The sequence below is a fragment of the Paracoccus fontiphilus genome (genome assembly GCF_017356265.1).
GTDB classification, from domain to species: Bacteria; Pseudomonadota; Alphaproteobacteria; order Rhodobacterales; family Rhodobacteraceae; genus Paracoccus; species Paracoccus fontiphilus.
Genome location: NZ_JAFNAW010000015.1, coordinates 1 through 55,626, shown reverse-complemented (window position 1 = coordinate 55,626; position 55,626 = coordinate 1). Strand labels below are relative to the sequence as shown.

56 protein-coding genes (1 of these 56 only partly in view) are annotated in these 55,626 nt (G+C 67.8%); 27 read left to right on the top strand and 29 right to left on the bottom strand.

Annotated features, from left to right (window positions below; all coding sequences use genetic code 11):
* Together J0F76_RS07745 and mobA are read right to left on the bottom strand one after the other, a co-directional pair.
* Positions 1-155: the beginning of a tryptophan-rich sensory protein gene (locus tag J0F76_RS07745; RefSeq protein WP_207467512.1), read on the bottom strand. Its footprint begins 559 nt before the window's first position; only the first 155 of its 714 coding nucleotides appear in the window; its start codon is at positions 153-155; the stop codon falls past the left edge of the window.
* A gap of 28 nt (positions 156-183) precedes the next feature.
* Entirely contained in the window at positions 184-801 is a 618-nt protein-coding gene (gene mobA, locus J0F76_RS07740) for a molybdenum cofactor guanylyltransferase MobA (protein WP_207467510.1), read from the bottom strand.
* Between the two features lie 9 nt (positions 802-810).
* On the opposite strand from mobA, the gene J0F76_RS07735 reads away from it, so the two are divergent.
* From J0F76_RS07735 to J0F76_RS07710, 6 genes are all read left to right on the top strand, one after another.
* Positions 811-1,077, top strand: a complete 267-nt coding sequence (locus tag J0F76_RS07735) for a hypothetical protein (RefSeq protein ID WP_207467508.1) — start codon at positions 811-813, stop codon at positions 1,075-1,077.
* Positions 1,078-1,106: 29 nt separating this feature from the next.
* Positions 1,107-1,259, top strand: a complete 153-nt coding sequence (locus tag J0F76_RS07730) for a hypothetical protein (RefSeq protein WP_207467505.1) — start codon at positions 1,107-1,109, stop codon at positions 1,257-1,259.
* A 124-nt stretch (positions 1,260-1,383) separates the two neighbouring features.
* Positions 1,384-2,412 carry a siderophore-interacting protein gene (locus J0F76_RS07725; RefSeq protein WP_207467503.1) on the top strand — a complete coding sequence of 343 codons (1,029 nt, stop codon included), beginning with the start codon at positions 1,384-1,386 and terminating at the stop codon, positions 2,410-2,412.
* 152 nt (positions 2,413-2,564) lie between these two features.
* On the top strand, positions 2,565-3,695 hold the full coding sequence (gene exbB / locus J0F76_RS07720; RefSeq protein WP_207467501.1) for a tonB-system energizer ExbB: 1,131 nt from the start codon (positions 2,565-2,567) through the stop codon (positions 3,693-3,695).
* A gap of 3 nt (positions 3,696-3,698) precedes the next feature.
* Positions 3,699-4,187: a TonB system transport protein ExbD gene (gene exbD / locus J0F76_RS07715; protein ID WP_207467499.1), complete on the top strand. Its 489-nt coding sequence runs from the start codon at positions 3,699-3,701 to the stop codon at positions 4,185-4,187.
* The gene (locus tag J0F76_RS07710) at positions 4,184-5,095 is read left to right on the top strand and encodes a TonB family protein (RefSeq protein WP_207467496.1); all 912 of its coding nucleotides are present in this window, start codon (positions 4,184-4,186) and stop codon (positions 5,093-5,095) included. Before exbD ends, J0F76_RS07710 begins: the two co-directional genes overlap by 4 nt.
* 58 nt (positions 5,096-5,153) lie before the next feature.
* Here the strand turns inward: J0F76_RS07710 and J0F76_RS07705 are convergent, their stop codons facing one another.
* Together J0F76_RS07705 and J0F76_RS07700 are read right to left on the bottom strand one after the other, a co-directional pair.
* A complete protein-coding gene (locus J0F76_RS07705) occupies positions 5,154-5,723 on the bottom strand; it encodes an ImuA family protein (protein ID WP_207467494.1) in 570 nt (189 codons plus the stop codon).
* A gap of 37 nt (positions 5,724-5,760) precedes the next feature.
* Positions 5,761-6,459 carry a GntR family transcriptional regulator gene (locus J0F76_RS07700; protein WP_341351570.1) on the bottom strand — a complete coding sequence of 233 codons (699 nt, stop codon included), beginning with the start codon at positions 6,457-6,459 and terminating at the stop codon, positions 5,761-5,763.
* Positions 6,460-6,551: 92 nt separating this feature from the next.
* On the opposite strand from J0F76_RS07700, the gene uxaC reads away from it, so the two are divergent.
* The 8 genes from uxaC to J0F76_RS07660 are packed head-to-tail and all read left to right on the top strand — an operon-like array spanning position 6,552 to position 14,083.
* Positions 6,552-7,958: a glucuronate isomerase gene (uxaC, locus tag J0F76_RS07695; protein ID WP_207467492.1), complete on the top strand. Its 1,407-nt coding sequence runs from the start codon at positions 6,552-6,554 to the stop codon at positions 7,956-7,958.
* Positions 7,959-7,980: 22 nt separating this feature from the next.
* Entirely contained in the window at positions 7,981-8,955 is a 975-nt protein-coding gene (locus tag J0F76_RS07690; RefSeq protein WP_207467490.1) for a TRAP transporter substrate-binding protein, read from the top strand.
* 59 nt (positions 8,956-9,014) lie between these two features.
* Entirely contained in the window at positions 9,015-9,548 is a 534-nt protein-coding gene (locus tag J0F76_RS07685; protein ID WP_207467487.1) for a TRAP transporter small permease, read from the top strand.
* 1 nt (position 9,549) lies between these two features.
* Positions 9,550-10,830: a TRAP transporter large permease gene (locus tag J0F76_RS07680; protein WP_207467485.1), complete on the top strand. Its 1,281-nt coding sequence runs from the start codon at positions 9,550-9,552 to the stop codon at positions 10,828-10,830.
* Positions 10,827-11,108 (top strand): cupin domain-containing protein, encoded by a 282-nt coding sequence (locus J0F76_RS07675; RefSeq protein WP_207467483.1) that lies wholly within the window; start codon positions 10,827-10,829, stop codon positions 11,106-11,108. Before J0F76_RS07680 ends, J0F76_RS07675 begins: the two co-directional genes overlap by 4 nt.
* A gap of 11 nt (positions 11,109-11,119) precedes the next feature.
* Positions 11,120-11,947 carry a 5-dehydro-4-deoxy-D-glucuronate isomerase gene (kduI, locus tag J0F76_RS07670; protein ID WP_207467481.1) on the top strand — a complete coding sequence of 276 codons (828 nt, stop codon included), beginning with the start codon at positions 11,120-11,122 and terminating at the stop codon, positions 11,945-11,947.
* Positions 11,944-12,684: a 2-dehydro-3-deoxy-D-gluconate 5-dehydrogenase KduD gene (kduD, locus tag J0F76_RS07665; protein WP_207467479.1), complete on the top strand. Its 741-nt coding sequence runs from the start codon at positions 11,944-11,946 to the stop codon at positions 12,682-12,684. Before kduI ends, kduD begins: the two co-directional genes overlap by 4 nt.
* Complete coding sequence (locus tag J0F76_RS07660) at positions 12,662-14,083, top strand: mannitol dehydrogenase family protein (protein ID WP_207467477.1); 1,422 nt, start codon at positions 12,662-12,664, stop codon at positions 14,081-14,083. The genes kduD and J0F76_RS07660 overlap by 23 nt, the downstream gene beginning before the upstream one ends.
* A gap of 9 nt (positions 14,084-14,092) precedes the next feature.
* Here J0F76_RS07660 and J0F76_RS07655 read toward each other — a convergent pair whose 3' ends face one another.
* The 4 genes from J0F76_RS07655 to J0F76_RS07640 form a co-directional block, all read right to left on the bottom strand.
* Positions 14,093-14,992, bottom strand: coding sequence for a sugar kinase (locus tag J0F76_RS07655; protein ID WP_207467475.1), 900 nt, complete (start codon positions 14,990-14,992; stop codon positions 14,093-14,095).
* Entirely contained in the window at positions 14,992-16,203 is a 1,212-nt protein-coding gene (gene uxuA, locus J0F76_RS07650) for a mannonate dehydratase (RefSeq protein WP_207467473.1), read from the bottom strand. The genes J0F76_RS07655 and uxuA overlap by 1 nt, the downstream gene beginning before the upstream one ends.
* 9 nt (positions 16,204-16,212) lie before the next feature.
* On the bottom strand, positions 16,213-16,890 hold the full coding sequence (locus J0F76_RS07645) for a GntR family transcriptional regulator (RefSeq protein WP_207467471.1): 678 nt from the start codon (positions 16,888-16,890) through the stop codon (positions 16,213-16,215).
* Between the two features lie 120 nt (positions 16,891-17,010).
* Positions 17,011-18,459 carry an MORN repeat-containing protein gene (locus J0F76_RS07640; RefSeq protein WP_207467532.1) on the bottom strand — a complete coding sequence of 483 codons (1,449 nt, stop codon included), beginning with the start codon at positions 18,457-18,459 and terminating at the stop codon, positions 17,011-17,013.
* Between the two features lie 123 nt (positions 18,460-18,582).
* Between J0F76_RS07640 and J0F76_RS07635 the strand changes: the two genes are divergently transcribed.
* A complete protein-coding gene (locus tag J0F76_RS07635) occupies positions 18,583-20,241 on the top strand; it encodes an NAD+ synthase (RefSeq protein WP_207467469.1) in 1,659 nt (552 codons plus the stop codon).
* A gap of 68 nt (positions 20,242-20,309) precedes the next feature.
* Positions 20,310-20,465, top strand: coding sequence for a hypothetical protein (locus J0F76_RS07630; RefSeq protein WP_207467468.1), 156 nt, complete (start codon positions 20,310-20,312; stop codon positions 20,463-20,465).
* 65 nt (positions 20,466-20,530) lie between these two features.
* On the opposite strand, the gene J0F76_RS07625 is transcribed toward J0F76_RS07630, so the two are convergent.
* A complete protein-coding gene (locus J0F76_RS07625; RefSeq protein ID WP_207467466.1) occupies positions 20,531-21,481 on the bottom strand; it encodes a TIGR03885 family FMN-dependent LLM class oxidoreductase in 951 nt (316 codons plus the stop codon).
* 259 nt (positions 21,482-21,740) lie between these two features.
* On the opposite strand from J0F76_RS07625, the gene J0F76_RS07620 reads away from it, so the two are divergent.
* On the top strand, positions 21,741-22,112 hold the full coding sequence (locus tag J0F76_RS07620) for a hypothetical protein (protein WP_207467464.1): 372 nt from the start codon (positions 21,741-21,743) through the stop codon (positions 22,110-22,112).
* Positions 22,113-22,286: 174 nt separating this feature from the next.
* Here J0F76_RS07620 and J0F76_RS07615 read toward each other — a convergent pair whose 3' ends face one another.
* The 8 genes from J0F76_RS07615 to J0F76_RS07580 form a co-directional block, all read right to left on the bottom strand.
* The gene (locus tag J0F76_RS07615; protein ID WP_207467462.1) at positions 22,287-23,354 is read right to left on the bottom strand and encodes an NAD-dependent epimerase/dehydratase family protein; all 1,068 of its coding nucleotides are present in this window, start codon (positions 23,352-23,354) and stop codon (positions 22,287-22,289) included.
* 184 nt (positions 23,355-23,538) lie between these two features.
* On the bottom strand, positions 23,539-24,117 hold the full coding sequence (locus tag J0F76_RS07610) for a dTDP-4-dehydrorhamnose 3,5-epimerase family protein (RefSeq protein ID WP_207467459.1): 579 nt from the start codon (positions 24,115-24,117) through the stop codon (positions 23,539-23,541).
* Positions 24,114-25,019 carry an NAD-dependent epimerase/dehydratase family protein gene (locus tag J0F76_RS07605; protein WP_207467456.1) on the bottom strand — a complete coding sequence of 302 codons (906 nt, stop codon included), beginning with the start codon at positions 25,017-25,019 and terminating at the stop codon, positions 24,114-24,116. The genes J0F76_RS07610 and J0F76_RS07605 overlap by 4 nt, the downstream gene beginning before the upstream one ends.
* Positions 25,020-25,037: 18 nt before the next feature.
* Positions 25,038-26,180, bottom strand: coding sequence for an acyltransferase family protein (locus tag J0F76_RS07600; protein ID WP_207467454.1), 1,143 nt, complete (start codon positions 26,178-26,180; stop codon positions 25,038-25,040).
* Positions 26,173-27,339, bottom strand: coding sequence for a DegT/DnrJ/EryC1/StrS family aminotransferase (locus J0F76_RS07595; RefSeq protein ID WP_207467452.1), 1,167 nt, complete (start codon positions 27,337-27,339; stop codon positions 26,173-26,175). The genes J0F76_RS07600 and J0F76_RS07595 overlap by 8 nt, the downstream gene beginning before the upstream one ends.
* Before the next feature lie 9 nt (positions 27,340-27,348).
* On the bottom strand, positions 27,349-28,032 hold the full coding sequence (locus tag J0F76_RS07590) for a PIG-L deacetylase family protein (RefSeq protein ID WP_242690057.1): 684 nt from the start codon (positions 28,030-28,032) through the stop codon (positions 27,349-27,351).
* On the bottom strand, positions 28,029-28,937 hold the full coding sequence (locus J0F76_RS07585; RefSeq protein WP_207467448.1) for a methionyl-tRNA formyltransferase: 909 nt from the start codon (positions 28,935-28,937) through the stop codon (positions 28,029-28,031). The genes J0F76_RS07590 and J0F76_RS07585 overlap by 4 nt, the downstream gene beginning before the upstream one ends.
* Complete coding sequence (locus J0F76_RS07580; RefSeq protein WP_207467446.1) at positions 28,934-29,536, bottom strand: sugar transferase; 603 nt, start codon at positions 29,534-29,536, stop codon at positions 28,934-28,936. The genes J0F76_RS07585 and J0F76_RS07580 overlap by 4 nt, the downstream gene beginning before the upstream one ends.
* Before the next feature lie 152 nt (positions 29,537-29,688).
* Between J0F76_RS07580 and J0F76_RS07575 the strand changes: the two genes are divergently transcribed.
* From J0F76_RS07575 to J0F76_RS07530, 10 genes are read left to right on the top strand one after another with little or no spacing between them, the layout of a single operon-like run.
* Positions 29,689-30,849, top strand: a complete 1,161-nt coding sequence (locus J0F76_RS07575) for a glycosyltransferase (protein WP_278250408.1) — start codon at positions 29,689-29,691, stop codon at positions 30,847-30,849.
* Entirely contained in the window at positions 30,846-32,702 is a 1,857-nt protein-coding gene (locus J0F76_RS07570) for a GumC family protein (protein ID WP_207467441.1), read from the top strand. The genes J0F76_RS07575 and J0F76_RS07570 overlap by 4 nt, the downstream gene beginning before the upstream one ends.
* Positions 32,677-34,086 (top strand): pectate lyase family protein, encoded by a 1,410-nt coding sequence (locus J0F76_RS07565; protein WP_207467439.1) that lies wholly within the window; start codon positions 32,677-32,679, stop codon positions 34,084-34,086. The genes J0F76_RS07570 and J0F76_RS07565 overlap by 26 nt, the downstream gene beginning before the upstream one ends.
* Entirely contained in the window at positions 34,083-35,417 is a 1,335-nt protein-coding gene (locus J0F76_RS07560; RefSeq protein WP_207467437.1) for a lipopolysaccharide biosynthesis protein, read from the top strand. Before J0F76_RS07565 ends, J0F76_RS07560 begins: the two co-directional genes overlap by 4 nt.
* The gene (locus tag J0F76_RS07555) at positions 35,414-36,673 is read left to right on the top strand and encodes an O-antigen ligase family protein (protein ID WP_207467434.1); all 1,260 of its coding nucleotides are present in this window, start codon (positions 35,414-35,416) and stop codon (positions 36,671-36,673) included. Before J0F76_RS07560 ends, J0F76_RS07555 begins: the two co-directional genes overlap by 4 nt.
* The gene (locus J0F76_RS07550) at positions 36,670-37,902 is read left to right on the top strand and encodes a polysaccharide biosynthesis/export family protein (protein WP_207467432.1); all 1,233 of its coding nucleotides are present in this window, start codon (positions 36,670-36,672) and stop codon (positions 37,900-37,902) included. Before J0F76_RS07555 ends, J0F76_RS07550 begins: the two co-directional genes overlap by 4 nt.
* On the top strand, positions 37,903-39,090 hold the full coding sequence (locus J0F76_RS07545; protein ID WP_207467430.1) for a glycosyltransferase family 4 protein: 1,188 nt from the start codon (positions 37,903-37,905) through the stop codon (positions 39,088-39,090).
* A complete protein-coding gene (locus J0F76_RS07540; RefSeq protein WP_207467428.1) occupies positions 39,077-39,919 on the top strand; it encodes a sulfotransferase family protein in 843 nt (280 codons plus the stop codon). Before J0F76_RS07545 ends, J0F76_RS07540 begins: the two co-directional genes overlap by 14 nt.
* Entirely contained in the window at positions 39,912-40,886 is a 975-nt protein-coding gene (locus tag J0F76_RS07535; protein WP_242690056.1) for an ATP-grasp domain-containing protein, read from the top strand. The genes J0F76_RS07540 and J0F76_RS07535 overlap by 8 nt, the downstream gene beginning before the upstream one ends.
* Before the next feature lie 2 nt (positions 40,887-40,888).
* Positions 40,889-41,557, top strand: a complete 669-nt coding sequence (locus J0F76_RS07530; protein ID WP_207467426.1) for an HAD family hydrolase — start codon at positions 40,889-40,891, stop codon at positions 41,555-41,557.
* On the opposite strand, the gene J0F76_RS07525 is transcribed toward J0F76_RS07530, so the two are convergent.
* The 12 genes from J0F76_RS07525 to J0F76_RS07470 all read right to left on the bottom strand — a co-directional run.
* Positions 41,505-42,629, bottom strand: a complete 1,125-nt coding sequence (locus J0F76_RS07525) for a glycosyltransferase (RefSeq protein WP_207467423.1) — start codon at positions 42,627-42,629, stop codon at positions 41,505-41,507. The genes J0F76_RS07530 and J0F76_RS07525 overlap by 53 nt on opposite strands.
* Entirely contained in the window at positions 42,626-43,609 is a 984-nt protein-coding gene (locus J0F76_RS07520; protein WP_341351569.1) for a glycosyltransferase family 2 protein, read from the bottom strand. The genes J0F76_RS07525 and J0F76_RS07520 overlap by 4 nt, the downstream gene beginning before the upstream one ends.
* Positions 43,606-44,547 carry an NAD-dependent epimerase/dehydratase family protein gene (locus tag J0F76_RS07515; protein ID WP_207467419.1) on the bottom strand — a complete coding sequence of 314 codons (942 nt, stop codon included), beginning with the start codon at positions 44,545-44,547 and terminating at the stop codon, positions 43,606-43,608. The genes J0F76_RS07520 and J0F76_RS07515 overlap by 4 nt, the downstream gene beginning before the upstream one ends.
* Complete coding sequence (locus tag J0F76_RS07510; protein ID WP_207467417.1) at positions 44,540-45,796, bottom strand: class I SAM-dependent methyltransferase; 1,257 nt, start codon at positions 45,794-45,796, stop codon at positions 44,540-44,542. Before J0F76_RS07510 ends, J0F76_RS07515 begins: the two co-directional genes overlap by 8 nt.
* The gene (locus J0F76_RS07505; protein ID WP_207467415.1) at positions 45,793-46,998 is read right to left on the bottom strand and encodes a DegT/DnrJ/EryC1/StrS family aminotransferase; all 1,206 of its coding nucleotides are present in this window, start codon (positions 46,996-46,998) and stop codon (positions 45,793-45,795) included. The genes J0F76_RS07510 and J0F76_RS07505 overlap by 4 nt, the downstream gene beginning before the upstream one ends.
* Position 46,999: 1 nt before the next feature.
* Positions 47,000-48,193 carry a CDP-glucose 4,6-dehydratase gene (gene rfbG, locus J0F76_RS07500; RefSeq protein ID WP_207467412.1) on the bottom strand — a complete coding sequence of 398 codons (1,194 nt, stop codon included), beginning with the start codon at positions 48,191-48,193 and terminating at the stop codon, positions 47,000-47,002.
* Positions 48,139-48,945, bottom strand: coding sequence for a glucose-1-phosphate cytidylyltransferase (rfbF, locus tag J0F76_RS07495; protein WP_207467409.1), 807 nt, complete (start codon positions 48,943-48,945; stop codon positions 48,139-48,141). The genes rfbG and rfbF overlap by 55 nt, the downstream gene beginning before the upstream one ends.
* Before the next feature lie 35 nt (positions 48,946-48,980).
* Positions 48,981-50,579 (bottom strand): hypothetical protein, encoded by a 1,599-nt coding sequence (locus tag J0F76_RS07490; protein WP_207467407.1) that lies wholly within the window; start codon positions 50,577-50,579, stop codon positions 48,981-48,983.
* A complete protein-coding gene (locus J0F76_RS07485) occupies positions 50,563-50,979 on the bottom strand; it encodes a GtrA family protein (RefSeq protein ID WP_207467405.1) in 417 nt (138 codons plus the stop codon). The genes J0F76_RS07490 and J0F76_RS07485 overlap by 17 nt, the downstream gene beginning before the upstream one ends.
* Positions 50,972-52,171 (bottom strand): glycosyltransferase family 4 protein, encoded by a 1,200-nt coding sequence (locus J0F76_RS07480; RefSeq protein ID WP_207467403.1) that lies wholly within the window; start codon positions 52,169-52,171, stop codon positions 50,972-50,974. Before J0F76_RS07480 ends, J0F76_RS07485 begins: the two co-directional genes overlap by 8 nt.
* Positions 52,168-53,796 carry a polysaccharide biosynthesis protein gene (locus J0F76_RS07475; RefSeq protein WP_207467401.1) on the bottom strand — a complete coding sequence of 543 codons (1,629 nt, stop codon included), beginning with the start codon at positions 53,794-53,796 and terminating at the stop codon, positions 52,168-52,170. The genes J0F76_RS07480 and J0F76_RS07475 overlap by 4 nt, the downstream gene beginning before the upstream one ends.
* Before the next feature lie 1,037 nt (positions 53,797-54,833).
* On the bottom strand, positions 54,834-55,626 hold a 793-nt coding region (locus J0F76_RS07470; protein WP_207467399.1), incomplete at its 5' end, for a 2-oxo acid dehydrogenase subunit E2.

The following is a 55,626-nucleotide window of genomic DNA, read 5'->3' as shown; positions in this document are numbered from 1 at the left end:
ATCGAGAAGGCCCATCCCGCGGGCTGGATCGGCGGATCGGCCTGCGGGATCGGGAACTGGTCGGGCCGATAGCCGCCGAACCCGTTGGACAGGAAGGGGGATACGGCGAAGGCGATCGCCGCGACAAGAACAAGAAGGGGAAGAAGGCGGGGCATGGGACCTGCGGCGTGAAGCGTTCGACGTCTAACGCGATTCCTCGCCCGCCGTTCCTGCGCGCCGCGCCCGCGCCAGATCCTCGGGCGTGTTGATGTTGAAGAAGGGATCGACTGGCCGGGCGTCCCAGGCAACCGTGGTGGCGCCATGCGCCCGGGCAAAGCCGCGAACCCGCCGTTGCCCCGAGGCGAGGAAGGCCCTCAGGTCGTCGCGCAGCGCCACGGGCCACAGCCCGAAGGTCGGGTGGTCCGTCGCCTGCCCCGCCTCGTCCAGGCCGGCGGCCAGAACGATGCCATGTCCCGCCTGCGCAAGGCGCGCGACCAGATCGCGCGGGAAGAAGGGCGTGTCGCCCGCCACGCTGACCACCGCCCCCGCGCCAAGCGAGGCTGCCCAATCCATCCCCGTCAGGATGCCCGCCAGCGGCCCCGGGAAACCGGGCAGGCTGTCGGGCAGCACGGGCAGACGGAAGGCCGCAAAGCGCGCGGGATCGCCGTTGGCGTTCAGGGCGACGGCGCCGCATTGCGGGGCCAGGCGCGCGATGACCTCGGCCAGCATCGGGCGGCCGTCCAGATCCAGCAGGCACTTGTCGCCACCGCCCATGCGGGTCGCGAGACCTCCGGCAAGGATGATGGCGGGGGGGCGGATCATGGCCCCGTTGTGGCGCCATCCCGCGCGCAAGGCAAGATCGCCCCGCCGCGCCTCGAGACGGCAGCCAGCGCGGGCCAGCTGCACCCGCCGCTGTCCGCCCCCTCGAACGCTGGCGGCAAAAGCGCAGGCCGGAAGGAAGAACCCGGGGTGCCTTGCTGCGTCCGGACGGCGCCGTTCAGGGGGCAGCAGGTCTTCCTGCCCCGATCCGTTCGCGCGATGATCGCGGCCAGCCAGGCCGCGCCGGTCAACGGATCGACGCCGGACATGGCCGCCTGAAGGGGTCCGGGACGCCCGACCCCGGGCCCATGACCCTGAGCGTCTTGAAGGTTCCCGCTGGAATACGGATGCGGCCCATGTTGCCCCCGCACAGCATCGCCCGCTGGCGCGCCCATTATGCCCTTGAACGGCTGCGCCGCCATGGCAGCTTCCGGCAGGCGGGATGGGGCGGCAAGGCTTGAACGGCGGACGGTCGCCTTGCCTTCGACGCGCGCCCATGCGCGGGGCGGCAGGGCTGGACACGTTTCTTGACACGATTGGTCGGAATGCCTAGCCGATGCCAAGACATCGTCCTCAGGTTCAGCCATGCGCCACGACCCCCTGCCCCCGTACCAGACCGAGGCCAGCCTGCCCGACCTGCCCTTTGCGGACGTCGATGCCCTTGTCCGGGCCGAGGCCGCCGAACACGGGCTGGACCTGCATGACGGCCACGGCCGGTCCACCTGGTGCAAGGTGCCGGGGGGCGACGAGTTCGGCGCCAGGATGGGGCCGTCTGGCAGCATCCTTTATGTCCGCGCCCATGCGCGCGACCGGCTGCACAGCCTGCTGGAAGCCGTGACCCACCACGTGCAGAAACACCTGCCCGGCCAGCGGATCGCCTGGTCCTCGCTGGACCGGCCCGGCGCGTTTCCGCCGAACTTCAGCCTGGCGCGGGTGGCACGCGTGACGCCTATCGGCGCCGACTTCCTGCGCCTGCGGCTGGAAGGCGGCGACCTAGCCCGCTTCGCCCGCGACCTGATCCACTTCCGCCTAATCCTGCAGCCGCCCGGCACGGCAAGGCCCGTCTGGCCTGTGATCGGCGACGACGGCCAGACTCTCTGGCCCAAGGGAGGCGCGGCCCTGCACCGGCCCGCCTACACCGTCCGCCACATCGACCCTGCCGCAGGCTGGCTGGAAACCGACATCTTCGTCCACAAGGGCGGCCGCGCCTGCGGCTTTGCCCAGGATGCCACGCCGGGTGCCCTTGTCGGCCTGACCGGGCCGGGCGGCGGCGGCGTGGCCCGGGGCGCCACCCTGCTGATCGGCGGGGACGAGACCGCCTATCCGGCCTTGGCCCGCGCGTTGGAAGCCGCCGCCCCCGCCGTGACGGGCGAATGCCACCTGTTCGGCGCGCGCGCCGATTATCCCCTGCCCGACCACCCCGGCATCCGGGTGATCCACGCGCCCCGGGGCGAGGCCGCGCTGGCGGACCGCCTGCGCCTGGAGGGGACCGAAGCCGAGCGAATCTGGCTGGCCACCGAACGGTCGCGACTTGCCCCGCTGAAGGCCGCGATCGTCGACGACCTGGGCATCGACAAGGCGCGCACCCATCTGGCGGCCTATTGGAGCGCCTGAAAGGCCGCCTCGGGCGATCTGAATAGTTGACAATTTTACATGGTTGCCGGATACCCCCGTTAACTTGCGGGGCTGGGCGTTGAGACTTGCGGATGCCGGGTTCCCGGATGCGAACCGTCCGCAGGACTGCGGATCAAGAACCAAGGAACGCCATGACCAACCTGCCGCTGCCGCGACTGAGTGCGAGTGTCGCCGTCACGCTTGCCTGCCTGCTGGCCCCCATGGCCCAGGCACAGGACACCGCGCCGAACCCGACCGCCCCGCAAACCCAGCCCGCAGCCCCGGCGGCAACGCCCCCGGCAGCGGCTGCCCCCGCGACCCCAGCGCCCGAGGTTCCGGCAAACACGGTCCCCGCCCAAGCACCCTCGGCAGCGCCCACGGCGATCGGGGGCGGGGCTCCAGCCGATGTCGCGGCACCCGCGCCGACCGCTCCCGGCGCGACGCCCGCCGCGCCTGCCGTCCCGGGAACGCCGGTGGCCGAAACGCCTGTCCCCGCCGAACCCGCCCCCGTGGCCGAGTTCCTGCCGCAGTCCATGCAGGACGCGCTGGTGCCCATCCTGACCCCGCCCGCGCGCGATCCGAACCTGCCCCACGACCTGTCGCCGATGGGCATGTTCTGGGCCGCCGACTGGGTGGTCAAGGGCGTGATGATCGGGCTGGCCTTCGCCTCGGTCATCACCTGGACGGTTCTGGTCGTGAAGGCGCTGGAACTGTGGGGCGCAAGCGCCGCCGCGCAAGGCGGCATCCGCCGCATCCAGCGCGCCGAAAGCCTGACCGCCGCCGTTGCCGCCAGCGGCAGCCGCCGCGACGCGGTCTCGCGGATGGTCCGCCAAGCCGCCGAGGAATACCGCCGGTCCCAGCCCGCCCTGGACATTGCGGGCGACGGCGGCATCAAGGAACGCGTCGACTCGCAACTGGAACGGATCGAGGCGGTGGCGGGCCGCCGCATGGGCCGGGGCACGGGCGTTCTGGCGACCATCGGGTCCACCGCGCCCTTCGTGGGCCTGTTCGGCACCGTGTGGGGGATCATGAACAGCTTCATCGGGATCTCCGAATCCCAGACTACCAACCTGGCCGTCGTGGCGCCGGGCATCGCCGAGGCGCTGCTGGCCACCGCCATCGGCCTGGTCGCGGCCATCCCCGCCGTGGTGATCTACAACGTCTTCGCCCGCGGCATCACCGGCTATCGCCTGCGCCTGGCCAATGCGGCGGCGGGCGTGCGCCAGCTGGTCAGCCGCGACCTGGACTTTCGCGGCGTGACCGCCGCCGCACCGGGGGAATAGGCCATGGCCAGCAGGATTCGCGAAGGCGGCGGCGACGATCTCGAGGAAAACCACGAGATCAACGTCACGCCCTTCATCGACGTGATGCTGGTGCTGCTGATCATCTTCATGGTCGCGGCGCCGCTGGCGACGGTCGATGTGAACGTCGATCTGCCGGTGTCCAACGCCACCCCGGCGCAGCGCCCGGACCAGCCGGTCTATGTGACCGTCAAGCCCGACCTGACGCTGGCGCTTGGCAACACGGACATCGCGCCGGGCGGCCTTGCCGCCGCCCTGGCCGAGGCGACCGAAGGCGACCGCGAACAGCGCATCTTCCTGCGCGCCGACCGCGAGGTCGCCTATGGCGACCTGATGGAGGTGATGAACGCCCTGCGCGACACCGGCTACCTGAAGATCGCCCTTGTGGGGCTTGAATCGACATCGGCCGGCGTGCCCCCGGTCGTGCCCGGCGCGGCCCCCGCTCCGGCACCGGTTGCGGAACCCGCCCGATGAGCGGGCGCGCCAGCCGCGTGATGCGCGACGGCGCCCTGTGGGGCGGCGCCTCGGTCCTGGTGCTGGCGCTGCATCTGGGCGGCGCGCTGTGGATCATGCGGCAGGCCGAGGCCGCCGCCCCGCCGGGCCTGCCCCAGCCCGTCTTCGTCGACCTGGCCCCCGCCGAGGAAGTGGCCGAGGAGTCGGTCGCCCCGACCGAGGAGCCGGTCGAGGAAGCATCCGAGGAGCCCGTGGAACCGGAACCACAGCCCGAACCCGAGCCCGAGCCTGAACCGGAGCCCGAGGAGGTCGTCGAACCTCTGGAACTGCCTCCCTTGCCGCAGATGGAACCGCTGGAGGACATGGCCGACCTGTTCCCGCCCGCGCCCCCGGAATTGCAAACCCCGCCCGAGGTGGTGCTGAACAGTTCGGCCCGCCCGCAGCGCCGCCCCGAGCGCGAGCCGGAACCCGAACGGGAACCCCGGCGCGACCCCGAACCCCGGCGAGAGCGCCGCGAGCCGGAACCCCAGCGCCAGGCCGAGCCGCGCCGTCAGGAACAGCCCGCGCCGCAGCAGCAACAGGCACGCCGCGCCCCGCAAGGCGCGGGTGGCAGCGGCGCGGCGGGTCCAAGCCCGCAGCAGAAGGCAAGCCTGATGTCGCAATGGGGCGGCCAGATCCGGTCCTGCATCAGCCGTCGGGCATCCGCCCCACGCGGCGTGCGCGAAGGCGGAAGGGTGGTGCTGAACCTGGCGGTCTCGCGCAGCGGGTCCATCCAGGGCGTCGGCATCGGGGGATCGTCCGGCAATCCCGCCCTTGACCAGGCGGCGGTGCAGGCCGCGCAGCGCGCCGGGCGCTGCCCTCGCGCACCCGCCGGCCTGACGGATGCAAGCTACAGCTTCCAGCTGCCGATCAACCTGCAGGTCCGTTGACGAAACCGGGGGGCGACAGCCCCCCCTTTTTCGCTGGCAGGGGTTAGAAGGCGAAAGGTCAGACATCTGCGGTTGCCTCGGACAGGATGGCGACATCCGGCCCCCTGCCGTTCCAGTCCAGCACCCAGGCTTTCGGCACCCCGCGCTTGTCCCGCAGCAGCCGCCATTCGTGCAGCGCCTGTCCGCGCGAAGACGGCAAAGGGCGGCAATGCCAGCGCGTTTCCCCCGCGTTGCAGCCCGCGCCCTGGCGGATCAGCATGATCGCGGTGGTTCGCCCCGCCTCGGCCGCAAGCTGCATCCGGCGGCCCGCGGTCAGGGACAAGGGCTCCTGCGGCTCGGCCACGACAAGGCCGGCGGCGGGGCTGCGCAGCGCTTCCTCGACCGTCCACAGCAGGTCCGCCTCGCTTGCGGCATGAACCAGATACAGGCGGGCCGCGATGCCGGGCGGCAGGCCCCACAGGAAGGGCACCCCCTGCTCATGGGCTCGCAGGAACCAGAACAGAGGCCCCGGATGATGCAGCGCCTGATACAGCGCGAAGACACGGCGCCCGGCGCCCTCGACCTCGTGCATCCGGGCGGGGCGCAGGGGAAAGGATGCGGGTCGGGTCGGCAGGTCACGGTCGGGCATTCCAGAACATTACAGGAACATTCGCCCCTGTAAAGCGTCAGCCGAAGACCTGCGGCTGGTCGATGCGCAACTGGGCGATGATCCCCTCGATCCGGCTGAGATGCTGGCGGATGGTCGCCACGGCCGCCTCGGCATCGCGCCGGCGCAGGGCGTCGAGGATCTGGACATGCTCGGCAAAGGCCGTGTCCGCGCCATAGGACAGGCTCAGGTATCGCGCGCGATCCATGTGGCCCTTGTTCTCCTTGACCAAGATCCAGACGAATTCCAGCCCGGCAAAGGCGCAGATGTCGTGGTGGAACTGGTCGTCCAGGGCGTGAAAGCCCGCGCGGTTGCCTGCCGCGATCTCACGCGCCTGCAAGTCCAGCAAGACCGCCAGCGCCTTGAGATGGTCATCGGTCAGCCGGGCCGTCGCGACGCGCATGCAGGATTCCTCCAGCGCGGCGCGGATGAAATAGGCCTGCAGCACCGCCTCCTCGGAGATCGGCGTCACGATTGTCGCGCGCTGCGGGCGGATCTGGATGAAGCCAAGCTGCGACAGGCGGTAAAAGGCATCGCGCACCGGCTGGCGCGAGACGCCCATCTGCGCGGCGACCTCGGCCTCGGACAGCTTGGCGCGGGGAGGAAGGGTCAGGTTCACGACGCGGTCATAAAGCAGATCGAAGATCTGGTCGGTCACGGACCGGGCGCGCATCTCCTCCAGCGGGGGAAGTTCGGCAGTGGATAATCCCTTTGGCACAGCAGCCCCTCGGAACCCGGATTGACCATTCTTGAAAACTAGCATATTAGTTTGCGGACAAGAAAACAAGCACGACTCGAGGGAGGAAGAGGATGGGCTTGCTGGACGAGGACCGGCTGTTCCCGCTGGAAGGACGCGCCCGCGATCTGGCGCGTGCCCTTTACGACGGGATTCGCGACCTGCCCATCGTCAGCCCGCACGGGCATACCAATCCCCGCTGGTTCGCCGAGGACCAGCCCTTTCCCGATCCTGCGCAACTGTTCGTCACGCCCGACCACTACGTCTTCCGGATGCTCTGCTCGCAGGGGATCGCGCTGACCGACCTGGGGGTGCCGCGCGTCGATGGCGGGGCCACGGAAACGGATGGGCGGACCATCTGGCGGCTGTTCGCGCGGCACTACCACCTGCTTCGGGGCACGCCGTCCCGGCTGTGGCTGGACCACAGCTTCCAGCATGTCTTTGGCATCGACCGGCGCCTGTCGGCGGATACGGCCGACTGGTACTACGACCATATCGCCGACTGCCTGTCGCGTCCCGAATTCCGCCCGCGCGCGCTGTTCGACCGCTTCAACATCGAGGTCATCGCCACCACCGAACCCGCGACCGACGACCTGCGCTGGCACCGGATGATCCGCGAATCGGGCTGGAATGGCCGGGTCGTCACCGCCTATCGCCCCGACGGCGTGGTGGACCCCGAGATGGCGGGCTTTGCCGACAACGTGGCGCTGCTGGGGCAGCAGACCGGGTTCGACACCGCCAGCTGGGGCGGCTACCTTGACGCGCATCGGGCGCGGCGGGCGTTCTTCAAGGACCACGGCGCGACCTCCTCCGACCATGGCCACGCCACGGCGCGGACCGAGGATCTGCCGCAGGCCGATGCCGCCGCGCTGTTCGGCAAGGCCCTGCGTGGCCACTGCACCCCGGACGAGGCCGACGCCTTTCGGGGCCAGATGCTGACCGAGATGGCGCGGATGAGCCTGGAGGACGGGCTGGTCCTGCAGATCCATCCGGGCGCGCGGCGCAACCATTCGGACCCGGTGATGGCCGCGCATGGCCGCGACAAGGGCTTCGACATTCCCGGCCGCACCGACTACGTCGCCGCCCTGCGCCCGCTGCTGAACGCGGTCGGGATGCGCCCCGACCTGACGGTGATCCTGTTCACCCTGGACGAGACCAGCTATTCGCGCGAACTGGCCCCGCTGGCGGGCGTCTATCCCTGCCTGCGGCTTGGCCCGCCCTGGTGGTTCCACGACAGTCCCGAAGGCATGATGCGCTTCCGCCAGATGGCGACGGAAACCGCCGGCTTCTACAACACCGTGGGCTTCAACGACGACACCCGCGCCTTCTGCTCGATCCCCGCGCGCCACGATGTCGCGCGCCGCGTCGATTGCAGCTTCCTTGCCACCCTGGTCGCCACTGGACGCCTTCACGAGGAGGAAGCGTCCGAACTGGCCCACGACCTGACCTATGGCCTCGCCAAGAAGGCCTACAAGCTTTGAGCTTCACCAACGGGAGGACACCATGAAGCTTTTGACCACCACGCTTGCCGCGCTGATTGCCACGGCATCCTTCGCCGCCGCTGAATGCGAAACGACCCTGCGGTCGTCCGACACCCACCCCGACGGCTATCCCACCGTCGAGGGCGTCAAGGCGATGGCCGCCGAGGTCAAGGAAAAGACCGGCGGCCGCATCTGCATCGAGGTCTTCCCGTCGTCCCAGCTGGGCGAGGAGAAGGACACCATCGAGCAGACCCAGTTCGGCGTGATCGACATGGTCCGCGCGTCCTTCGGGTCGTTCAACGACATCGTGCCGGTCACGCAGACCCTGTCGCTGCCCTATCTGTTCACCTCGCCCGAACACCAGCACGCGGTGATGGACGGCCCCATCGGCGAGGAGATCGCGGCGGCCTTTGCCGAGAAAGACCTGATCGCGCTGGCCTATTACGACGGCGGGGCGCGCAACTTCTACAACTCGCAAAAGCCCATCCAGTCGGTCGAGGATCTGAAGGGCATGAAGTTCCGCGTCATGCAGAACGACGTCTTCGTGGACATGATGTCGGCCCTTGGCGCCAACGCCACGCCGATGCCCTATGGCGAGGTGTATTCGTCCATCCAGACCGGTGTGATCGACGGGGCGGAGAACAACTTTCCGTCCTATGACAGCTCGGGCCATGCCGAAGTGGCGAAATACTTCACGCTGGACCAGCACCTGATGGTGCCGGAACTGGTCGCGGTGTCCAAGACCGCCTGGGAAAAGCTGACCCCCGAGGACCAGGAGATCCTGCGCACGGCCGCCAGGAACTCGGCCACGGTGCAGCGCCGCCTGTGGGCGGAACAGGAAAAGGCCAGCGAGGAAAAGGTCGTGGCCGCCGGGGCCGAGGTCATCAAGGACGTGGACAAGACCGCCTTCATCGAGGCGATGGCCCCTGTCTATGAAAAATATGCCGACACGCCCGAAGAACAGGATCTGGTCAAGCGCATCCGCGAAACCAAGTGACACACCGGCCTGCGGCCCCTGCCGCGGGCCTTTCTTCCACACTATCGAGGGGTGACGCCATGCACCGCAGCATCGCCGCGTTGTCGCGCCTGAACGCCTGGCTTTCCCGCGCCAGCCTGTGGCTGGCGGGCACAGGACTGGTGGCGATGACGATCATCGTCTTTGCCCAGGTCTTCTTCCGCTATGTCCTGAACGACAGCCTGCTGTGGGTCGAACCCGTGGCGATCCTGCTGATGAGCTGGTTCATCTTCCTGGGATCGGCGGTGGGGGTCCATGAAAGCTTCCACATGGGCTTCGACGTGCTGCTGTTCTTCCTGCCCGACAGCGCGGGGACCTGGCTGCGCGCGCTGTCCGACCTGGCTGTGCTGGCCTTCAGCGTCGGCATGGCGGTCTATGGCTGGCAATTGATGGCCAAGACCTGGGAATCGACCCTGCCGGTGATCGGCCTGCCCGGCGGCTTCGGCTACATGCCGCTGTTCGCGGGGGGCGTGCTGATGACCCTGTTCGTGCTGGAACACCTGCTCAACCGCCTGTCGGGCCGCACCGTCGAGGCGCAGCCCGACGCCGACGACATCCTGATGACCGAGGCGTAAGATGGAATACCTGATCCTGTTCGGCGTCTTCACGCTGCTTATGCTGATCGGCACGCCGATCGCCTTTTGCCTGGGCATCAGCAGCCTGGCGACCGTCGGCTATCTGGGCCTGCCGCCGCTGGTGGTGTTCCAGCGGTTGTCGGCGGGGATTTCGGTCTTCACGCTGATGGCCATTCCCTTCTTCATCTTCGCGGGCGACCTGATGGTGCGCGGCGGCATCGCCGCCCGGATCGTGGCCTTCGCCGGATCGCTGATCGGCCATGTCCGGGGCGGGCTGGGACAGGTCAACATCGCCGCCTCGACCCTGTTCGGCGGCATTTCCGGGTCGGCGGTGGCCGAGGCGGCGGCGGTCGGCGGCATCATGATCCCGCAGATGAAGGCGCGCGGATACGGCGCGGACTATGCGGTCAACGTGACCTCGATGGCGGCGCTGATCGCGCTGCTGCTGCCGCCCAGCCACAACATGATCATCTACTCGATCTCGGGCGGGGGGCGGATCTCCATCGCCGACCTGTTCACCGCCGGGATCATTCCGGGCCTGCTGCTGGCCGCCGCCCTGTCCGTCACCGCCTATGTCGTCGCCCGCCAGCGCGGCTATCCGACCGAGGCCTTCCCCGGCTTCGCCCGCGTGGGCTATTTCCTGATCCAGTCGCTGCCGGGAATGCTGCTGATCGCGATCATCTTCGGCGGCGTGCGCTCGGGCGTCTTCACCGCCACCGAAAGCTCGTGCATCGCGGTCCTTTACGCGCTGCTGGTGACGATGGTGGTCTATCGCAGCATGTCGTGGCAGGACTTCGTCCACGCAACCCAGCAGGCGGTGCGCACGACCGCGATGGTGCTGCTGATCATCGGCATGGCGGGGGCCTTCGGCTGGCTGATGGCCTATCTGCAAGTGGCGCAGATCTCGCTGAACTGGATGCAGTCGGTATCCGACAATCCCTTCGTGATCCTGCTGATGATCAACATCGTGCTGCTGGTCCTGGGCACCTTCATGGACATGTCGCCCCTGATCATCATCACCACGCCGATCTTCCTGCCGGTCGTGGCGGCCTTCGGCGTGGACCCCGTGCATTTCGGCGTCATCATGATCCTGAACCTGGGGATCGGCCTGAACACCCCGCCGCTGGGCCCCGTCCAGTTCGTCGCCGCCGCCGTGGCGCGGATCTCCATCTGGGAGGCGATGCGCAGCGTCTGGCCCTTCTATGCGGCAGGCCTGATCGTGCTGCTGATGGTCACCTACATCCCCGCCCTGTCGCTGTGGCTGCCGGGGGTGTTCAAATGAGCGATCCCGTCCGCACCGTCCTGGCCCATGCGCCCGACCTGATGGTCGTCCGCTTCGCCTTCGAGGCGGGCGACCGGGGGGCGCTGCACAGCCACCCCCATGTGCAATCGACCTATGTGCAGTCGGGCCGCTACCGCTTCACGATGGACGGCCGCGACTTCGAGGTCGGGCCGGGCGACGCCTTCGTGATCCCCTCGGGCGCCGAGCACGGCTGCGAATGCCTGGAGGGGGGCGTGCTGATCGACAGCTTCACCCCCCGCCGCGACGATTTCCTGTGAAAGGCCCTGCCATGACCACCCATGTCGAAACCCGCCACGCGATCCATCCCGACCATGCCAAGCGCATGGACACGGCGGACCTGCGCCGGCATTTCCTGGCCGAGGGGCTGTTTGCCGATGCCGAGGTCCGGCTGGTCTATACCCATTACGACCGCTTCGTGGTCGGCGGCGCGGTCCCGAACGGCGCCGACATCACCTTGGACAAGATCGAGGAAACCAAGACCGGCACCTTTCTGGAACGGCGAGAGATGGGCATCGTGAACATCGGCGACACCGGCAGCGTCACGGCGGCGGGCCGGACATGGGAGATGAAGAAGGGCGATGTCCTGTATCTGGGCATGGGATCCGGCGCGGTGACGTTCAGCGGCAACGGGCGGTTCTACATCGCGTCCTGCCCCGCGCATCGGGAACTGCCCTGCCGCCTTATCACGGTAGCCGAGGCCAAGGAGATGAAGACCGGCGCGGTGGAAACGTCCAACAAGCGCACCATCCGCCAGTTCATCCACCCGCTGGTCATGGAAAGCTGCCAACTGGTGCTGGGCTATACCACGCTGGAGGACGGGTCGGTCTGGAACACCATCCCGTCGCACGTCCACGACCGCCGGATGGAGGCCTATCTGTATCACGGCATGGCACCGGAAGCGCGCGTCCTGCACCTGATGGGAGAGCCGCAGGAAACCCGCCACCTGTTCGTCGCCAACGAACAGGCGGTGATCTCGCCCCCCTGGTCGGTCCATTCGGGCGCGGGCATCGGCGGCTATACCTTCATCTGGGCCATGGCGGGCGACAACGTGGACTACACCGACATGGACTTCATCCAGCCGGAGGATCTGCGGTGAACCCCTTTTCGCTGGAGGGTCAAACCGCGCTTGTGACCGGCGCCAACACCGGCATCGGACAGGCGATCGCCGTGGCGATGGCGCAGGCTGGCGCGCAGGTCATCGCCGCGGGCCGCCGCGATTGCGACGAGACGCTGGCGCTGATGGGCCAAGTTTCTGAAAAGGCAGGGCGCGGGCTGCGGCTGGATTTCAGCGATCCCATGGCCGCGCGCGACGTGTTCGCGTCCGAGCGCATCGACATCCTGGTCAACAATGCCGGCATCATCCGCCGCGCCGACGCGGTCGAGTTCTCCGAGGCCGACTGGGACGAGGTGATGGACACCAACCTCAAGGCGCTGTTCTTCACCTGCCAAGCCTTCGCCAAGGCAGCCTTGCCGCGCGGGCGGGGCAAGATCGTCAACATCGCGTCCCTGCTGTCCTTCCAGGGCGGCATCCGGGTGCCGTCCTATACCGCGTCGAAACACGGCGTGGCGGGCCTGACCAAGCTGATGGCGAACGAATGGGCGGCGTCGGGCCTCAACGTCAACGCCATCGCACCGGGCTACATCGAAACCAACAACACCTCAGCCCTGCGCGCCGATCCCGACCGGTCCCGCGCGATCCTGGACCGCATTCCCGCAGGCCGCTGGGGCCGGGCCGAGGACATCGGCCAGACCGCCGTGTTCCTGTCCGCCCCCGCCTCGGACTACATCAACGGCGCGGTCCTGAACGTCGATGGAGGCTGGCTTGCACGATAGGCTGCATCGCGAACCCACGACCAAGGCAGGCATCGTCCACCTGGGCCTCGGGGCCTTCTTCCGCGCGCATGGCGCGATCTACGTGGCCGAGGCGGGCGGTTGGGGCATTACCGGCGTCTCGCTGCAATCGCCGGGCACGCGCGACAGGCTGAAACCGCAGGGCTGGGCCTATACGGCGGTCGAGCTTGGACCCGACGGAGAAAAGCCGCAGGTGGTCACGGTGCTGCGCGACGTGCTGGTTGCGCCCGAAGACCCCCAAGCGGTGTTGGACGCCATGGCCGCGCCCGACACTCATATCGTCAGCCTTACGGTGACGGAAAAGGGCTACTGCCACGAGCCGTCCACCGGCAGGCTGAACCGCGACCATCCCGACATCGCGCATGACCTGGAAAACCCGCTGCCGCGTTCCGCGCCGGGCTTCCTGGTCCGCGCGCTGGCCCTTCGCCATGCGGCGGGCCAGCCGCCCTTCACGGTCCTGTGCTGCGACAACCTGCCCGACAATGGCCGGGTGGTCCGGGGGGTGGTGGGGGAATTGGCCCGGCTGATCGACCCGGCGCTGGCGGACTGGATCGAGACGAACGGCGCCTTTCCTTCGACCATGGTGGACCGCATCGTTCCCGCCACCACGCCCGCCGATCTGGACCGGCTGGAAGCCGCCACCGGAACCCGCGACGAGGCACCGGTGATGCACGAACCCTTCCGCCAGTGGGTCATCGAGGATAGCTTCTGCGGCTCCCGCCCCGCCTTCGAACGGGTCGGCGTGCAGATGGTCGCCGACGTGACCCCCTATGAGCACATGAAGCTGCGGATGCTGAACGGCACGCATTCCAGCCTCGCCTATCTGGGCTATCTGGCGGGGCACGAGACCATCGCCGACACCATGTCCGATCCGGTCTTCGCCCATTTCGTGCGGCGTTTGTGGCGCGACGAGATCATCCCGGCGCTGACGCCTCCGCCGGGTGAGGATCTGGGCGCCTATGCCGAGGCGCTGGCCGCACGCTATGCCAATCCGGCGATCCGGCACCGGTCGTGGCAGATCGCCATGGACGGCAGCCAGAAGTTGCCCCAGCGCATCCTGGGGACCATCGCGGAAAGCCGGGCGGCGGGACGGGCAGTGCCGGGGCTGACCTTGGCTGTCGCGGCCTGGATGCGCTACGCGTCGGGGCGCGACGAACGGGGCGCGGCGATCGAGGTCAAGGACCCGCTGGCTCCCCGTCTTGCCGCCCTGTGGCGCGACGATCCGGCGCAGACGGTCGCGGGGTTTCTGGCCGTGGCCGAAGTGTTCCCGCCCGCGCTGCGCGACGACGCGGGGTTTGCGGCGAATCTGACGGCGGCGCTGTCGGGGCTGGTGCGGGACGGTGCGCGGGCGATGGTGGCGGGCGTCGAAGCGGTGGGGTGAAACCCCACCCTACAGGGCCTCGCGCACCAGGGCGCCGCGATGGCGGATCACCTTGCGGCTGAGGGCATGGCCTGCCGCGATGGCGTCGGCGCATCCCGCGCCCGCCAGCCAAGCCGCCAGATAGCCCGCGTTGAAGCTGTCGCCCGCCGCCGTGCTGTCTACGGGGGTCTCGGGTGCAAGGTCGGTCACGGTGCCGAAGCCTTCCGCTCCGCCATGGCTGATCGGCCCGCCGCCGTTCTTCACCACGACCTGGCCCGCCCCAAGCGTCCGATAGCGGGCCACGGTGGCTTGCGGGTCGGCATCGCCGAAATGCGTGGCCTCGTCGTCGAAGGAGGGCAGGACCAGATCGGCGCCCGCCGCCGCATCGCTGATCCCCTGGCGCATGGTCGCGGCATCCGGCCACAGGCGCGGGCGCAGGTTCGGGTCGAAGACGATCCGCGTGCCGCCTGCCTTCGCGCGGGACAGCGCGGCCAGCAGGTTCGCGCGCCCCTCGGGCGGCAGGATCGCCACCGTGATGCCCGAGAAATAGGCGACCGTCACCCTTTCAAGCGCCGCGTCCAGCAGCGAGGGGTCGTCCGCCAGCCGCCTGGCCGCCGAGGTATCGCGCCAATAGGCGAAGTTGCGTTCGCCATGCGTCAGGCTGATCGCGTAAAGACCGATCTCGCGGTCGGGGTCGCGCCCGACATGGGCGGTGCCGATCCCTTCCGCCGTCAGGAAATCCACCATCTGCTGCGAAAAGGCGCCCGTGCCCACGCGCGACAGGTAGTCGACCTGCCAGTCGGCCCCCAGCAACCGGCGCAGATACCAGGCGGTGTTCAGCGTGTCGCCCGCGATACCCAGCCGCCACAGGCCGGGCTGGTCAGACTGGCCCAGTTCGACCATCGCCTCTCCGATGGACAGGATTCGCATCACGCCGCCTGGTGCTGGCGCGACAGCGCCAGTTCGACGCCGCGCAGCTCCGCCAATCCCTTCAGACGTCCGATGGCGGGATAGCCCGGCTGGCCGCCGCGCCCGATGTCGTCCAGGATGTCCTGGCCGTGGTCTGGACGCATGGGGATGCGCCAGTCCTCGCGGCCCGCCGCCCGCCTGCGCGCCTCCTCGGCCAGGATCGCGTCGATCAGGGCCACCATGTCGGTCTGGCCGCCCAAATGCTCGTCCTCGAAGAAGCTGGCGGGAACGGTGTCGGTGTCGCGACGGACGTTCCTCAGGTGCAGGAAATGCACGCGGTCGCCCAGCCGCTGCATCATGCCCGGCAGGTCGTTGTCGTGCCGCGCGCCCAGCGAACCCGAACACAGCGTGATGCCGTTGGCGGGCAGGTCGACGGCGGCGATGCGTTCGGCGAAGTCGGCCTCGGTGGACATGACGCGGGGCAGGCCCAGCAGCGGAAAGGGCGGATCGTCGGGGTGGCAGCACAGCCGCATCCCCAGATCCTGCGCGATCGGGGCCACCTGTTCCAGGAAGTCGTGGAAATGGCGGCGCAGCACGGCGTCCGTCACCGGGGCATAGGTTTGCAGCAACGCGCGCACGTCGGCCATGCTCAGGTGCTCGGCAGCACCCGGCAGGCCGAAGACCACGTTTCCGGCAAGCTGCTGGCGGGCGGCATCGTCCATTTCGGCAAAACGGCGGGCGGCGGCGTCGCGCACATCTTCGGGGAAATCGCCGGCCGCGCCGGGGCGTTCGAGGATGTGGATATCGAAGGCCGCGAAGTCCGTCAGGTCGAACCTCATGCAGCGCGCGCCGTTGGGACGGCGCCATTCCAGGTCGGTGCGCGTCCAGTCCAGCACCGGCATGAAGTTGTAGCAGATCACCCGGAGGCCCGCCGCGTGCAGGTTCCGCATCGAGGCGATCCAGTTTTCGACATGCACGCGCCAGTCGCCGGTCTGGGTCTTGATCGCCTCGCTGACGGGCAGGCTTTCCACGACTTCCCAGGACAGGCCGGACGGGGCGCCGTCGCGCATGACGGCCAGTTGCGCCTGGCGCGTGGCGATCTCCTCAGGCGACCAGACAGCGCCGGTCGGCACATGGTGCAGCGCGGTCACGACGCCCTGAACGCCGGCCTGAAGCATGTCGTCGATGGAAACGCGGTCGTTGGGACCGAACCAGCGCCAGGTGTGTCGCATGGGTTCCTCTCAGTCGGTGAAACAGTCGGGCTGGGCAGCCGCCATCTGCGGCACCTCGGCCAGCATCTGGCGCAGGTGGGTGCGCATCGCGGCTTCGGCCGCGTCGGGATCGCCCTGCCGCAGGGCATCCAGGATCGCCTGATGCTGCCCGATGGTGAAGCTGCGGTCGAAGACGCGCATGGACAAGTGCCGCAGGCGGTTCATCTGCGCCTTGAGACGTTCCAGATCGGCCCAGACGGCATCCTGTCCCGCGGCCTGCGCCAGCAGGTGGTGGAAGCGGTCGTCCGAGTCGATGAACTCCTCGACATTGCCGGCTTCATCGGCGCGGTGCTGGCGGGCGATCTCGTCCGCCATGCGGTCCAGCATGTCGCGGGGACCGGCCTCGGCGACGGCGCGGGCCAGGTCGGCCTCGACCGCCTCGCGGATGAAGCGGGCGGACAGGACGGCGGAAACCGAGATCCGGCTGATATAGGTGCCGCGCTGCGGGCGCACCTCGGCCAGGCCGTCGCTGGCAAGGCGGATAAAGGCCTCTCGCACGGGCTGGCGGCTGATGCCGATGGCCGCCGCCACCTCGGTTTCGCTGATGCGCATTCCGGGGGGCAGGTCGCCCCGCTGGACGCGCTTGCGCAGCCAGTCGTGGACCTGGGACGCGGTGCTGGGCGCAATGGTGATGCGGGCGATGTCCATGGAATCCTCCAAGCAGCCTTCTATGCCATACTTCCATACAAGTAAAGAGCTTCGAGGGTTGTGTGGCACGTCATCGCTGCCCGGCGGCCTGCATCAAGGGTGGTGGGATGAACCCCACCCTTATGGGGTCATGGGGGCCTCGGACGGCATCGCGGGCGCTTCGGTTGCCTGGTCCTGCGGCGCCGAACCGCTCTCCACCAGCCGGTTCTGGTCCCATTCGCCCGCTGCGACCTCGCCGCTGGCATAGCGCATGACGCCCTGGCCCTGCCGCTTGCCCGCCACGAAGCTGCCCTCGTAGCGGTCGCCGCTGGCATAGGTGGCGACGCCGGTGCCGTCGATCTCTCCGCCCTTCCAGCCGCCCTCGTAGACGAAGCCGTCGGGCGTGGTCAGCTTGCCCTGGCCTTCGCGCAAGCCGTTCGCGAAGCTGCCGGTATAGACGGTGCCGTCGGCATAGGTGGCCTGGCCCTCGCCATGGCGCTGCCCGTCCACCCAGGCGCCGGTATAGACGTAGCCGTCGGGATAGGTCATGCGGCCCTGGCCGTGGTTGCGGGCATTGCGGAAGCCGCCCTCGTAGACCATGCCGTTGGCATAGGTGGCCTTGCCCTCGCCCTCGATCACGCCCGCGACCCATTGGCCGGAATAGCTGGCGCCATCGGGATAGGTGATGGTGCCCGTACCGTCGGGGCGGTCGTTCTTCATGCTGCCGGTGTAGACCGAGCCGTCGGGATAGGTGATCTGGCCCTCGCCCTCCATCCGGCCCTCGACCCAGGACCCGGTATAGACATAGCCGTCGGTGCCGGTGAAGGTGCCCTGCCCGTGGCGGCGGTCGGCCTTGAAGGCGCCGTCATAGACATCGCCGTTGGCATAGGTGGCGACGCCCTGCCCTTCGCGCTTGCCGTTCAGCATCTGGCCCTCGTAGCGGTCGCCCGAGCCCTGCACCAGCAGCCCGCTGCCCGACATCTGCCCCGCCGACCAGACGCCGTCATAGACCAGCCCGTCGGCCATGGTCAGCTTGCCCTTGCCCGCGCGCTGGCCCGCCAGCATCCCGCCTTCGTAGACGGCGCCGTCGGGATAGGTGATCTTGCCCTGGCCTTCCTTGACGCCCGCGTTCCAGTCGCCTTCGTAGCGATAGCCGTTGGGCTGGGTCAGCACCCCCTTGCCCTGGTGTAGGCCCTTGACGAAATCGCCCGTATAGACCGACCCGTTGGCATAGCGCGCCACGCCCTTGCCGGTGATCTCTCCGGCGACCCAGTCGCCTTCATAGGTGCCGCCGTCGGCATAGGTGATGGTGCCCGTGCCGTTTGGCTTGCCTTCGGCGAACTGGCCTTCGTAGACCGAACCGTTCGGGAAGGTGGCGCGGCCCCGGCCCAGGATCTCGCCCTCCACCCAGTCGCCTTCGTAGCGATAGCCGTTGGGAAGGGTATAGCTGCCCTGGCCGTGCTGGCGGCCGTTGCGGAAGGTGCCTTCATAGACGCCGCCGTCGTCGTATTGCTTGGTCACGACCTGCGCGTCGGCCGCGGCGGTTCCCGCCAACAGCGCCACGACTGCCGCCCAACTTGCCGCCTTCATCGCCACCATGCCCTTTGTCTTTCGATGCGTGGTTTAGCGCAGGGGAACCCCCGGCGCAAAGCCCGACTTTTCCTTGTGCACACCATCGCCTATCACGGCGTTGAGAGAAACAGGGGCTGCACCATGACCAACCGTTTCCGCCTGACCATCGGCCAGCTGAACGCGACCGTGGGCGATCTGCAGGGCAACGCCGACAAGGCGCGCGAGGCGTGGGAGGCCGCAAGGGCCGCCGGCGCCGACATGCTGGCCCTGCCCGAGATGTTCATCACCGGATACCAGACGCAGGATCTGGTGCTGAAACCCGCCTTCTGCCGCCAAGCCGAGGAGGAGATCCACGAGCTTGCCGCGCTGTGCGTCGGCGGCCCGACCCTGGGCATCGGCGGACCTTGGCGCAGGGGCGACAAGCTGTTCAACGCCTACTGGGTCTTCAAGGACGGCGAGCTGATCGCCCGCGTCCTGAAGCACCGCCTGCCCCACAAGCAGCTTTTCGACGAGCTGCGCCTGTTCGACAGCGGCCCCATCAGCGGCCCCTATCCGGTCGGAAAGGCGCGCATCGGATCGCCCATCTGCGAGGACGGCTGGGCGCCCGACGTGGCCGAGACCCTGGCCGAGACCGGGGCCGAGATCCTGGTGATCCCCAACGGCTCGCCCTATCACCGCAACAAGCTGGACCTGCGCATGGGCCACATGGTGGGCCGCGTGGTCGAGACGGGGCTGCCGCTGGTCTATATTAACATGGTGGGCGGCCAGGACGACCAGCTTTACGATGGCGCCAGCTTCGTGCTGAACCCCGGCGGCAAGAAGGTCGTGCAGCTTCCGCCGTTCCAGGAAATGCTGGCCCATGTCGATTTCACCGAAACCGCCGACGGCTGGCGGGCCGAACCCGGCCTGATGGCGCCACAGCCCGACGAATGGGAACAGGACTACCAGGCGATGATGCTGGGCCTGCGGGAATACCTGCGCAAGTCGGGCTTTTCCAAGGTGGTGCTGGGCCTGTCCGGCGGCATCGATTCGGCGCTTGTGGCGACCATCGCCTCGGACGCGATCGGCCCCGAAAACGTCCATTGCGTGATGCTGCCCAGCGAATACACGTCCCAGGCCAGCCTGGACGATGCGGCGGACTGCGCCCGGCGCCTGGGCACGCGGCTGGACACGGTGCGCATCGACGGCGCGCGCGACGCGGTCTCGGGCGCGCTGGGGCACCTGATGGCGGGCACCACGCCCGACATGACCGAGGAAAACATCCAGTCCCGCCTGCGCGGGCTGATGCTGATGGCCTTGTCCAACAAGTTCAACGAGATGCTGCTGACCACCGGCAACAAGTCCGAGGTGGGCGTGGGCTATGCCACCATCTATGGCGACATGGCGGGCGGCTACAACCCGATCAAGGACCTTTACAAGACGCGCGTGTTCCAGACCTGCCGCTGGCGCAACGAGAACCACCGCGACTGGATGATGGGCCCCGCCGGACAGGTGATCCCCCCGCAGATCATCACCAAGCCCCCTTCGGCGGAACTGCGCCCCGACCAGAAGGACGAGGATTCGCTGCCGCCCTACGAGGTCCTGGACGCGATCCTGGAAGGCCTGGTCGAGAAGGACCTGTCGCTGCGCGACCTGGTCGAGCAGGGCTTCGATGCCGCCACCGTCAAGCGGGTCGAACTGCTGCTTTATGGCAGCGAATGGAAACGCTACCAGGCGGCCCCCGGCCCGCGGATTTCGACAAAGGCCTTCTGGCTGGACCGGCGCTATCCCCTTGTGAACCGCTGGCGCGACAAGGCGTGATCCGCCGGCGCGGAACCCGAAGGCGCGGTTGCGGCTTCGGGTGAGTGCATCTGATCGGAGGAGTGATCATGCCCGAGAAGGACAAGGATCAGGGCTACGAGCCTGACCGCCGCAACGGCCAGGGCGAACACGAGGGCAAGGCCCATTCGCCCAGCGAGTTCGACGTGATGAACCCGGCCAAGACCAAGGACAAGCCGAACGACGATGTCCAGGAACAGTTATAGAGGCATGGGCGGGGCAGAACCCCGCCCGACCCTGCCCGTCTGATCTTGCAGTGTCGCACGGGGCTTCACCCCACCAGCTCCCGGGCCGCCATGTCGATGAATGCATCCTGGTTGCGCCCGACATTGTGGACGAAGACCGTGTCCACGCCCAGTTCGGCAAAGGCCTGCAGGTCCGCCCGGTGCAGCCCCGGATCGGCCGAGACGCGGACCGACCGGCCGATATGCTCCTCGTCCACGAACCGGGCCAGGTGGTCGAAATCCGAGGGGCGGCGGATGTCCCAGTTGATCTCGCCGCCGATCGCGACCGGCGCCCATTGATCAAGCGCGCTTGCCATCGCCTCGTCCTGCGTGTCCGCCCAGGAGATGGTGTGCTGGATGTGAACGGGCTTGCCCGCGCCCCCGCCCTCGCGGAAGGCCTCGATCACCCTGGCGGTCTGGGCCGGATCGCCTCCCAGCGTCAGCAGCCCCTCGGCCCAGCCGCCCAGGAAACGCGCGGTCTCGGCGGTCGCGGCGGCGCCGAACAGGGGCGGCGGGGTTTCGGGCAGGGACCACAGCCGCGCCTCGACGGCGGTGACGCGGCCGCGATGGGTGACGGTGTCCCCCCGCAGCAGGGCGTGCATGACGTCGAAGCATTCCTTCAGCCGGGCATTGCGTTCGGGCTTGTCGGGCCAGACCATCCCGGTCATCGCCTCGTTCAGCGCCTCGCCCGTGCCCAGCGCCAGCCAGAAGCGATCGGGGAACATCTGCTGCAACGTCGCCGCCGCCTGCGCCATGATCGCCGGGTGATAGCGATAGCCGGGCGCCGCGATGTTGCCGAAGGGCACCGTCGTCGCCTGCATGGCCGCCCCCAGCCAGGTCCAGGCATGGCCCGAATGGCCCTGACGGGCGCTCCAGGGCTGGATGTGGTCGGAACACTTGATGGCGGCAAAGCCCGCCGCCTCGGCGCGGATCGCGAGATCCCGCAGGGCTCCGGGGGCATATTGCTCGTGTGCGGCGTGATATCCGATGCGCGTCATGGGGCCGTCCGTTCGTCATGCGTCTGCCCAGCCAAGCGCCCGACGCGGCCGTAAGTTCCGCCGTCGAACAATCCCGCCGCAGCGGGTCTTCCCATCCGGGCGGAAGGCGATTGTCGCATGTCAGGGGCGGCACGGACGAACGGTGGCGGAACGCGGTCCATGGCGTCGGTGTGGAACGCTTCCGCGGCAGGGTGGGCGACTTGCCGGGCCTGACCTCCAGGCTGGATCATATCGCCGCGCCGGGGCGCCGTGCATCTGGTTGCTGCCGTTCTTGCCGCCCGCCAACCGCGACAACGGCCATGACATCACCGACCACCTGCAGTTCGATCCGCCTCGGCACCCTCGACGACTTCCTGACCGAGACCGGGCGCGCGGCATCCGCGTGATCCTGAACGGGTGGCGCGCACATCTCCGACGGGCACCCGTGGCCGCGCTTGACCCGGAAGACGACATGCGCCTGTCCGGCCGCGGCTGGCGACGATTCAGGCGGGCTTTCGACCGGCTGCGGATGGCCTGGAGCCCGCCCCGTTCAATGCCCGGCGCTCCGCTGATCTGCCATGGCGACGAGATCGGCATAGGCAAGGATCTGTCGCGGAAGGGCTGCGATGCGCCATCCCGCGGCCGACCATGACCTCGCGATCCGGTACAACCTGCCGGCCAAGGCGGCGCGGGTGGGCCGGGGCCCGGCGCCTCGTGCAGGGGCAAGGCGACGGCCCTGCCGGGCGATCCCCTTGCCGTCAAGGATGGCCGTGTCAGGGTGACCCTGTCAGGCCAAGGCTTTCGCTGGTCGCGGTGACGGCGACCCTCAGCGGCCCGCAGCCGTCTTGCCCCGCAGCATCGCCGGACCCTGGACCGAAGACCGGGCTGCCGGCGCGCCCGCCCCGTAGTAGTCCCGGAACCATTCGACATAGGCGCGAACGCCTTCCCTGACCGATGTGCGGGGGGCATAGCCGGTCAGCCGGCGCAAAAGGCCGTTGTCCGCCCATGTCGCCACCACGTCGCCCGGCTGCATGGGCAGCATGACCTTCTGGGCTTCCCTGCCCGACGCCTCCTCGATGGCGGCGATGAAGTCCAGAAGCGGCACCGGCTGGCCGTTGCCGATGTTGACCGCCCGCCAGGGACCGACGGGGGACAGGCTGTCCCCCTCGACCGCGGGGCCGGTGGGCGGGGCGTCCATCAGCAGGCGGATGCCGTGCACCAGATCCTCGACATAGGTGAAGTCGCGCTGCATGTTCCCATGGTTGAAGACCTTGATCGGCCTTTCTTCCAGGATTGCCGAGGTGAACAGATAGGGCGCCATGTCCGGCCTTCCCCAGGGACCATAGACGGTGAAGAACCGGAACATGGTCGTCGGAATGTCGAACAGGTGGGCATAGGCATGGGCCATCGCCTCGTTCGACTTCTTCGTCGCGGCATAGAACGACACCTGGGTATCGACCTTGTCCGTCTCGCAATAGGGCATCTTCGTGTTGGCGCCGTAGACCGAACTGGTCGAGGCCAGCAGAAGATGATCCGGCTTGTGCGCCCGCGCCGCCTCCAGAAGCTCGAAGGTGCCGATCAGGTTCGATTCCACATAGGCGCGCGGATTGTCGATGGAATAGCGCACACCCGCCTGCGCAGCGAGATGGACCACCACCTGCGGCTTTTCGCGGGACATGATCTCGGACAGAAGCCCCCTGGTTTCCACGTCGCCGCGGACGGACAGGTAATTGGGAATGTCCTTCAGCCGGTCTTCCCTGTCGGCCTTCAATCTGGGATCGTAGTAATCGTTATGGTTGTCGAATCCGATAACGCGAAAACCTTCGGCCAGCAGCGATCGGCTTAGATGAAAGCCGATAAAGCCCGCCGCGCCAGTAACAAGAGCTGTCTTCATTCGATAAACTCCGCCGATACCAGGTACAAAGGGAAACATTGAACGCAGGGTTTGTGATCGCCCGAACGCGTGGCGTCATGACTTTGGCAGGTCCGGGCTTTTCGATCCGACAAGCCCGGCAGAAAGAATCGTCCGTGTCTCGTGGTTCCTGAAAGACTGCCGCGCATCGTAACTGTTAACCAAGTCATGCGTCAAAATCTTTGTTCGGGAAACGGACGGCGCCGCTTTTGCCAAGACCTTCACGATCGGGGGCGTCGCGATCCGCTGCCGACAGGACCGCCGGACGGGCGGGCCATTCGATGCCGAAGCCGGGGTCGTCCCAGCGCAGGATATGCTGAAGGCCGGGGACATGGGGCTCCGAGCTTGTATAGACCACCTGCGAATCGGGCATCAGCGTCAGAAAGCCATGGGCGCAACCGGCCGGGACATAGACGGCCTCGTTCCGGCCCGCATCCAGGCTGACTGCGCACCAGGCGCCGAAGGACGGGGAGCCGGGCCGCACATCCGCGATGACGTCATAGATCGCGCCGGCCAGGCAGGTGACCAGCTTGGCCTCGGCATGGGGCTGGTCCTGCCAGTGCAGGCCCCTCAGCGTGAACGGCGCCGAACTTTGCGAGTGATTGATCTGCGCGACGGTCGGATCAAGCCCGGCCTGCTGCATCCATGCCCGGCAGAACAGGCGCGAAAACCGGCCCCGGTGATCGTCGTGGGGGATCGACGCGATCAGCCGGGCGCCGTCGACGGCAAGGGGCGTCACCTTCATGATGCCTCCGCCGGTGCCAGAAGCAGATCGCGCAGGCCGTCCTCCAGCGGGATGGCGGGCTTCCAGCCGGGCAGCAGCGGCTGGCGCCACAGCGTCATCACGGTCCCGGCCGGATAGTCCAGCGCGCCAAGCCGCGCGCCGACCGGACCTCCGGCGATCCTTTCCATCAGGGCCACGACCTCGCGCAGGGGCCGTGGATGGCCGCCCCTCAGCGCCCAGCTTTGCGACGGCTGCAGCGACCCGTCCCAGAGCCCCTGCGTGGCCGCCAGAAAGCCCGCCGCGACATCCCTGACATGGATCAGATCCAGTTCCTGTCCGCCGGGCGACAGGTCCATGCCCCGGCCCGCCTGGAAGGATTCGGCCAGCCTGCCGATCAGGCGGCCGCGCCGGTCGCCGGGGCCATAGCTGTCAGCGACCTTCAGGACCATCGTGCGGAACCCGCAGCTTGCGGCGAAATGGTCAAGGATGTCCCCGAAGGCCTGCTTGGTTGCCGCATAAAGGCAGTTCGGGCTGTACTGGGCCTGCCCCGTGGCGTGCTGCCACTGGCTGCCCGCGGCGACGAAGACGCGGCAGGCCGAGGGCCGCAGCAGTTCCAGCATGGCCGTCCCGAACGAGATATTCGCCTCGATCATGGTTTGCGCCGCATGGGGCGCGGTATCGGGCAGATAGCTGGCGGCCAGGTGGATGGCCGCGTCGGGGGTCCGGCGCTCGACCGCCGCGCGCACCATGCCAAGCCCCGGCTGGACCGGCACGAGGTGCACCTGCGGCAGGGCCGCGGCCAGGCCGTCCGCCCGCGGTCCGGGCCGGACGGGGGCGATCACCTCGATCCCCGAGGCGAGCGCCTGCCGGGCAAGCTCTCTGCCCGCGAAGCCGGTGGCGCCGGTCAGAAGGATTCGTTTCATGCGGCCCCCCAAGCCGTGTCAGGCCCCGATCAGCAGGCGGGAATACCGTCCCGCCGCCAGTCGGACCGCAAGAACCATCAGAATGCAAAGACAAAGCGACAGCACGAAGACCACGGGAATGGCCGCCAGCGGCCAGGCCATCATTCCATCGTCGCCCAGGATCACCCGCAATCCCTTCAGCACCACGCGGATGACCAGGGCGTGCAGGAAATACAGGCCGAAGGCCATGTCCGCGACAAAGGACAAGCCCCGCTTCAGGCCCGGATCGGCGATCGGCCGCACCCGCGCCAGCAGCGCCAGCAGCGCCATGCCGCTGGCGATGCGCTGGACATAGAACACCGTCTCGCGCAGATCGGTGATCCCCAGGTGCAGGACGCCGTGCCGATACATCAGGAACAGCACGACCGAGGAGGCAAGGCTGATGCCCCACAGCAGCCGCTGGCGGTCCACCGCCCAATCCAGCCAGCGTTCCAGGTCCGATCCGACCACCAGCGCCACGACATAGGCTCCGGTGAAGTACAGGATCGTCGGAAGGGTGATGTCCGTCCCCTCGCGAGAGAAGGCCAGCGGCATCAGCGCCAGCACGATCGTCACGCCTTGCAAACGCGGATTGCGGGTGATGCGCAGAAGCAGCGGGCTGACCAGGTACAGGATCAGGATGACCGGGATGTACCACAGGACATAGATCGCCTCTCCGTTCAGAAGGTTGTGCCAGATCTGGCCCGGCAGGGTCCGGGCGCTGTCATGGGCACGCCCGGCCCAAGCCACGATCAGCGTCAGGGCCACCGACACCACGACATAGGGCACCAGGATGTTGCGGACCCGGCCTGCCAGAAAGCGGCCCGGCTTCTGCAGCCACAGCGATCGCGCATAGACGATCCCCGAGATCATGGTGAAATAGACCGTTGCGTTGTGAAACAGCACGTCGTTCAGGGCAAAGACGACGTCCGAGTCGTCCTTCAGGTCATAGCCGCCGCGAAAGAAATAGGTTCGTCCCGAATGAAGAAGGACGATCATCAGGATGGCGATGCCCCTGAACTGGTCCAGCGCCGGAAGCCTGCGGACGACCTCTGCCGGGGGAAAGGCATGGATCGCCGCCGATCCGATCCGGCCATCCGGCGCAGGGGGGTCCTGCGGGTCGGGCTTTGCCGGGTCAGCCACTTGCCTGATCCAGCACTTCGGCAACGCCCCGGGCCATGTCATGCATGTCCTGGGCCGACCAGCTTGGATCGACAAGAAAGGCCAGGCTGGTTTCCCCCAGTTCCTGCGCCACCGGCAGCGGCGCCTTGGGACCGATCCCGCGCGAGGCGAAGGTCTTCTCGCGGTAGATTTCCGAACAACTGCCGCTGAAGACGGTCAGGCCGCGTTCGGCCAGGCTGTCCAGGATGCGCTGCCGCGTCCAGCCGGGACGCAGCCGTTCGGGGCGCAGGAAGGCGTAGAAGCGGTAGAAGGCATGGGTCAGGCCGGGACCGGGAAGCGGCACGCGCAGGGCAGGCAGGGCGGCAAAGGCCTCGGCCAGGATCATCGCGTTGCGCGTCCGCGTGGCGCGCCATTCCGGCAGCCGTCGCAACTGCACCAGGCCCAGCGCCGCCGAAAGGCCGGTCATGCGCAGGTTCGTCCCCGGACCCGCGGAATGCAGCCAGCGAAAGCCGGGCGGATGATCCTGGCGCAGCGTTTCGGCCCGCGACTTGCCGTGGTCCTTGAACGACCACAGCTTTTCGTAAAGCGCGGCGTCGTCGGTCAGGATCATCCCGCCCTCGCCCCCGGTGGTCATGATCTTGTCCTGGCAGAAGGACAGCGAGGCCAGCGTCCCGAAGCGCCCGACATCGGCGGGGCCGATCATCGCGCCATGGGCCTGGGCGCAATCCTCCATGACCCACAGGCCATGGCGCTGGGCCAGGGCCATGATCCCCGGCATGTCGCAGGGCCAGCCCGCCAGGTGAACGGGGATGATGCCCCGCGTGCGGGGGGTGATCAGCGGCTCGATGGTGCGGGGGGTGATGTTCTGGCTGTCGGGATCGACATCGGCGAAGACCGGCACGCCCCCCGCCAGCAGCACGCAACTGGCCGAGCTGATGAAGCTGCGGGGCGTCACGATCACCTCGTCGCCGGGCCGGAGGTCCAGCGCCTGCAGGGCGGCATCCATCGTCACGCTGCCATTGGCCATCGCGATGGCGAAGCGTGCGCCCGTCGCCTGTTCATAGGCACGCTCGAACGCGGACACGTCGGGGCCGGTCCAGGCATTCACCCGGCCCGAGCGCAGGACGGCTGCCACGGCTTCGATCTGCTCGTCGTCGTAAATGGGCCAGCGACCGGTCATGGCGTTTCCTTATGCAAGCAGGCGGATGGCCACGAAGGCCTCGGCGGCGGGACGGTGGACGGTTGCGCCGCGAAGCGTCGCAAGCGCGCGGATGGTTTCGACCGACCGCTCGTGCGGGGCGGCGCGATGCTGCGACGCGAACTGCCCGAAGGCGGCCAGCTTGCGGTCGATGGAGGCCGAGATGTCCACGAACACGTTCGGCAGGAAGGCGGGCGTCAGGTAGGGCGCGTTCCAGTTGGTTTCCGACAGCGTTTCATAGGCCAGGATCGCCGTGGGAAAGCGGGCCTGGTGGGGGCGGGACGCCACCATGCCGGACAGGAAGGCCAGTTGGTGATCCAGGTGGATGTCCCCCAGATGGGGCAGGAAGATCGTCTGGGGGTCGATCTGGCGCACAAGGGCGCCAAGGCTGTCATTGGCCTCGGCATGGGACAGGGTGTCCAGCGCGGCGGCGGGCAGGTCCAGCCAATGGGTCTGGGTCACGCCAAGGGTCTGGTGGGCGTCCTTCGCCTCGGCCCGGACGGTGCCGACCTGACGGGCATCGAATCGCGGCGGGCGGCCCGTGGTCAGAACGGCGACATGCACCGCGACCCCCTCGTCGGACAGGCGCGCCATGGTGCCGCCCACGCCCAGCACCTCGTCGTCGGGATGGGGGGCGATGACCAGCACGGGGCCAGAGGATGCAAGATGGGTCAAGGGCATGAAGCACTCCGGAAGCGGGCATGAAGCTTGGGCGGGGGACCGTCATAGTCCAGAAGGTCAAGGCACAGGCCGTCGCCGCACATGACGGTGACGCCGTCCCCCACCGCCTGCACCTGTCCCGGCAGGCCGATGTGATACCCTTGGCGCGGCGACAGGCGGGCTGCGCGGATGCAGCGCCTGCCGGTGTCGTCGAAGGTGAAGGCCGCCGGATAGGGCGGCGACACGGCGCGGATCAGCCTTTCGATCCGCGCCGCGGGCTGGGACCAGTCGATCATGCCGTCCTGCGGCTCTCGCCGGGCGCAAAGCGTGGCTTGGCCGTGGTCCTGGACCCTCCGGGGCCTTTCGCCCTGCGCCAGCCGCGACACGAGGCCGACCAGCAGCGGGATCATCTCGGACACGGCGCGGTCGTAAAGGCTGCGGGCCGTTTCATGGTCGGGATCGATGGGAAACAGCGTCTGCGCGGCGATGTCGCCGGTGTCCGTGCCCTCGTCCAGCCACAGCAGCGTCGCGCCGCCCTGGCTTTCGCCGCACAGGATCTGCCAGGGAATGACGCCGCGCCCGCGCATCCGCGGCAAGGCCGAGGGGTGGAAGCCGATGCAGCCCAGGGCGGGGATCGCCCGGAACTCGGCGCCGCAAAGCTGCGACCAGCCGATCACAAGGATCAGGTCGGGGGCGGCGGCGCGCAGGGCAGCCAGCGTCTCGGGTGCATTGCTGCGCGCGGCTTCAAGGACGGGAATGGCATGGGCGGCAGCGATGGGGCGCAGATCGGCGAAGTCGGAATGGTTTCCGGCGCGATCCAGGGGCAGCGTCATGACCAGCGCCGGCACGTGACCCGCCGCGCAAAGGCCGTCGAGCGCGCGTGCCGAGCCCTCGACCGCGCCGACAAACACTGTTCTCATGCAGGAACCCCCTGGGCGGCAAGCCAGCGCTGGGCTGCGGAAAGACGTTCGGGACGGGGATGCTCGCCCCGCAGGGCCACCAGAAGGGTTTCGGCCAGGATGCGCAGATCCAGAAGGGTCGATCGGTGATCCACATACCACAGGTCGAGCGCCAGCTTTTCCGAATCGCCCAGGCGCGTGTTGCCGCTGACCTGCGCCCATCCGGTCAGGCCGGGCGCGACCCGGCAGCGCTTCAGCCCCGCCTCGCCGAAGCCGGCGATCGTCGCGGGCAGCAAGGGCCGGGGGCCGACAAGGGCCATGTCGCCGCGCAGGATTAGCAGAAGCTGCGGCAGTTCGTCCAGCCGCAGCCTGCGGATCAGGCGCGACAAGGGGATCTGCCGTTCGTCGTCGGGCAGAAGGACGCCGTCGGGACCGCGCGCATCCGTCATGGTGCGGAACTTGACGATGGTGAAGGGCCGCGCGCCCCGGCCGGCACGGGCCTGACGGAAGAAGACCGGATTTCCGATCCGCCAGCGAATCAGCAACCAGGTAATGGCTTCAAAGGGCAGCGTAACGACAAAAAGAATCGACGCCAAAAACAACTCGACACTGCGACTCATGACTAAACCGGAACATACCGAGGAACTAACGACACAGTTTTTCAAGAATAGGCATTTTTTTTGTCGCCGTGCAAGATTTAGGCGATAGTATGATCCCGGTAAAGATTTCAGACTGCCTGTGAAAAGTTACGAGTGGACTGGGTTTTGTGAAGATGGCGTTTGTTGCGCATGTTGTTACCGGTACAAATGTCGGCGGGGCAGAGATCATGCTCTACCGTTATTTGCGGGCCCTGGGCGATGGGGCCGCGAATCAGCACGTAATCTCTCTCTTGCCGCATGGTCCCGTTTCCGAAATGATTTCGGCGCTGAACGTGCCGGTTTCTACCGTGGATATGCGCAATCTGGCCTCGGCACCCGCTGCGGCGGTGCGGCTGGCGCGGAAACTGGATCGAATGCGGCCCGATGTTATCCATGGCTGGATGTATCACGGATGCCTTGTTTCAACTATTGCGCGCAAATTGATGCGGCAAAAGCCCGCATTGGTTTGGGGCATTCATCATTCTCTGGCTGATTTGAAACAGGAAAAACGCGCGACGCGCATGATCCTGCAGGTCATGGCCAGAATGTCCGGGTCGGCGGACCATATTACCTATTGCTCCGAGGTGGCGCGCCGGCAGCACCGCCGGATCGGGTTCTCGGACCAAAATGACACGCTGATCCCCAATGCCATCGACTGCGCGGAATTCCGGCCCGACCCGCAGGCAGCGGACCGGCTGCGGGCGATCTGCGGGACGGGGCCCGGCACGCTGCTGATCGGCAACGTGGCGCGCGCCCATCCGATGAAGGATCATGTCTCGCTGGTGCGCGCCGTCGCCCTGCTGCGCCAGGCGGGGCTGGACCTGCACCTGGTCCTGATCGGGCACGGACATGCCGGCAGCCCCGCCGAGGCCGAGGCGCGGCGGCTGCAGGTCGCCGAACACCTGACCACCCTGCCCGCCCGCAATGATATCGCGCGGCTGGTGCCGGGCCTGGACCTTTTCGCCCTGTCCTCGGCCTGGGGCGAGGCGCAGTCGCTTGCCCTGGGCGAGGCGATGGCGGCCTGCGTGCCCTGCATCACCACCGACATGGGCGACTGCGCCTGGATGGTCGGCGACCCGCAACTGGTGGTGCCGCCCGGCCAGCCGCGGGCCCTGGCCGACGCCATGGCCCGCATCCTGTCCATGCCCGCCGCCGACCGGCAGCGGATCGGCCAGGCTGCGCGCCAGCGGGTCGAGGCCCTGCTGTCCCTGGACACCTATACCGGCGATCACGCCAAGGTCTATCGCAAGGCCCTGTCGCATCGCCCGTCCGCCCTTTCCGAGGCTCCGACATGACGATGGAACGACAAATCATCGCCCCTGCGCTGCCCGCCAGCACAGGCGCTTCCGGCCCGCGAATCGGCCTGTCCGACCTGGGCTGGCTGATCCGCCGCCAGTTCTGGCCCATGGTGATCGTGATCATCCTGGTCATGGGGGCCACGACGGCGATCCTGATGCGGACGCCGAACAGCTATACCTCGACCGCCGCGATGGCGCTGACGGTGTCGGAAACGCGGGTCAGCCGCGCCAATTCGCAGCTTGAAGCCTTTGACGTCACGTCGGCCCGCGTCCAGACCGAGATCGACATCCTGCGGTCGCGGGACTTCGCGGCCAGCGTCGCCGAATCGCTGAATCTGTTCGACAACAAGGCCTTCATCGGCGAGGCCGATCCCAACAAGCTGACCCCCGAACAGAAGGCCGCCGTGCTGGACCGGCTTCTGGCGTCCTATACTATCTACCGCACCGGCGAGAGCCTGGTGCTGAACGTCACCGCCACCGCCGATTCGCCCGAACTTGCGGCCGGGATCGCGAACACCGTCGTGACGGCCTATATCACGCGGTCGTCACGCGATGATCAGGTGCAGCTGGAAACCTGGGTCAGCTTCCTGCGCAACCGGGTCGAGCAGCTGGGCCAGGACCTGTCCGAATCCGAACAGGCGCTTGGCGACATCATCCGGTCGAACAACCTGGACGATGCAAGCCTGCCCACGAAGCTTCTGGCGGAACGCAACAACGCCGCGGACATCATCGCGGTCCTGCAGGGCGACCCGCGCAATGCCGAGGAAATCGCCCGCAGGCAGGAGGCCCTCGAACTCTACGAAGAGCAGTTGGCCGCGCGGACCCGGGCCGAACTTGCCCGCAAGCGCCAGGAACGCGTCGTCGACCTGCTGGCGACCCGCTACCAGACCGCGACCGAGCGCCTGAACGAGCTTGAACCGCAGCTGGACTTCGTGTCGCAAAGCGCCCGCCAGGTCACCATGGCCGAGGTTCCGACGCGCCCGTCCTTCCCGAACCGGCCCGCGACGCTGGCCGTGGCCTTCGCGGGGTCCTTCATCCTGGCCTTCCTGGTCGCGCTTCTGCTGAACTCGATGAGCCGCCAGGTCTGGAGCAGCGAACAGGCACGCGAGATCACCGGGCTTCCCACCATGGGCAACATCCCCCGGGTGCGTTCGCGCGGCGCGATGCAGCTGCGGATGCCGGGATGGGTTCTGATGATCCCCCGCTTCAGCGCCTTTGCCGAATCGCTGCGGGCCCTGCTGACCATCCTGACCAACTCCAGCAACCATCGCGGCAAGCGCGTGCTGATGGTGACCTCGCCCATGCAGCGGGAAGGCAAGTCCACGATCGCGGCCTCGCTGGCGGTGACGGCGGCGCGGGACGGCCTGGGGGTGCTGCTGGTGGACCTGGACCAGCGCCGCCCGGAAACCTTCCGCCTGCTGGGCGTCACGGGGCAGCGCGTCAACATCGAGGACCTGCTGATGAAGCGCCTGCCCCTGTCCGATGCCATCCAGAAGGTCGAGGACGGCAACGGCCTGTCGCTTCTGGCGCTGAACATCGCGGATCGCTGGAATCCCCGCATGGTGGAACAGTTCGGGGAAAAGGTCCTCAAGCCGCTGCGCGAGGAATACGACCTCATCATCTTCGACACGCCGCCCGCGATGCTGTCGGCAGACACGGGCCGGCTTGGCGGGCTTGCGGACGAGGCCCTGGTCGTCGTCAGCATGGGAAAGACCAGCACCCGCGCGCTTGCCGCAGCGGTCGAGCGCCTGATCGTCAGCGGCGTCAACGTGGTCGGCACGGTCATCAATTCAATCGAACACAATCGCGGGGGCATAGCGGATCATGGTGGATCTGGCCGCACTTTCTGACCGTCCGGCCCGCTTGACCGCGGCAGGCCTGTGCCTGCTGCTGGGCTGGGCCGCCGGTTCCGCCGTGGCGCAGGACATCGCCTTTCCGGGCGCCGAGGGCTTTGGCAAGGGGGCCACGGGCTGGCGCGGCGGCAAGCTTGTCGAGGTGACGACCCTGGCCGACAAGGGCAGGGGCAGCCTGCGCGATTGCGCCGAAAAGACCCAGGGGCCGCGCATCTGCGTCTTCCGCGTCAACGGCACGATCGAACTGGACAGCCCGATCATGGTCGGCTCGCAGGTCTATGTCGCGGGCCAGACCGCGCCGGGCAGCGGCATCCAGATCAGGCTGCGCGAGGCCGATCACAGCCCCCTGATCGTCAAGGAGGCGCAGGACGTCGTCATCCGCTTCCTCAAGCTGCGCCCCGGTGAAGGCGCGGGCCAGGGCAATACCGTCGATGCCCTGACGGTCGAGGATGCAAGCCGCGTCTACCTGGGTAACCTGTCGATGGCCTTCGCCCCGGACGAGACCTTCAACGTCCATGTCTCGGGCGGGGTGGCCTCGGACATCACGCTGGCCGACAGCCTGCTGGCCTTCAGCCTGGACAACGCCAACCATCCCGACGGGGCGCATTCCAAGGGCGCGCTGGTCTGTTCGACCGAGGGCAAGGGCTATGATTGCGGGCGGATCACGCTGTGGCGCAACATCTTCGCCCATCACCGCGACCGGATGCCCGACCTGAAGGCGACCGACATCGGCCCTGTCGAGGTGATCAACAACATCTTCTACGACCCGATCAGCCAGTTCGGCGAATTCTACGACCTGGCCGGGAACGCGCGCATCAGCTATGTCGGCAACCTGGCGATGGCCGGACCATCGACGGTCGATCCCCCGCCCGAGGCGGTGCAGGTCTTCGACTGGGTTCCCGATCACCTGATCTCGGTGATCGCGGAACAGAACCTGTCGCGCTATTGCAAAAGCGGCCAGCCGCTCGCGATCCTCAGCCCCTCGGCCCTGATCCACGAGATCCGCAACGGCCCGCCGCTGTCCGCGCCCGTCATGGACCCCGGCAGGCTGCCCGAGGAACTGCCCAGGACCACGGGCGACGCCCTTCCCGACCGCAGCCATCGCGACGAACTGGACAAGACCGCGCTTCGCAACCTGGCCCGCTGCCAGGGCAAGGTCATCGACAGCGTGGACCAGGTCGAAGGCTGGCCCGACCCCGTCCTCCGTCCGGCGGCGCCCGACGGCGACGGCGACGGCCTGCCCGACCCCTACGAGACCTCGAACGGCCTCGACCCGCAAAAGGCCGACGACATCTGGGCGATCAACCCGGCCAGCGGCCTGTCCCAGGTCGAGACCTGGCTTGCGGGGCTTGCGGGCGACATCGAGGCGCCAGGGCAATGACCGCGCCCGTCTCGCCCAGCCTCGCGCCCTCGTCCACGCTGCTGCGGCGCCTGGGAAAGAACCTTGCCTGGATCTTCACCTCGCAGGCGGGGATTTCGGTCCTGGGGCTGGTCTCGCTGGGCCTGACGGCGCGGACGCTTGGGCCGGCGGCGCTTGGCTATCTGGCCATGATCGAGGCCTATACCCGGCTGACGGCGCGGTTCCTGCATGTCGAACCCTGGCAGGCGGCCGTCTTCTACGGCACCCAGGCGCTGGAGGACAGGGATGCCCCCCGCTTCGGGCGGCTGATGTCGCTGTCGCTCTGGGCGGATCTGGCGGGCGGGTTGCTGGCGGGAAGCGTCGCGATCCTGCTGGCGGGGCCTGCCGCGCGGTGGATGGGGATGCCCGCCGAGGACGGCGTGCTGATGCTGGCCGTCTCGTCGGCGGCGCTGATCCTTGCCCCGCGCCCGACCGGCATCGCCGCCCTGCGGATCTATGACCGCTTCGACATCCTGGCGATGACGGATGCGGGAACGGCGCTGCTGCGGATGACGCTGATCGCGCTGGCCTGGCTGGCGGGCGCCGACCTGTGGGCCTTCGTGCTGATCCTTGCGGTTGTCACACTGGCCGACGGCTTGCTGCCCATGGTCATGGCCCTGCGCGAGATGCGGAGGCACGGGCACCGGCTTGCCGCCATCCGCCCGTCCGCCGCCCTTGCCGAGAACCCGGGCTTCCTGGCCCTGCTGTGGAACAGCAATCTCAACGTGATGCTGCGCCAGATGACGCAGCGCCTGGACATCATCCTGCTGGCGCCGATGCTGCCGGCGGCGGCCATCGGCTTCTATCAGCTGGCCCGCCGCATCGGCGAGGCGGCCCTGCGCATCGGCCGGCCCTTCAGCCAGGTCGTCTATCCCGAACTGACCCGCATGGTCGCCCGCAACCAGGTGGCCAAGCTGGGCCGCTTCGTGGCCCTGGTCACCCTTGGGCTGATCGCGGCCGAGGTGGCGGGACTGGCGGTCGTGATCGCGAACATGCAGGCGATCCTGGTCAACGTGTTCGGCCCCGGCTTCGAGGACGCGGTGCCGGTCGTCACCGTGCAGGCCATCGCGGTGGCCTTCTACCTGGCGGGCATGATGTTCGGCCCGGCCATGCTGGCCATCGGACTTGCCCGCGCCCTGTCCCGCGTGACCTTGCTGACCACCATCATCTTCTTCGCGATCCTTGTGCCGATGACACGGGCGATGGGCATCGAGGGGGCGGCGGCCACGCATCTGGTCACGAACGCGATCTGGCTGGCGATCTGCTGCTGGTTGACGCTGCGCCGCCTTGCCCGCATGAGGTCCGGCGCATGACCATGGTGTCCGCCATCCAGCCCGCGCAATCCAGGCGGCCCGCCTGGATCGAGAATGCCGAGCTGCTTTGCGCGGCGCTGACGGTCTTCCTGTCGCCGATGAACCACTTCCGGCTGGACTTCGTCTATTTCACCGCTTCGGACGCCGCAGCCCTGGCCTGCCTGTTCCTGATGACCATCCAGGGCCGCATTCCCACCCGCCCCTTCGGCGATGCGACGCCGATCTGGATGGGGGGATACGGGCTGCTGGTCACCGGGCTGATCATCAGTTCCATCGCGGCGGCGGTGGTGTGGGAAACCGTGACGGTTGTCGGGCAATACACCTTCGCCCTGTTCATCCTGCCGCTGGTCCTGGGCGGGCGGTCGCGCGAACAGGCGCTGATGCTGGTCAAGGTGCTGATCCTGTCCATCTGCGTGGTCATGCTGTTCGGCTTCTATGTCGTGCACGTGACCGGCCCCGACCCGGCCTATGACTTCATGTCCATCTCGGGGCGGATGCGGTCGCTTGTGGAACGCGAGAACGAATTGGCGGCCCTTGGCGCGATCACCGCCACGCTGGCCTGCGGCATGTACCTGCTGCAGCGCATGACCCTGCTGTCGCTGCTGCTGGCGCTGGGCATCGTCGGCTACGGCATCCTGCTGACCGGATCGAACACCGGGCTGGGCTGCACCGCGATCGGCCTTCTGGTGCTGGTTGTGTTTTCGGGCTCGCCCCGGCTGGTCTCGATCTTCTCGCTGATCGTGATAGTCGGCACGGCAGTCCTGATGATCAAGGGCACGGCCATGCTGCCGCCCATCTTCCAGGAACGCGTGCTGGGGGCGCTGACATCCGGCGACCTGAACGCGGCGGGAACCTTCACCGACCGCCTGCAACTGGTCAAGGAGGCCTTCCAGATCGCGGGCGACAACGCGCTGATCGGCCTGGGCGCCGAACAGTTCCGCCTCATCAGCGTGTTCCAGGCGCCGGTCCACAACACCTACCTGCTGCTCTTGTGCGAAGGGGGCATCCTGTCGCTCCTGGGGCTGGTGCTGCTGCTGATCGCGGGCCTCTACCTGTGCCTGGTCTGCCTCGCCTCGTCGCGGATGCGGGTCATCGGCACGCTGATCCTGGCCGTGCTGCTGATCTATGCGCTGATGCTGAACACCTTTCCGCATTTCTACGGCCGGTTCTGGAACGTCCCCCTGATCCTGCTGATGACCCTGGGGGCCAGCGCCCTTTCGGAACGCGCCCCCGCCCTCAACCAGAGACAGACATGAGAACCGCCGGACTTCTGCTGGCCCTGGGCCTTGCCGCCTTGCCGACCCTCCTTCGGGCCGATCCCTATCTTCTGAACCCCCAGGACCAGCTGACGCTGCGCGCGGCCTTCTGGAAGGCCGACGAGGGCCTGTATCTGGCCTGGGACGGGATCAACGGCACCTATCGCATCAGCCCCGAGGGGGACCTGCACCTGCCCCTGATCGGGCAGGTTCCGGCGGCGGACCAGTCCATTGCCACGCTGGCCCGGGACATCTCGCTGCGGCTTCAGCAGAAGGTCGGCACCGGCAATCCGCCCGAGATCTCGCTGGAGGTCAGCACCTACGCGCCGATCTACATCCTGGGGGCCGTGACCGCGCCGGGGGCCTATCCCTACCAGCCCGGCATGACGGTGCAGCAGGCCATCGCCCTGGCCGGGGGCGTGCTGCGCCCTGCCGCAGGGGTCGCCGCCGGCGCGCCGGATCGCGCCGCCATCTATGGCGGAGAGGTGAAGATGGCCAGCGACGCCCTTGCCCAGCTTCGGCAGACCAAGGCCTGGCTCGAGGCCGAGCTTGCCGACCTGTCCGCGCCCGCGGCGGATGCGCAGCGCACGACCGACGAAACCCCGCTGGAGCCGGTCGGCGCGGCGCTGTTCGCCGCGAACCGCGCGTCCCGCGGCGCGCAGACCGAAAGCCTCGGGGAACTGCGCAACGTCCTGACCGAGCAGATCCAGCGCTTCGAGCAGCAGATCAGCCTGCGCGACAGCCAGATCGCGCAGATCTCGGCCGACCTGGGCGGCATGGAGCAACTGCGCGACCAGGGCCTTGCCGCCAACGCGCGCGTCACGGCCCTGTCCACGCAGCTGAGCGACCTGGAAAGCAAGCGGCTGGATCTGGAAAACGCCCGCCTGGTGGCCGAGCAGCAGTTGAACCAGGCGACGCGCGACGAACTGAACGTGACCGAACAGGCCCGCACCGATTTCCTGGCCCAGTTGCGCCAGGTCAATGGCGAGATCCTGGCCAACGAAACCCGGCTTGCCACCGCGACGGCGCTTTACAGCTCGGCCGTGTCGGCGGGGGCGATGCCGGTGCCGGGGATCGACCCGCTGGTGCCCGAATATGTGGTGACGCCCCGCACGCCCGACCAGGAACAACGGCTGTTCCAGCCGACCGAGCTTCTGCCGGCGGGCAGCACCCTGAATGTGATGATGAAGGTCAACGAGGCGGCAACGCCGTTGGCAGGAGGCAAGTGAATGGTGATCCGGGTGCTGTTTCCCTTCGTCGGCGACACCTTCGGGGGCAGCCACATCTCGGCCCTGAAGCTGATCGACGGGCTGGACCCCGACCGGGTCAGGCCGCTGGTCCTGCTGCACCGCGACGGCGAACTGGCGCAGCGGCTGCGCGACGAGGCGCGCGAGTTCACCCTGTGGGAGGGGGGCGGCATCCTTGCGCCGCGCTACAGCCGCGACGGGCGCGATGTCGGGCCGCTCCGCTATGCGATCCGCGTGCTGCCCCGGATGCGCCGCTATCTGCGCGACTTGGACATCGACATCGTCCATACCAATGACGGGCGGATGCATGTCACCTGGGCCGCACCGGCGCGCCTGGCGGGCTGCCGCATGGTCTGGCACCACCGGGGCGATCCCACGGCCTTCGGCGTCAACCGCATCGCGCCCTTTGTCGCCGACCGAATCCTGACCGTGTCGCGCTTCGCCATGCCCTCGCGGCCCCTGCGCGACGTGTCGGGCCGGGTCGAGGTGGTGCGCAGCCCCTTCGAGCTTTCGGACCGGACACCCGACCGGGCTGCCGCGCGCGACATGATCCTGCGCGATCTGGGGCTGGCCCCCGACACGCTGCTGCTGGGCTGGATGGGCATCCTCAACCGCCGCAAGCGGCCGGACCACTTCGTGGAGGCGGTCGCGGCCATCGCCCGGCAGTCGGAACGGCCGGTGGCGGGCCTGATCTTCGGACGGCCCGAAAACCCCCAGGAGAAGCTGGACGAGGCCTGCCTCGATCTTGCGCGGCAGCACGGGATCGCGGACCGCATCCACCTGATGGGCTTTCGCAGCCCGGCCGAGACCTGGCTGGCGGGGCTTGACGCGCTTCTGATCACGGCGCTGAACGAACCCTTCGGCCGGACCCTGATCGAGGCGATGAATGTCGGCACCCCCGTCATCGCGACCGATCACGGCGGCAACCCCGAGGCAATCGAGGACGGCCGCACGGGCTTCCTGGTCGATCCCGACCCGCCCAGGGCCTTTGCGGCCCCTGCCCTGCGGCTTGCGACCGATCCCGGCCTTGCTGGCCGCATCGCCCGCGCCGCCCAGGCCGAGGCCCGGACCAGCTACGGGGTGGACACGCATATCACCCGCGTTACCGCAATATACCATGAACTTGCCGGCCAGGCGCCGCGGCAAAGGGGACTCCATGCACAAGCCTGACTTCCTGATCATCGGCGCCGCGAAGTCGGCGACGACCTGGCTGCAGCAATCGCTCCAGGCCAATCCGGGCATCTTCATGCCCGATCCCGAGCTTCACTTCTTCTCGCGCCATTACGACGACGGCATCGACAGCTACTGGCGCCAGTTCGATGCGGCCGGGGAACGGATGGTGGGCGAGAAGTCGAACACCTACCTGTCCGAACCGGCGGCGGCGGCGCGCATCGCCCGGCATTTGCCGGACGTGTCGCTGATCGCCCAGTTGCGCGATCCGGTCGCCCGGGCCTATTCGGACTATTGCATGTTGTTCCGGCGGGGCGAGGTCGGTGCCGACATCGACGCCCATCTGGACCCACGCCGCGCCGCCGAGGGCCGCTTCCTGTCCCATGGGCTGTATTCGCGCCAGATCGACCGCTTTCTCGACCTGTTCCCCCCGGAACGCCTGCTGGTCCTGTTCTACGAGGACATCAAGGCCGATCCGCGGAACAGCCTTGACCGGCTGGCCCGGCATGTCGGCTGTCCCGAGGCGCTGGCCCGGCCGGTCTCGGAACGCGTCAAGGATGCCCGCAGGCCCGTGGTGCCGCCCCGGCTGCGCAAGATCCTGACCCCCCTCCGCCCCGTCCTTGATCCGGTGCGCCACCTGGCGCCGATGCGGATGATCCGTGCGGGCGTCGCTAGGGAACTGGCCTATCCCCCGCTGTCCCCGGATCTGTCGGCGCGGATGGCCGATTTCTTTGCCGAGGACATCGCCCGGCTGGAACGCCTGACCGGGCGCGACCTGTCCATCTGGCCCTCGCGCGGGCGGACAAGGCAGGATGCGGCCCATGTCTGACGGAAAGGCCTTTCCGATCCTGTTGTCGTCGGCGGGCCGCAGGGCCGGTCTGCTGAATTGCTTCCGGCAGGCGGGACGGCGCCTGAACCGCGACATCGTCCTTCACGCCGCCGATCTGGAACCGGACCTGTCCTCGGCCTGCGCCCTGGCCGATCACGCCCATGGGGCCCCGCGCTGCGACGACCCCGACTTCATCGACCGGATGCTGGGCATTTCCCGCGACCATGGCATCCGCCTGATCGTCCCGACCATCGACACGGAACTGGCAGCCTATGCCGAGGCAGCCGACCGCTTCGCCGCCATCGGCACCAGGGTCCATGTCAGCGGTCCCGACACCGTCGCCATCGTCCGCGACAAGAACCGCACGGCCTCTGTCCTGGACGCGGCGGGCGTGCCGGTGCCCGCGACTCTGACCGAACAGGATCTGCGGCGCGATCCCCGGGCCGCCGACTGGCCGGTCTTCGCCAAGCCCTCGGGCGGCAGCGCCAGCCGCGGGCTTGCCGTCTTCCGCTGCGCCTCGGACCTGCCCGACGCCTTCCCCGAGCCGATGATCTTCCAGACCTTGCTGGAAGGGCCGGAATACACGGTCAACGTCTTTGTCGATCGCGAAGGCGCGCTGCGCTGCGTCGTCCCGCATCGCCGCCTGCGCATCCGGGCCGGAGAGGTCGAAAAGGGCCGCACCGAGAACCGCGCCGACCTGCGCGCCATCGCCGAGCGGCTGGTGGCGGCCCTGCCCGACGCACGCGGCAGCCTGTGCTTCCAGCTGATCGACGATCCGCGCCATGGTCCCCGCGTCTTCGAGATCAACGCCCGCTTCGGCGGCGGCTATCCGCTGGCCGACCATGCCGGCGCGTCCTTCGCCCAATGGCTGATCGAGGAGGAACTGGACCTGCCGCGCAGCGCCGGCGACACCTGGCGCGACGGCGTGCTGATGCTGCGCTATGACGAAGCGGTTTTCCGGGGCTGACCATGCTGGTCTTCGACCTTGACGACACCCTGTATCTGGAACGCGACTTCGCCTTCAGCGGCTATGCCGCGATCGGCGCGCATCTGGACCGGACCGACGGGCAAGGCGCCGGACACCGTTTCGCAGAAACCTGCCGGATGCTGTTCCTGTCGGGCGAACGCAGGCGGATCATCGATCGCGCGCTGGCCACCCTGGACCGCCCGTCCCGCCCGGACGAGGCGGCGGCGCTGATCGCGCTTTACCGCGACCATGTCCCGCAGATCGCCCTGTGCCCGGATGCCGCCGCCTTCCTGGACCGCTGGCCGGGCCGGATGGGCCTGATCACCGATGGTCCCGAACGCACGCAACGCAACAAGATCGACGCGCTGCGCCTGACAGGCTGCCTTGACCCGATCATCCCCACGGGACAATGGCCGCTGGGCTTCGGCAAGCCGCACCCGCGCGCCTTCGCCATGATGGAGGCCATCGGCCAGGGCCGCTGCATCTATGTGGCCGACAATCCCCTGAAGGACTTCGTGACGCCCAAGGCGCGGGGCTGGATGACCATCCGCCTTGCCCGCCCCGAACGCGTCCACCATTGCCCCGCACCCGATGACGCGCACGAGGCCGAGGCCGTGATCACGACATTGAACGATCTAGACCCGCTGCTGGAAGGCTGGACGCAACACTGACCGGCACGCGATCGTCGATCAGCGCGTCCCATTCCGACAGGATGCGCGCCGGATCGTGCATCCAGATCGCGTGGTCGGTATGACCGGACAGCTCCCGCCGCCGCTCGGGCGAAAGGGCCAGCTCGTGCATGGCGCGGGCCAGGGCGCCGACGTCCTCGGGGGGGACCAGGACGCCGTTCCTGCCGGGAAAGATCTGCTCGCGGGGGCCATAGTCGCAGTCGAAGGCGACAACCGGGATGCCGGTGATCGTGGCCTCGGTCAGGGTGTTCATGTAACCCTCGAAGCGAGAGGACACGACCAGAAGGTCGGCCCTGGCCAGCCAGTCGGCCGGCCCGGCGCTGCGGCCCGGAAGGCTGACCGTATCGGCAAGGCCAAGGGCATCGCGCTGGGCTTCAAGCTCGGGGCGCGACGGTCCCTCGCCGAAGATGGTCAGCGTCACGCCCTCGGGGATCGGCTTCAGGCTGGCAAAGGCCTGCAGCAGCAGGTCATAGCCCTTCTGCGGGTCCAGCCGGCCCACGGCCACGATCCGGCATCCCTGGTCCTGCGGCTGCCGCTGGACGGGGATCGGCGGGCAGGCATTGACGATGACCTTGGCCCGCGACCGGCAGTGGCCGGGCAGCGCCATGCGCGCGCGGTCGGTCTGCATGACGATCCCGTTCGCGCGCCGCATCATCAGGGTCTGGGCATGGCGCAGCAGGGCCGTGGCCTGCTTGTGGGGGTTGTTCCGTTCCGACACGATCACCCGGATGCCCGTCCTGATGCTGGCCGTCAGCGTCAGCACGTTGATCTTGGTCAGCATCGAGATGACCAGATCCGGCTTTTCGCGCCGGAGCAGCCTGCGCAGCCAGACCAGCCGGTGGAAATGCTTGCTGCGGCCATAGCGCGACCGGCCCGTCTCGAACGAGACAAGGCGGATGTCGGGGGGATAATCGAAATAGGAGCCCTTCTCGGGCATCAGCATCCCCGCAACGACGACCTCGTCACCCTTCGCGGCCCGGTGGCGGGCCAGCATGGCGACGATCTTTTCGGCGCCGCCGGCGTCGAACCCACCTTGGATGAACAGAATCTTCATGCCGATTTCCGATGCAGGACAGAACCTTCGGGCCAATAGCCGTCATCGGCATTCAGCGCGCTTTCGACGATGGGGGCGTGCAAATCCTTGGTCTGCAGGAAGATGCGGCCGATATATTCGCCGATGATGCCCAGGAACATCGCGTTCAGGGTGATCGACAGCAGCAGCAGAACCGTCGTCGTGGCGAAGCCCGCAGGCCATTCCTGGCCGAAGACCAGCCGGCCGATCAGGTAGAAGATCATCAGCAGGAAGGTCAGCAGACCCACGATCAGGCTGATGTTCGAGGCCAGCCGCAGCGGCAGCAGCGAATGGTTGACCAGCGCGTCCACCGCCAGCGACAGCATCGCCCGGAACGGGAACTTCGACAGCCCGGCGGTGCGCGACTGGCGTTCATAGTCGAAGCCCGTCTGCCGGAAGCCCATGGCCGAGATCAGCCCGCGGACATAGGGCGAACGGTCGCGGATGCCGCGCAAGCGGTCCAGCACCCGGCGGTCCACCAGCCGGAACTCGCCCGCGTCGCGGGGCAGCTCGTCCGGGCTGACCTTTGCGATGAACCAGTAGAAGCCCTTGCGCAGCGCCGTGACCAGAACCCCGTCAGGCAACGACCGGCGGACGCCATAGACGACCTCGTTGCCATCCGACCACAGCTTCAGCATCTGCGGGATCAGCTCGGGCGGGTCCTGCATGTCGCTGTCGATCTGGATCGCGCAATCGCCGTTCGCGGACTGGTAGGCGTGCAGGATCGACCGGCCATAGCCCACGTTGCGCGAAAAGCGGTACACGCGCAGCCGGGGGTCGCGCGCGGCAAGGCCCTGCAGGATCTGGAAGGTCTGGTCAGAGGAATGGTTGTCGTTGACGATGATCTCAAGCCGGTATTGCGGCAGGGTCTCGAACACATCCACCACGCGGTGATAGCAGCGTTCGATGTTTTCTTCCTCGTTCAATGCGGGGATCAGGACTGAAACAAGCTTCTTGTTCACGTTGCACCTCGTGCCAGGCAAAGGCGATCGCATTCGTCATTCAGGATATCGGCCAGGGCCTGCCGCCGGTCGATGCGCGGCCGCCATCCCAGGGCGACCAAGGCGGGGGACGGCGCGGCGGTCACGCGGTCGGCGGCCCCCATGCCGGGATCGCCGATGCTTGCGACGCGGCAGGAGCCGACCGACGCGATCTCGTCGGCAAGCGCCGCCATGGTCACCGGCCGGGCGTCGGACACGGTCAGCACGGGCGGCAGTCGCGCCGCATGGTCGGCAATCGCCAGCAGCGCCGCGACCACATCCGCGACATGCAGCAGCGACCGCTGGGCGGCGGGGTGGCGCAAGGCCTGCGGCCTGCCGGAAACCGCGGCATCGATCAGGCGCGGCACCAGGAAATCGGGCGACTGCCCGCGGCCATAGGTCAGCGACAGCCGGGCGGTGACGGCGGGAAACCCGGCCATGGCCCGCACGCCGCGCAGGTAATGCGTTCCCAACAGCGCCGACAGCCCATAGGCCCCTGTCGGGCATTCCGGCCCGTCGTCGCGATAGGGCGTCGGAGCCGCGCCGTATTCCGCCAGCGTCCCCGTCCGGACAAAGGCCGTGGGGGGCACGTCGGCCAAGGCTGAAACCATCCGGACCAGAGGGTCCAGGTTCTGCCGGATGGCATCGCCTGCCGCTGCCAGGCTGCCGGGGCCTGACTGGGGGAAGCGGGTCCGGGCGGCCAGAAAGAACACCTTGGCCGGGACCAGGTCACGGGCGGCTTGCGCGAAATCCTCGGGCGGCAGGCGCAACAGCCTGTAGCGCCCCTCCAGATCCGCAAGGCGCCAGGGGTCCGAGTCCGGCCGGGTCAGCACCGTCACGCAATCGCCGCGCGCGATGCAGGCCCGGACCAGATGCGATCCGATGAAGCCCGTGCCGCCCGTGACCAGGATCTCAGGCATCAGGCTTGCGTCCGATGACCTGGGGCGAGGGCAGCGGCACGATGAACTGCCCGCCCGCGGCCTCGTAATCGGCAAGCTGGCTGCGGATCTCATCGAAGAAGTTCCAGGCCAGCACCAGCAGGTAGTCCGGCTTGCGTTCCGCGATGGTCTCCACCGGCAGGATCGGGATCTGCATTCCCGGCGAATAGGTGCCGTGCTTCAGCGGGTTGCGGTCCACCAGATAATCCAGCTTGTCCGGCCCGATGTTGTAGAAGTTCAGGATCGTGTTGCCCTTGGCGGGCGCGCCATAGCCGGCGATCTTGGCGCCCTTGGCCTTCAGGTCGTCCAGCAGCGCCAGCAGGTCCTGCTTGGCGTCCCTGGCACGATCCCCGAAGCGGTCATAGGCGGCAGCGTCGCGGACGCCCGCCGCGTCCTCCTGCGCCAGGAAGTCGGTCACGCGGTCCGAGACGGCCTCGTGGCCCGGCCGGCGCATGAAGACGCGCAGCGATCCGGCATGGACCGGCAGCAGTTCGACATCCACGACCTCCAGCCCCGTGCGCTTGCCCAGTTCGACCATGGACCGCAGGCTCAGCTCCGAGATGTGCTCGTGATAGACGTTGTCGAACTGGTTCTTCTCGATGATCGCCTTGGCCCAGGGCACCTCGACCACGAAGACGCCGTCATCGGCCAGCAGCGTCATCACGCCTTCGACAAAGCCCGTCAGGTCGTCGATGTGGTTGAAGGTGTTGGTCGCCGAGATCACGGCCGCGGGGCCATGGGTTTCGCGAAGCTCGGTCGCCACCTGGGGCGAGAAATAGGCGATGTGCACCGGAACGCCGCGTTCCTCGGCCATGGGGGCGATGTTGGCGGCGGGATCGACGCCCAGGACCCGCGCGCCCTTTCTGGCCGCGAAACCCAGCATCAGCCCGTCGTTGCAGCCGATATCGACGATCAGCCCGCCCCTGGCCCTGTCCATCAGCACGTCGGCCAGACCGGAGAAATGGTCGTGCATGGTCGCCGCGCCCGAGGGCACGTAAAGGTAATGGCGGTAATAGTCGGCGGGCACCTGGTCGGCGACCTGGATCAGGCCGCAATCCAGGCAGGCCTGCGCGTTCAGCGGCCAGGCCTTGTGGTCCCGGCCCAGTTCGTCAGGACGCAGGAACATGTTGGCGGGCGGATGATCGCCCATCGCCAGGAACAGCTTCAGCCGGTCCGAGCCGCAGGTGCGGCAGTAGACCAGCGTCGAGGGGCGGGCGGCGGGTTCCGTCATTTCGCGTGCTCCTTCGTGTATTGCCTGGCGAAGTCCATGAAGCTGTCATGCATGTAGGCGATCTGGTCGGGCTGCAGGCCGTGGTGGCAGGCCAGCAGGATGCCGCCCTTCATGACCTCGTCCGCCATGGGATAGCCGCCCGGCGCCGTGCGCGCGGGAAGGCCCTTCATCGCGGGCTGGCGCAGGATGTTGCCGGTGAAGACCGGGCGGGTCTGGATGTCGTGGCTTTCGAACCAAGTCTGCAGGGCGCGCCGGTCGAAGGGCGCGTCCGGGCGCAGCGTCAGCGGGAAGGCCAGCCAGCCGGTGCGCGACCGCGGCAGTTGCCGCGGCAGGACGAACCACTCCTCGTAGGCGCCGAAGAACTTTAGGTGGGCGGCGAAGTTCGCCTCGCGCGCGGCGATGTTGCCTTGCAGCTTGTCCAGCTGCACCAGCCCGAAGGCCGCGCCCATCTCGGACGGCTCGACGTTCCAGCCAAGCTCCTCGAACAGGAACTTGGAGTCGTAGGGGATGCCGTCCAGTTCGACGTTGAAGCGGTTTTCCAGCGCCTCGCTGTCGGCGAACAGCGACGAGGATCGCCCCCAGGACCGCAGCAGCAGCGCGCGTCGGTTCCATTCCTCGTTGTTGACGCACAGCATTCCGCCGTTGCCCGCGCAGTTGATGACGTGCGAGCCGTAGAAGCTGGTGGTCGAGATGTCGCTGTAGACCCCTGTCGAGACCCCGTCGATGGTCGCGCCCAGCGTGTCGGCGCTGTCCTCGATCACCAGAAGGCGGTGTCGGTCGGCGATCTCGCGGATGCGCTTCCAGTCGGGCAGGTTGCCGATCAGCGACGGGATCATCATGGCCCGGGTCTTGGGGCCGATCATCTCCTCGATCCGGTCCACATCGATGTTGTAGGTGCCGCGCGCCGCATCGACGAAGACGGGCACCATGCCGCCCCGCACGATGGGCGCGACGGTGGTGGCGAAGGTCAGGACGGGCGTGATCACCTCGTCGCCGGGCTGCAGCCGCAGAAGCTCCATCGCGAGATAGTTCGCCGAGGAGCCCGAGTTGACCATGATGCCGTGGCCCTTCTCGAATAGCCGTGCGACGCGCGACTGCATCCTGCGGACGTGCTCGCCCATCTGGGTGGATGTCCGCAGCACCTTCACGACTGCGGCGATCTCGTCTTCTCCGTGCACGGTCTGGCCATAATTGACGCGCATCTCAGGCACTCGCTCCATCATTCATCGGGTGAAATACAAGTTCTCGGCCGCAGCGATCGACATAGGCGTCGATCTGGGCCTCGGTGAAGGCGCGCATGTCCTGGCCCTCGGCGTCCGCCCGGTACCATTCGGCCGTCAGGCTCAGGGCCGAGGACAGGTCCAGCCGCGGCTTCCAGCCCAGCTTCACATGGGCCTTGGTGCTGTCCAGCCGCAGAAGCCCGGCTTCGGGCAGGCCATTCGGGGCCGGTTCGATCCGGTAGGGAAGCCCGCCCGGCCAGTGCAGCGACAGGGTCGCGATCAGCGTGGCGACATCGACGGTGGCCTCGTTGCCGGGGCCGAAGTTCCACGCGCCCGCCACCCGCTCGGGGTCCTCCAGCAGCCACTCGGCCAGGGTCAGATAGCCGGACAAGGGTTCCAGCACATGCTGCCAGGGCCGCACGGAACCGGGATTGCGGATGACGGTGGGCTGTCCCGACCGCGCGCCGCGCATGATGTCCGGGATCAGCCGGTCCTCGGCCCAGTCGCCGCCGCCGAAGACATTGCCCGCGCGCACGCGGACGATGCGCGGACCGCCGGGTTCCTGGAAGAAGGACTGCGACCAGGCCTCGGCCGCCAGTTCGGCTGCCCCCTTCGAGGCGCTGTAGGGGTCCTTGCCGCCCATGGGATCGGTTTCGCGATACCCCCAGACCCATTCGCGGTTGTCATAGCACTTGTCGCTGGTGACCACGACGATGCCGCGCAGATCCGGCTGGCGGCGCCCCAGGTCCAGCACGTTGGCCGTTCCCATGACATTGGTCAGGAACGTCCCGACCGGATCGGCATAGGACGGGCGGACCAGGGACTGCGCCGCCATGTGGATGATGATCTGCGGGCGGAAGTCGCCGACCGCCCTCTCCAGTTCGGCGCGATCGTTGATGTCGGCCAGCCGGCTGTCGATCAGGTCGCCGATCCCGGCCCCGTCAAAGAGCGAGGGTTCCTGGGGTGGCAGGGACACGCCCCTGACCTCGGCCCCAAGCCGCGACAGCCACAGCGACAGCCAGCCGCCCTTGAAGCCCGTGTGCCCGGTCAGCAGGATTCGCTTGCCTTGAAGCCTGCTGCCCGGAGATGTCACCCATCTGACCTGCATCTTCCCGTCCCGCGCTAGATAGCCACCATGCGACGCGTCTGCTGGGGCGTCGCGTTGAAGTTCAGCCATGGCGGCAGGTCCTCTTGCGCCAGCTCGTTCAGGGTGTTGCGGTCGCGGATCGTGTCCATCGGATGCCAGAAGCCGTAGTGGCGATAGGCCATCAGCTCTCCGTCGCGGGCCAGCTGCGACAAGGGCGTCTGCTCCAGCGGTTCCATCTCGTCCACGAGATAGTCCAGGACCGCCGGTTCGAAGACGAAGAAGCCGCCGTTGATCCAGGTCTCGTAACCCAGCACCTTCTCGGTGAAGGCATCGACGCGGTCGCCCCGCAGCTCCAGGCTGCCGAAGCGGGCGGGCGGCTGCACGGCGGTGACCGTCGCAAGCTTGCCATGGGCGCGGTGGAAATCCAGCAGTTCTTGGATGTTTACGTTCCCCAGGCCGTCGGAATAGGTGACCATGAAGGTTTCCCCGTCCAGCCAGTCGCGCAGCCGGGCGATGCGCCCGCTGGTCATGGTGGTGGGGCCGGTATCGACGACCGAGACGTTCCAGCCGCCCGGCGCGCGGGGGCGAAGCTCCATCCGGCCGGTATCGACCGACACGGTGATGTCGTTCGCGATCAGGTGATAGCTGGCGAAGAACTGCTTGAGCATGTTGCCCTTGTGGCCCGCGGCGACGATGAAGTCGCGGTGGCCGAAGGCGCTGTAGATATCCATGACGCGCGCGATGATCGGGCGGCCGCCCACCTCGACCATGGGCTTGGGGATGGAAACGGTTTCCTCTGCAAGCCTTGATCCAAGGCCGCCGGCGAGAAGAATGACTTTCATGTCCTAACCTCCTGTGTTCAGGGCAGCGCGCGTTTTCAGGGCCGGGTAAACAGGACCCCGGTCCCGTAGCGGTCGCTTAGTTCCGTCAGTTCCGTGCGCCGGTAGCCGTTCGCCTGGGCGAACTGCACCAGCGGCGCTTCCAGCTTTTCGTCAAAGCCCGTGAGGATCGCGGCGGGCATGTCCGCTTGCAGGACGGCCGTGATGTCCGCAGGGCCGATCATGCGGTAATGGGCGCGAAGTCCGGGCGGCGTGTAGTCCGCGACACGATAGGCAAAGGGTCCGGTCGCGAATTCCGGATAGACCGGCAGCCCGCCTTCCAGCGGATAGACCGGATTGATCGTCAGCACCCGTTCCCCGGCATGGCCCGCGTCGGCCAGGACATCGGCAAGGTGCTGACCGGCGCGGTGAACCTTGCTCACCGCCGTCTCGTCGGGGTGGCGCAGCGTCACCAGGCCGTCAGCCAGCCTTGGAAGGGCCAGCATCAGGCACAGCGCCGCGGCCACCCCTGCCGCCGTCTCCAGCTGACCGGAGTGCCGGACGGTGTTCCGGGCCAGGACCGCGATCAGCAGGGGCAGGCAGATCAGCGGCTGGACATAGTATTGGGGAAAGGCGGGCGTCGGCAGGAAGCTCATGGCGGCCGCCAGGGCAAACATGACGGCCAGCATGATCGCGGGACCGGCCACGTCGGCGCCCGTCGCGGTCTTGCGCGGCAGGGCCAGGGTCAGCCAGCCCGCCAGCATGGCGACGAAGACCAGCAGCAGCGCGCTGCCGCGCAGCCAGACCGTATAGGCCAGGCGCAGCTTGTCGCCCAGGCCGGTCACAAGGTTCGGCTCGTCTGCCTGGTGGTCGCGCCAGTAGTCGATATGCGGGCCGGTGTGGAAGCCCAGCACATGAGCCAGGAACAGGTCCGGCTGTGTGGCAAGGAACCAGAACAACGGCAGCGTTCCAAGGATGCCTCCCAGCATCACCGGCAGGGTGACATGGCGCAGGCGCAGGCCCATGGGCAGGGATCGCGGCAGGACAAAGGCCGCGACAACCAGCACCGGGACAAAGGCCACGGCGCTGACCTTCATGCCCAGCGCAATGGCGACAAGCAGGCCGGACAGGAACAGCAGGACGAAGCTGTGGCGTCCCTCGACCACCTGCCAGGTGAACAGGCCCAGGCCCACGAAGGCGAAGGCCAGGGGCAGCAGGTTGTTGGTGGCCGCCATGCCCGCCTGTTCCAGCAGCACGTCGCTGCAGACCAGCGCCAGCACGCCCAGCAGCGCCACCACCCCCGACCGGGAGATCAGCCACAACAGGCCGCCGCCGCCGAACACCAGCAGCAGCCAGCCCAGGAACACGGCGACCCGCCCGGCCTCCAGCAGGCCGATGCCGGGGAACGCCAGGTGGACCAGCCGGAACAGCCAGGCCGAATACGGCAGGTGGTTGTAGAAGAAGTCGCCGTAAAGCGACATGTGGCCCAGAAGTTCGGCAGGCGGCACGAACAGCATCTCGTCCCGGCGCAGGCCGAAATCCATCATGCGCCCCCAAAGGCCCGCCAGGACCAGGGCCAGCAGGATGCCCGTCAGCGCAAGGCTGCGGCTGGGGCTGCGGACAAGGCTGCGCGCGGCGCTGTTATCCGATGCGATCACGATCCACCCCCTTGCCGGACGACAGAACACGGGACACCAGCAGGAATGACAGCACCACCATGGGCGCAAGCAGCAGAAGCTGGGCTGTCAGCGGGTCGAAACCCGCGCCTTGCATGGTTCTCAGCGACAGGGCGTTGACCGCCCACAACAGGACATAGGCCCCGACATAGGCCGGCAGCCGTGCGAAGCCGCGGCAGGCAAAGACGATGCGGGCGTGCATTCCATAGTTCCACAGGACGCCCAGGACGAACTGTACGGCCAGTGCCGCCTGCGGGGGCAGCCCGGCCGCCAAGCCTGCCGCATAGATGCCATAGCCCACGGCCGTGTTGACCAGCCCCACGGCGACAAAGCGGCCGAAGCGGCTGAAGGCGGCGGCAGGGGGAAGGACGAGATCAGCCATGGACCGGCTCCTCCAGCCCGATCGAGGTCAGGATCAGCCGGTTGATGTCGTGGACATCGTTGTTGGCGGCGACCTGCGCGCGCGCGGCGCGGCCCATGCGGGCGATCAGCCCGGGCGCCTCGATGAAGCGCCGCATGGCGGCCGCCAGGGCTGCCGCGTCGTTCACCGGCACCACGAAGCCCGACACGCCGTCGCTGATGGTCGATCCGCAGCCCGGCGCATCCGTGGTGATGACCGCGCGGCCCGACGACATCGCTTCCAGGATGGACCGCGGCACGCCTTCGCGCAGCATGGTCGGCAGCACGAAGACCGAAGCCTCGCGCAGCCAGGGCCGCACGTCGCGGGTGGCGCCGGGCAGGTCGGCAATGCCTTCGGCGCGCCAGGCGGCAAGCGTCTCGGCCGGGACCGCGTCGGGATTGCTGTCGGTCGGACCCAGCAGGCACAGATCGAACCGGGCGCCTTCGGCGCGCAGAAGCCGCGCCGCCTCGACCAGGATCTCGGCCCCCTTGCTTTTCAGCAGGCGGCCCACGAACAGGAAGCGCACGGGATCCGCCGGAGGCTCGCTTGCCGCGAAATGGCGGGTATCGACGCCCGATCCGGGCACGCGCACCAGCCGCGCATGGGGCGGAACAAGGCCAAAGGCGCGGATGTCCCGTTCCTCGGCGTCGTTGTAGCAGAAGGCGATGGTGACGCGGCGCAAAGCCAGCCGGTGCAGCCGGACAACGATGTCCCGGATCAGCCGCCGCCGCCCCATCGGGGCAGGATCGTTGAAGGCATAGCCCAGGCCCGTGAACAGCGGCGTGGTGCGCACGCCCGCCAGGCGCCCGGCCAATGCGCCATAGACGATGGGCTTCATGGTGTAGGGCAGGACCAGATCCGGCTTTTCGCGCAGAAGGATGCGCAGGATCGCCTGCAGCGTGACGACGTCGCTGACCGGATTGACGCCCGTGCGGCTCATCGGGATCTGCCGGAAGCGGATGTTCTCGGCCCGCAGGGCGGCGGCGGTCGCCTCGTCGATTTCGGGCGACAGGACCAGCAGGTCATGGCCGTTCGCCATGATGCGGCGCAACAGTTCCAGCCGGAAGTTGATCAGCGACCAGCCGAGCGAGGCGATCACCACCACCTTCTTGCGGTGCCGAAGCGCGGCCGTCGCAGAGGCGAAGGCTTCGCCGGCAGCGAATGATGCATTCATACGGCTGCCCCCACGGCGATCGGGCTGCGTTCGGGAAAGCGGATCAGGGGATGGGACGGGGCCGGCGCGACAAGGGCCGGTTCGTGGGTCGGGTCCTCGTAGCCCGGCACGGCCGAGCGGAGGAGATGGCGCACCGCCCGGTCGTCCCCGGCCGCGGCCGCCGCTTCCAGCCGGTGCATGACGGCGCGAAGGGCGGCAATGGGAACGCCCACCGGCGAGGCGCCGCGGACGCCCGGGAAGACCTCGGGGTGGACAGTCTCGTTGGCGTCGAACAGTTCCTCGAACAGCTTCTCGCCGGGGCGGATGCCGACGACCTTGATCTCGATGTCCTTGCCCGGCACCTTGCCGGCCATGCGGATCATCCGTTCGGCCAGATCCATGATGCGGACCGGCTTGCCCATATCGAGAACGAAGATCTGTCCCAGTTCCGAGTTCTCGGCAAGGCCGGCGGCGGCCGACAGCAGCGTCAGCTCGACCGCCTCGCGGATGGACATGAAATAGCGTTCCATCTTGGGATCGGTCACCGTCAGCGGGCCGCCCTGCGCGATCTGGCGCTGGAACAGCGGGATCAGCGAACCGGACGATCCCAGCACGTTGCCGAAGCGGACCACGAAGAAGCGGGTCTGCTCCTCGGTCGCGCGTGTGGCGCGGTCCTGGGCCTGGCAATAAAACTCGGCCACGCGCTTGGTCGCGCCCATCACGTTGGTGGTGTTGACGGCCTTGTCGGTGGAGATCTGGACCATCGCCAGCACGCCCACGCGCCGGGCGGCATCGGCGACGTTGCGCACGCCGATGATGTTGGTCAGCACGCCGTCGCAGGGGTTCATCTCGACCAGGGGCACATGCTTCAGCGCGGCGGCGTTGAACACGAATTCGGGCCGATGCTCGGTGAAGATGCGGTCGATGCGCTCGCGGTTGCGGATGCAGCTCACATAGATCTTGCGCGGCACGTCGGGGAAATACTGCCCCAGCGCCATGTCGATGTTGTAGGCGTTCAGCTCGCAGGATTCGATCAGGACCAGTTCCTGCGGGCGCAGGGCGGCAAGCTGGCGCGCAAGCTCGCTGCCGATCGACCCGCCGCCGCCCGTGACCAGCACCCGGCGGTCGCGGAACTGCTGAAACAGCAGGCTTTTCTGGACCCGCATCTGCGGACGGTCCAGGATCGTCTCGGGGTCGATGGTGATGACGGGCACATGGCGCGGATCGACCGCGGCGCGCGGCGTCCCGATGTCGGGCAGGGCCGAGACCCGCACGCCGTTCCCGTCGGCCCAGCCCAGCAGCCGCCGGATGCCGTCGCTGTCGAAATGGGTGACGGGTTCGGTCAGCAGCAGCATCTCGGGGCGTTCGGCCAGGCGTTCCAGCTTGGCGATCAGCGCCGCGGGATTGCGGACCGACCCGACGATGCGGACATCGCCGAAATACAGCTCGGTCGTGCCGCGCGCGTCGTCGATGATGCCGATGGCCTTGAACTGCGCGGCCGGGGCCCGCAGCGACCGCAGGAACAGGTCGCAGGTCGCCCCCGTCCCCACCACCAGGACCGGAATCCGCCCCCGCTCTCCGCTGCGGTTGCGGATCAATTCCCGGCCCCGGGCCGCAAAGCGGACGGCAGCCAAGGCGGGGGTCACAATCAGAAATTGAATAACGAAGACATTCAACGGAATATCGTCGGCATAATCAAATGCGGAGGATATCAGGCGAACGACGAAAATGGTCACGAAAGCCGCCGTCACAAGCCGCTGGACGTCCCTGAAGGACGACGACCGGGCGACGCGGCGATAAAGACCAAGGAAAGGATACAGAAAAAGGCTCGTGACGGCCGACAAAAGGATATAGGCTTGGATTTCCTGAACTGAAATGGGCGGAAGCATCGGCCCATAACCCAGGACCAGGGCAGCCACGGCTGCAAACGCGGCGACGGCAATATCGAAAACATACAACCGCCGATTGACGTTCAAGCCGGACAGTTGTAGAGATTGCCGGGAAACATGCTTGATGTCATGCGAATTGAGGGCCGCGAAACGCCGCATCAGAGTACTCATAAAAACACTACTCATTACCTGATCCGCCAAACAGCGGAGATCACGACTTACCACACGAAGATATTAACAAAATTTTCCAAATCGCGAGCCTAAATCTTGCGATCCGGCGAACAAAATGTAGCTTTTCAGTAGCGTTCTGAAAAACAATAAGATTTTAACGAACTGGCGCCCGATTGTGCCTGAAAACAGCCCTGCGGCAGAGTTTCAATACTGCCGACCCGCATCCAGGGGAAAGACTTTGTTCGCTACAGACCCGAATCACGGGATTTGGTTCCATCGCCCATTAACCAGTTTTGAAAAGCGGCGCAGAAACATCCAGTAAATGAATATGTTCCGAATTACTCAACTCCAGACAGAAATATGGCTGCAATTACCATTTTCAGGCTCCGAAGGCCCGGCCATCTTTCCGGCAGGCCGCTGGCACGGCGAGGCTACGGAAGACCTTGCTCTCAGGGACAGGCGCGCGACCGGATCGACGTCCTTCCGGGCCTGACAGCGGCCCCGGGCACGGCATGGCTGCCATGCCTGAACTGCCATGCGGCGACCCGGCCATCGTCGACAGCGGGGCGGCGGACCCACCCGCCGCTCCGCTGCCCGCGTCCGTCATGGGCCTGCGGAATGGCCTACGCCGCCCAGCCTTCCAGAGAGGCGACGAAGGCCGACAACCAGGCGTTGGTCTGATGCCCGTCAAGCGAGCGGTGGTCGATCGTCAGCGAGACATAGGCCATGGGCCGGATCTGGATCGTGTCGGCGCCTGCCACCTCGCGCACCACGACGCGCTTTTCCAGCTTGCCCACCCCCAAGATGGCCGATTGCGGCTGGTTGATGATGATGGGCGCCGCCAGCAGCGATCCCGACACCCCGTGGTTCGAGATGGTGAAGGTGCCGCCCGCCATGTCGGCGGGGGTCAGCAAGCCTGCGCGGGCGCGGTCGGTCTGGTCCTGCAGGGCCGCCGCCACCCCCTTCAACGACAGGTTCTGCGCCTGGCCGATCACCGGGACCACCAGCCCCTTGTCGCCAAGCGCCGTGCCGATGCCAATGTTGATGTCGCGGAAAACCTCCAGCCGGTCCTCGTGCCAGCGGCTGTTCACGGCGGGAACCGCGCGCATGGCGGCCACGCAGGCCATCACGATGTAGGCCGTGTAGCTGAGGTTGATGCCGTCCCCGGCGAACTCGGCCTTGTGCTTGGCGCGGTGGGCCATCAGCGGGCCGAAATCGGCCTCGAACACGGCCGTGACCTGCGGCGCCTGCGTGACCGAGGCCAGCATGTTGCGCGCGATCGCCAGCCGCATCCGGTCATGGGGCACGAAGGTCGAACCGCCGGAGGGCGCCGCCTGCGCTACGGCAGCGGGCGCGGCCGGTTGCGGTGGCGCCGCGGGACGCGCCCTGGCGGCGGACCGGACGTCGTCGCGCGTC

What these genes read in the sequence shown, in the direction of transcription:
- J0F76_RS07705 (WP_207467494.1), bottom strand. Translation starts at nt 5,723, where the DNA reads ATGCCCGACCGTGACCTGCCGACCCGACCCGCATCCTTTCCCCTGCGC.
- uxuA (WP_207467473.1), bottom strand. Translation starts at nt 16,203, where the DNA reads ATGCGACACACCTGGCGCTGGTTCGGTCCCAACGACCGCGTTTCCATC.
- J0F76_RS07690 (WP_207467490.1), top strand. Translation starts at nt 7,981, where the DNA reads ATGAAGCTTTTGACCACCACGCTTGCCGCGCTGATTGCCACGGCATCC.
- J0F76_RS07565 (WP_207467439.1), top strand. Translation starts at nt 32,677, where the DNA reads ATGGTGGATCTGGCCGCACTTTCTGACCGTCCGGCCCGCTTGACCGCG.
- J0F76_RS07485 (WP_207467405.1), bottom strand. Translation starts at nt 50,979, where the DNA reads ATGGCTGATCTCGTCCTTCCCCCTGCCGCCGCCTTCAGCCGCTTCGGC.
- J0F76_RS07505 (WP_207467415.1), bottom strand. Translation starts at nt 46,998, where the DNA reads ATGCGCGTCAATTATGGCCAGACCGTGCACGGAGAAGACGAGATCGCC.
- J0F76_RS07630 (WP_207467468.1), top strand. Translation starts at nt 20,310, where the DNA reads ATGCCCGAGAAGGACAAGGATCAGGGCTACGAGCCTGACCGCCGCAAC.
- rfbG (WP_207467412.1), bottom strand. Translation starts at nt 48,193, where the DNA reads ATGGCTGAACTTCAACGCGACGCCCCAGCAGACGCGTCGCATGGTGGC.
- J0F76_RS07530 (WP_207467426.1), top strand. Translation starts at nt 40,889, where the DNA reads ATGCTGGTCTTCGACCTTGACGACACCCTGTATCTGGAACGCGACTTC.
- J0F76_RS07635 (WP_207467469.1), top strand. Translation starts at nt 18,583, where the DNA reads ATGACCAACCGTTTCCGCCTGACCATCGGCCAGCTGAACGCGACCGTG.
- J0F76_RS07580 (WP_207467446.1), bottom strand. Translation starts at nt 29,536, where the DNA reads ATGAGTCGCAGTGTCGAGTTGTTTTTGGCGTCGATTCTTTTTGTCGTT.
- J0F76_RS07525 (WP_207467423.1), bottom strand. Translation starts at nt 42,629, where the DNA reads ATGAAGATTCTGTTCATCCAAGGTGGGTTCGACGCCGGCGGCGCCGAA.
- J0F76_RS07610 (WP_207467459.1), bottom strand. Translation starts at nt 24,117, where the DNA reads ATGAAGGTGACGCCCCTTGCCGTCGACGGCGCCCGGCTGATCGCGTCG.
- J0F76_RS07480 (WP_207467403.1), bottom strand. Translation starts at nt 52,171, where the DNA reads ATGAATGCATCATTCGCTGCCGGCGAAGCCTTCGCCTCTGCGACGGCC.
- J0F76_RS07645 (WP_207467471.1), bottom strand. Translation starts at nt 16,890, where the DNA reads ATGGACATCGCCCGCATCACCATTGCGCCCAGCACCGCGTCCCAGGTC.
- exbD (WP_207467499.1), top strand. Translation starts at nt 3,699, where the DNA reads ATGGCCAGCAGGATTCGCGAAGGCGGCGGCGACGATCTCGAGGAAAAC.
- J0F76_RS07605 (WP_207467456.1), bottom strand. Translation starts at nt 25,019, where the DNA reads ATGAAACGAATCCTTCTGACCGGCGCCACCGGCTTCGCGGGCAGAGAG.
- J0F76_RS07545 (WP_207467430.1), top strand. Translation starts at nt 37,903, where the DNA reads ATGGTGATCCGGGTGCTGTTTCCCTTCGTCGGCGACACCTTCGGGGGC.
- J0F76_RS07540 (WP_207467428.1), top strand. Translation starts at nt 39,077, where the DNA reads ATGCACAAGCCTGACTTCCTGATCATCGGCGCCGCGAAGTCGGCGACG.
- J0F76_RS07615 (WP_207467462.1), bottom strand. Translation starts at nt 23,354, where the DNA reads ATGAAGACAGCTCTTGTTACTGGCGCGGCGGGCTTTATCGGCTTTCAT.
- J0F76_RS07660 (WP_207467477.1), top strand. Translation starts at nt 12,662, where the DNA reads ATGGAGGCTGGCTTGCACGATAGGCTGCATCGCGAACCCACGACCAAG.
- J0F76_RS07680 (WP_207467485.1), top strand. Translation starts at nt 9,550, where the DNA reads ATGGAATACCTGATCCTGTTCGGCGTCTTCACGCTGCTTATGCTGATC.
- rfbF (WP_207467409.1), bottom strand. Translation starts at nt 48,945, where the DNA reads ATGAAAGTCATTCTTCTCGCCGGCGGCCTTGGATCAAGGCTTGCAGAG.
- J0F76_RS07550 (WP_207467432.1), top strand. Translation starts at nt 36,670, where the DNA reads ATGAGAACCGCCGGACTTCTGCTGGCCCTGGGCCTTGCCGCCTTGCCG.
- J0F76_RS07570 (WP_207467441.1), top strand. Translation starts at nt 30,846, where the DNA reads ATGACGATGGAACGACAAATCATCGCCCCTGCGCTGCCCGCCAGCACA.
- J0F76_RS07655 (WP_207467475.1), bottom strand. Translation starts at nt 14,992, where the DNA reads ATGCGAATCCTGTCCATCGGAGAGGCGATGGTCGAACTGGGCCAGTCT.
- J0F76_RS07725 (WP_207467503.1), top strand. Translation starts at nt 1,384, where the DNA reads ATGCGCCACGACCCCCTGCCCCCGTACCAGACCGAGGCCAGCCTGCCC.
- J0F76_RS07560 (WP_207467437.1), top strand. Translation starts at nt 34,083, where the DNA reads ATGACCGCGCCCGTCTCGCCCAGCCTCGCGCCCTCGTCCACGCTGCTG.
- J0F76_RS07510 (WP_207467417.1), bottom strand. Translation starts at nt 45,796, where the DNA reads ATGACGGAACCCGCCGCCCGCCCCTCGACGCTGGTCTACTGCCGCACC.
- J0F76_RS07555 (WP_207467434.1), top strand. Translation starts at nt 35,414, where the DNA reads ATGACCATGGTGTCCGCCATCCAGCCCGCGCAATCCAGGCGGCCCGCC.
- J0F76_RS07730 (WP_207467505.1), top strand. Translation starts at nt 1,107, where the DNA reads ATGACCCTGAGCGTCTTGAAGGTTCCCGCTGGAATACGGATGCGGCCC.
- uxaC (WP_207467492.1), top strand. Translation starts at nt 6,552, where the DNA reads ATGGGCTTGCTGGACGAGGACCGGCTGTTCCCGCTGGAAGGACGCGCC.
- J0F76_RS07585 (WP_207467448.1), bottom strand. Translation starts at nt 28,937, where the DNA reads ATGAGAACAGTGTTTGTCGGCGCGGTCGAGGGCTCGGCACGCGCGCTC.
- J0F76_RS07685 (WP_207467487.1), top strand. Translation starts at nt 9,015, where the DNA reads ATGCACCGCAGCATCGCCGCGTTGTCGCGCCTGAACGCCTGGCTTTCC.
- J0F76_RS07675 (WP_207467483.1), top strand. Translation starts at nt 10,827, where the DNA reads ATGAGCGATCCCGTCCGCACCGTCCTGGCCCATGCGCCCGACCTGATG.
- kduI (WP_207467481.1), top strand. Translation starts at nt 11,120, where the DNA reads ATGACCACCCATGTCGAAACCCGCCACGCGATCCATCCCGACCATGCC.
- J0F76_RS07515 (WP_207467419.1), bottom strand. Translation starts at nt 44,547, where the DNA reads ATGCCTGAGATCCTGGTCACGGGCGGCACGGGCTTCATCGGATCGCAT.
- J0F76_RS07595 (WP_207467452.1), bottom strand. Translation starts at nt 27,339, where the DNA reads ATGACCGGTCGCTGGCCCATTTACGACGACGAGCAGATCGAAGCCGTG.
- mobA (WP_207467510.1), bottom strand. Translation starts at nt 801, where the DNA reads ATGATCCGCCCCCCCGCCATCATCCTTGCCGGAGGTCTCGCGACCCGC.
- exbB (WP_207467501.1), top strand. Translation starts at nt 2,565, where the DNA reads ATGACCAACCTGCCGCTGCCGCGACTGAGTGCGAGTGTCGCCGTCACG.
- J0F76_RS07575 (WP_278250408.1), top strand. Translation starts at nt 29,689, where the DNA reads ATGGCGTTTGTTGCGCATGTTGTTACCGGTACAAATGTCGGCGGGGCA.
- J0F76_RS07535 (WP_242690056.1), top strand. Translation starts at nt 39,912, where the DNA reads ATGTCTGACGGAAAGGCCTTTCCGATCCTGTTGTCGTCGGCGGGCCGC.
- J0F76_RS07710 (WP_207467496.1), top strand. Translation starts at nt 4,184, where the DNA reads ATGAGCGGGCGCGCCAGCCGCGTGATGCGCGACGGCGCCCTGTGGGGC.
- J0F76_RS07625 (WP_207467466.1), bottom strand. Translation starts at nt 21,481, where the DNA reads ATGACGCGCATCGGATATCACGCCGCACACGAGCAATATGCCCCCGGA.
- J0F76_RS07640 (WP_207467532.1), bottom strand. Translation starts at nt 18,459, where the DNA reads ATGAAGGCGGCAAGTTGGGCGGCAGTCGTGGCGCTGTTGGCGGGAACC.